The sequence below is a fragment of the Collinsella sp. AM28-11LB genome (assembly GCF_003469895.1).
GTDB lineage: Bacteria > Actinomycetota > Coriobacteriia > Coriobacteriales > Coriobacteriaceae > Collinsella.
The window spans coordinates 115344-173014 of record NZ_QSKJ01000001.1 but is presented as its reverse complement, the minus strand read 5'-3'; the positions used below and the strand labels follow the sequence as shown (position 1 = coordinate 173014).

The window sequence follows — 57671 nt, the reverse complement described above, 5'->3', positions numbered from 1 at the left end:
GACCTCGTAGGAGCCGGTGGAGCCCGAAACAGAGCTACGGGCGGTATTCTGGCCGCTCACGCCCGAGACGGGACGCACCATGGCGCGCGTCTGATCGGAAAGCTCGCGAGTCTTGGTGGCGCCCAGCTCACCGGGGGCACCGATGATGCGCGTGGGCTCCGAGATGTTGACGGCACGACCGGACAGGTAGCTGTTGAGCACCTGACGCAGCTCGTCGGCGGTCTGGAAGCGGTTTGCCGGGTCCTTCTCCATGCACTTAAGGATGATGCGCTCAAGGTCGGCATCGACACCGGAGTTGATCTGGCTCGGCGGAATAGGCAGCTCGTTGACCTGCTTGAGTGCGACCGAGATAGCGTCGTCACCGTCAAAGGGAACGCGGCCGGTGGCGCACTCATACATCACGACGCCCAGCGAGTAGATATCCGAGGTGGGGCCGAGGTCCTGACCGCGGGTCTGCTCGGGGCTGACGTAGTGGGCGGTGCCCAGTACATTGTTGTCTTGCGTGAGGTGGCTGTTCTTGGCGCGCGCGATGCCAAAGTCCATGACCTTGATGTTGCCGTCGGGCAGCACCATGATGTTCTGCGGCTTGATGTCGCGGTGGATGATCTCGTGCTTGTGGGCGACCGAGAGTGCAGAGCTGATCTGCGATCCGATCTGGGCGACCTTCTTGGGGTCGAGGGCACCGTGGCTCTTGATTCCGCTCTTAAGGTCGGTACCGCGCAGGTACTCCATGACGATGTAATAGGTGTCGCCGTCCTTGCCCCAATCGTAGACGCCAACGATATAGGGGGAGGAGAGACCGGCTGCTGCCTGGGCCTCCTGCTTAAAGCGTGCGGCGAAGGTTGCGTCGCCAGCATACTGTGGCAGCATGATCTTGACGGCTACCGTGCGGTCGAGGACCTGATCTTGCGCACGGTAGACGGTCGCCATACCGCCTGTCCCCACCTTATCCTTGAGGAGGTATCTTCCCCCGAGGACCCTCTGTTCCATTCCTGCTCCTAACATAACTATTCGCTCAACGATGTGTGTAGTACCTACGATGTGGCCGCTGGGGCCGTGTGGCGCGTTGCCGCTAACTCTTCGGCCGCGGCGCGCCTCGGGTGTCCGATTCGATCATGGGCATCACGCTCCCTGTGCGGCGAGCGCCGCGGTCAGGACGATGCCGGCAATCTTGGCCGCCTTGACGTCGTGTTTGTCGTAATCCTCCAAGGCCACCGAGATGGCGACCGTGGGTGAATCGTAAGGTGCAAAGCCAACGAACATCGAGTTGACGTTGGTGCCGCCGATCTCGGCCGAACCGGTCTTGCCGGCAACCTTGACGCCGGGGACCTGGGCATCGGCGCCGGTACCGGACTGGACGACGGCGAGCATGGCCTGCTTGACCTGGTCGGCCGTGGCAGAGCTGACAGCCTGGCCCAGCGAGCGGGACTGCGTGGTCTTAACCACGGTTCCGTCTGGGGCGAGTACCTGGGCTACAAAGTACGGGTCCATGACCACGCCACTGTTAGCGATGGCGGCGGCAATCACGGCGTTTTGCATGACGGTGGTCTGCGGGCCGGGCGTGTGGTCCATGCCGACAGGCTGGCCGGCGCCGGCCCAGGCGGTCTCCCACTCGGTCATGAGCGACGGGTCGGCCATGATGGAGGCCGTGGAGGTCAGGTCCTGGCCGAGCTCTTGGCCGTAGCCAAAGGCGTTGGTAAACTGCACGAGCGTGTTTGCACCAACTTCGTTTGCCACCTGGCCAAAGACGACGTTGGAGGACACGGCAAAGGCCTGCTGCAGGCTGATGGTGCCGTAGCTCTCGTTGGCATAGTTGATGACCGGTGCGTTGCCGATGTCCATGGAGCCGGGCGCCTGGTAGGTGCTGGTAAGGCTGGCGGTACCGGTCTCGAGTGCTGCGGAAAGCGTAACGACCTTAAACGTGGAGCCCGGCGTGTACAGCGCGTCCATGGCGCGATTGTACATGGAGCCGTCCTCGCCGCCGCCCGCCTGCAGCAGGGCGTCGATGTTGGTGTTGTCGTAGGTGGGCGAGCTGGCACATGCGAGTACCGCGCCGGTACGCGGGTCGATGACCACTACAGCGCCCTTAAAGCCCTTGAGTGCCTGCTCGGCAGCTGTCTGGATACGCGAGTCGATGGTGAGCTTGGCGGTGTTGCCCGGCTGGGTCTGGCCCGCGAGCGACGCGATGGCGTTGTTCCAGCTGGAGTAATCCTTGGAGCCGGTGAGCGTGTCGTTCATGACACTCTCGATGGCGGTGGTGCCAAACTGCTGGCTCACGTAGCCAACCACGTGCGCTGCCAGGTTGCCGTTGGGGTAGGAGCGTACGTAGGTGCCGTCCTCCTGCTGCAGCGACTCGGCCAGCGTCACGCCGTCGGACGTGATGATGGAGCCGCGCTGGATGTACTTGGAGCGGGCGATGGTGTGGTTGTTGGTCGGCATATCCTGATAGTCCTTGGCCTTGATGACCTGGACATAGGTGAGGTTGCCGATAAGGATGGCAAACAGCGCCGTAAAGGCTAGCACCGCACGGGTTAGACGGTTGGCGAGCGCAACGCGGCCGAGCACACCGGATTCAGGCGTGTCGAGCAGGCGACGACGCATGCGCGAGCCGACGGAATGGCTGCCACTGCCGTAGGAAGACGAGGTGGCAAAGCGCGTGCCCGTCGGGGCGGCGGCAGATGCGACCTGATCATCGGTGATGGCGGCCATGGTGCCGGTGCCGGTAAGCTCGGCCTCGCGTCCGGTTGCCTCGTCACCGGCGCGCAGCAGAAGCGCGACGATGATAAAGCTCGCCAGCAGCGAGGAGCCGCCCTGGCTCATAAAAGGCAGGGTGACGCCGGTCAGCGGGATCAGGCGGGTTACGCCGCCAACGATCAAGAAGGCCTGGAAGCTGATGGCGGCCGTAAGGCCCGTGGCACTAAAGGCTGCGAGGTCGGATTTAGCGCGGGCAGCCGTGGTGAGGCCACGCACGGCAAAGAGCATAAACAGGATGAGCACGGCGCCGCCGCCCAAAAGGCCCATCTCCTCGCCGATAGCCGAGAAGATAAAGTCGGACTCGACGACGGGGATGTTGTTGGCCATGCCGTTGCCGATGCCAACACCGACCAGACCGCCATCGGCAAGCGAGAAGAGCGACTGGACGATCTGGTAGCCCTGGCCCTGGGCGTCCTTAAACGGATCGACCCAAACCTGGAAACGCACCTGAACGTGCGACAGGAACTTGTAGGCGCCCACGGCTCCAACGGCTAAGAGCGCAAGGCCGATAACGACATACGAAAAGCGCCCTGTGGCAACGTAGAGCATCAGCAAGAAGATGGTGTAGAACAGCACGGCCGAACCCAGGTCGCGTTCGAAGACGACGACGAGCAGGCACACACCCCACACGGCAAACAGCGGCAGCAGCAGTCGCAGGCGAGGGATCTTAAAGCCCAGGATCTTGCGGTTGGAGATGGAGAGCAGCTCGCGGTTCTCGGCCAAGTAGCCGGCCAGGAACAGCACGATAAAGACCTTGGCGAACTCGCCGGGCTGGATGGTAAAGCCCGCGATGCGAATCCACAGCTTGGAGCCCGAGATCGTGGTGCCGATAAAGATGGGCAGCATCAACAGAATGATGCCGATAATGCCAAAGGTGTACTTGTAGCGCATGACCACGTCGAGGTTTTTGACCAGTGCAAGCGTTCCCACCATGAGCGCCACCGAGACAAACAGGATGATGAGCTGTGAGATGGCGAGAGCGGGGGCGAGGCGTGTCACGAACGTGATGCCGATGCCCGAAAGTATAAATACGATGGGCAGGATGGCGGGGTCGGCGCCAGGCGCCAAGATGCGCACGGCGATATGTGCTGCGGCGAAGGCGGCGAAGAGGCCGATCGGTACGGCGAGCGTCTCAAAGGAGATGGCAGCGCCCGCGGTGAGGACGTACATCGCATACAGCAGGATGACGGGGAACGCCGAGGCGATGAGCAAGAGCAGTTCGGTGTTGCGGCGACTCATAAGCGGCACTCCCTTTCTAATTCTTATCGGAGGCTTCGGCCTCGGCGGACTGTTCGGCGGTTTTCTCGGAATCTGATTCGGAGGTCGATCCCTGGTCGGTGTTGTCGCGAATCGTTTGCGCGTCGATCACCTGGCGGGTCTGCTCCTCGTCGATCTGGTGGCGGTACTTGGATATCGTGTCCTGCGCATCGTCGACACTTGTTTGCGGAATGCCCGCCTTGAGGCGGTTTTGCGTGTCTTCGGGCAGGTCGGACAGCTTGATACTGGTTTCGCTTTCGAGCCAGTGGAGCTTGAGTCCGAGTGGCTTGCCGGGCAGGCCGCGCCAGACGGCGACATTGCCCTGGTAGGTACCCAGGTAGTACGAGCCGGTGACACCCGTGTAGGCCCAGATGGCAGCCGCCAGCACCAAGACGAGACCTAAGACGACGCCGATGGTGACGTTGCGGCGACGCACGCGTTGCGCCTCGCGCATAACGCCATCGTCAACCAGGTCAACGACTACTACGGTCACGTTGTCGTGGCCGCCGGCGGCAAGCGCCGCGTCCACTAGGTTGTCGACGCAGATTTGCGCGGTTGAGGACTGCGTGGCGATGTTCTCGATATCGCTATCGGGAATCATGCTCGAAAGGCCGTCAGAGCACAGGATCAGGCGGTCGCCTTCCTCGATATGCAGAGTGAAGTGGTCGGCATACATGGCGGGGTCTGAGCCCAGCGCACGGGTGATGACCGAACGGTTGGGGTGGACGCGAGCCTCGTCTGCCGTTATCTCGCCGGCGTCCACGAGCTCCTCCACGTAGGAGTGGTCGCGGGTCACGCGGATGAGCGTGCCCTCGTGGAGCAGGTAGGCGCGAGAGTCGCCCACGTGGGCGATGGCGAGCGTGTCGTTTTCGATATAGGCGCAAGTGGCTGTGCAGCCCATGCCGGGCTTGCCTAGGCCGTTCAGGGCGGCCTCGATTACGGCGGCGTTGGCTGCCTCGACGGCTGCGGCCAGGCGTGCTGCGTCGGCGGACTGCGGGGCCGTCTTGGCAATAGTCTCGACGGCGATGGAAGAGGCTACCTCGCCGGCGGCGTGACCGCCCATGCCGTCGCATACGCAAAAGAGCGGCGACTGCACCAGGTAGGAATCCTCATTGTGCGGGCGCACACAGCCAACGTCGGAGCGGGCACCCCACATGAGTTGCGTGGTGGTGCCGGCATCATAGGTCGAGTCGGTCTCGATGCGCTCCTCGGTCAGGGGCTCAAAGCTCATGGTCGAGCCGGGGTCTTTGAGCTTGGCTTCAACGGCGGCTACGTCGATCTCGGCTGTGTCACCGGGAGAGACGGTGTCGGTCTCGGCGTTTGATTCGGAATCGCCGGTGTCCGAGGAGCCCGACTCCTCGGACACGCGGGCGGTCGACTCGTCGTCTTGCGGGCTGACGTCTATAGGCTCGGGTGTCGCAAAGTGCGACGGCGCGGGCGTGCTTTGCGACTGGGCGGCGGGCTCGGCCACGGCATCGGACTCGCTTGCGGGCGCAGGCTGCGGGGTCTTGGGCGCAGGGCCGTCCTCGGGGGATGGCCCTGCCTCGGGCGCCGGCGTAGACGCGGGCGCAACCTCGGATGACGGGGCTATGGGAAACGCCGGCGCGGCGGGCTCGGGTGCCGCAAACACCGCAGCGCTCTCGTTGATTGCCGCGGCGACGGGCTCTGCAAAGTGAGCTGGCGTCGGGGTTGCTTCTGGCGCTGTGGGCTGATCCGCAGCATGTGCGCCGATGGGCGCCGCTACGGCATTCTCTTCGTCCTCGTTATCGGCGAGATCCGAAATATCATGCGTTACATGCGAAAGAGGCAGGGAGAACACGGTGTCCTCGGGTTCCACGGGTGCGGAGCCCGCCGGAGCGGCGTGGGCCGGTGCAGCTGTGGCGGCAGCCGGTGCCTCGGTCATAGTTGTGGACTTGTTCTCCTCGTCGATCATCGACGGTTCACCTTCATGACCACATCGCCAATCTGGACTTCGTCGCCCTCGCGCAGCGTGGCAGGCTCCACAAGCTGGCGGCCGTTGACGAGCGTGCCGTTAAGCGAGTTGAGGTCCTCGATGATGAGCGCCGGGCCCTGCAGCGAAAAGCGCGCATGCGAGGCCGAGACGAACGGTTCGTTGATGCAGATGTCCGAAGATGGCGAGCGACCGACGATGACGGGGCCGAGCATGTCTACGTGGATGCCACGGATGCCGCGCGGGCCCTTGTCCACATCGATCGTCCAGATAGCCGAGTCGCGGCGCTGTCCGCGCACAAGTCCCACGCCGGTCTTCATGACGGCGAACAGGAAGATATAGAGCAGGGCGACCAGGACGATGCGGCCTGCAAAAAGGACGATATCGATGTTCATAAGCGACTATCCCCTAAATTCAAAGGTGCTCAGGCCAAACGTCAGCAGATCGCCGTTGCGCAGCGGGCAGCGCGTAATGCGGCGGTTGTTGACGAGCGTGCCGTTGGTGGAATTGAGGTCCTCGATCGACCAATCCGAGCCCGTAAAGGTGAGCTGGGCGTGGCGGCGCGACACGTTGGGGTCGCGCAGGGCAATATCGGAAACTGAGCGCTCGCGACCGATAGTCACCTGTGCGGAGGTGATGCTATGGCTCTCGCCGCTCACGACGTCGACGAGCTGGGCGAGCGGGCGCTGCGGGGCGCGAGTGCTCGCCATGTTGGAGGCGATGCCGGCTGCGGTGCCTAGGCCCACGGCGGCACCGGTCGCGGCGGCTCCGCCCATGCCGGCAAGCGCGTCGCGCGAGACGGTCTGCGGCACCGGGATAGGAGCGGCGGGGTCGGGGACGCTAGGCGCGAAGGGATCTGCTACGGCAAGCGGGTCGGGAGCGGCGGCGCGAGGCGTCGGCTGCTGCTGGGGCATGGCGGCGGGGCGCTGCTGCTGCGGGGCAGCAAACTGCTGCTGACCGGCGCGCGGGGCGCTGGCGGCACGGCTTGCGGCGGAGTTGTTTTGGCCCAGACCGTTTTGATAGGCGCGCTCTTCTTCGTACAGGCGGCCGAGCGTGGGGGCATCGACGTTCTCGGCAAAGACCGAGAACTTGCCGGCACGCAGCTGCGGATCGATCATAAAGCGCACGAGGGGCTCGCCGACAAAGACATAACGGCGCTTTTCGGCCTGCGCCTTCACGAACTCGCGGACCTCACGCGAAAGCTCGGGGTAGAACGGGGCGAGCATGGGGTCGTCGTCGGCGGCGATCAGGATGGTATAGAGTGCCGGCGCCGTGTTGACGCCATTGATCACCAGAGTCTGATCCTCCATGTCGCGAGCGGCCTGCTTGGCAAGCTTCTTAAAGGAGAACGGGGCACGGGTGGCACCGAAGATGCCGGCCACGTGGTCCTCGAAGATGTTCAGGAAGTTCACGAAAGATCACTCTCCGTATAGGTTCTTTGGTATCCGAGCATATATAGGCATATCCCAACGATTATAGAGGATAGGGTTCCCGCAACCGCCGCCTTGGCGACGACCGCGGCTGCAAGGCTGGCAATTTCCATATGGTGTGCAAGACAGGACGCCGCTGCGCAGCCGATGCCGGTGAAAGCGATAGCGGCGATTGCGGCAAGGTTTGAGCCCTGATCGGCACGCTTGGCATGGGCATTGAGCAGCGCAGATGACGCTGCGGCAGTTGCCGCGACCAGCACAAAGGCAGCCCAAAGGAGCGGGTCTCCCAGCGCTGCGGCAACGTTACCGAGCCCCAGCACGCCTCCGGCTGAAAGCGCGACCGTGGCCAGACGGGCAAAAAGCGCGCCCATGCCCGTTGCCGCGGCGGCGCTTGCCGGGCCGAGCCAAAATGACGCGACGCCGGCGGCGACCCCAGCTGCCAGGAAGGTGTTGCCGGTCAGACAGCCAAGCGCGAGTGCACAGGTGAGCGCGGCGCTCGCGGCAGTCTCGGTGCGACCCCAGGCGATCCACCAACCGGACATGGCGGCGGCAAAGATCACCGCGACGGGCAACATCGACAGGATGCCCTGTGCCTGCATGGTGGCGTTGGCCATGAGCACCAAAAAGCCCACGGCCGAGATGGCCGAGCCAATCTGGGGGGCCAGGCCGGCCGCCGCTCCGATCGCGATAGCCGCAATGACCAGGCCGGGAAGCGCCGCGACCCCAGCCGTTTGCATCAGCAAAAAGCTAAAGGTGCCGCACGCTAGCGCCGAGATAGCGCGCATGGTGTAGTCGCGCGCATGGCTCCAGCGCGTGCCCGCCCAGCCGAGTGCGGGGTCGACCTCGATGGCGTCGTCCTCGTAGTACGACGGCTCGATATCGTCGAGCTCCTGCTCGTCATCCGAAAGCTCGCCAACCATTTGCTCCAAGCTGCGACGGCCTTCGCGCACGCTCCCCAAGCCGGCAAGGAGCTGGTCGCAAAATGTCTCGATGCTGCTGGGGCGGTCCTGCGGCATGGGGGAGAGCGCGCTCATGAGCGTGGCCTCGGCTCCCGGGGGGAAGTGTGGTATCAGCTCGCTGGGATAGGTGGCGCCGCCGATGATACGGTCGAGCGAGTCGGCGGGCGTGGCCGCCATAAAGGGAGCGCTGCCGCACAAGCCCTCATAGATAACGCAGGCAAGGGCAAAGACATCAGCGCGTTCGTCGACCGTGCCGGTCTCGATATCGAGCTGCTCGGGCGGCATGTAGCCGATGGTGCCGCCGCGCGAGCCGCCAAAGCCACCGGCGGACGACAGCCGCGCCATGCCAAAGTCGGTGAGCTTTACATTGCCCGAGTGGTCGATGAGCACGTTGGCGGGCTTAATGTCCAGGTGGAGTACGCCATTACTATGGGCGAAGGTGAGCGCCTGGCCCAGGGCATCGGCAATGGCCGCGGCCTCGTCAAAGGTAAGTGAGTGGCCGTCCACGCGATGCAAAAACTCGGCTAGCGACATGCCATCGACATATTCCATAACCAGGTAGGCATAGGCGGTGTCGTGCGTAAAGTCGATAACCTGCACGATATTGGGATGTTGAAGCATAGCGGCAGTGTGCGCCTCGCGCAGGACATCCATGATGTCGCTGGCGGGCATGCCGGAACCGTTGATAAGGGGGATGCGCTTAATGGCGACGCGGCGGCGCAGGTGCGTGTCGCGGCAGATCTCGATGGAGCCAAAACCGCCGGTCGCAAGCGTCTCGAGCGGCTGGTACCGCTTGAGCAGCTCGCGAGAGCTGGTGCCCTCCAAAGGAACGTCCGGCGAGAACCGGGCGGTATGTTGCGAGAAAAGCGGCATGGCCAACCCTCGTGCGTTTAAAGTTCGTTTGCGAGCGGCGGGCGCGGGGCCAAGCCGTTCGCGGTGGCATAGATGCTGCTAGTGTAGCACGCTCGGGCAGATGGCGAGGAAACGGGGATGAGGTGGCCCGATCGGTTCGGGTCGTTTCGGCTCGTTCGGAAAGTGGGGGACCGGTTTTCAACCAAATAATGGGATGCGCTTTCCAAAGGGGGCAGCTTGCGGAAGCTGCATCCCAGAATAATGGCCTGGAACGGGACGGACTTTCCGAACCGGCGCTTAAAAGGAAACCGCATCCCATTTTGGAGCGGGGACTGCGGACAAAAGCTGGACCGTGATCTGGCTCGGATTGGAGTTCGCCTGAATCGTTGATGCTGGCTGGTGTGGGAACAGAGATAAACGAGCGGCTCGAGCGATATAATGACACGCTATGGAGGCCATATGCTTTTTTCCCGCCGTTCTGCTACATCTGCCTGCGCCATTGCGCTTGTCGTAATGGCGGTCACCCCTTATCACCGGTTTTCATCTTCAATCGGCCTGGCGTCAGGTGCAATGACCTGGCTCGTTATCCTGGGCGCATGCCTCGCGGCGTTTGTTCATGGTGCTGCGCTATGCAAGGGGGGAATGAGACGGCCGAGGCATCTCGGTGCTATCGGTGTTTTCCTTGGTGTTATTGCAACGGTTCCCGAGTGGGTTGACTTGGCCTTCTATGCTCGCGGAGATTCTATTCCATTCGTGTTTGCACCGATCTGGCTGTTGCATGGCGTTTCGTGCGTCTCGTGCTTTGCTGGGGCGTTGCTCCTCTCATATGTTATTTGGGACACGGCGGGCTCTCCTTTGACGCAGGGGGCGACGCCGACCGACGAAAGAGAGAATCGTCGCCTGCAGAACGCGATTTTTACAGAAACAATAGCCGTCCTGTCTTGCCTGCTGTTTTGCTGTCGAGTTTCATGGAGAATTGTCCCCGAGCCATGGGGGATACCCTCTGTTTTGGCCGCATCAATTGGCCTTGCGCTTTTAATTCCGTTGGTCTATCTCGCATTGGCTGTGGCCCCGCTGTTTCGCTGCTCCCGCGCCTTTGGTCGGGGGCAGAGCGACGTGTTTGCCCGTTCTGTGCTCGTGGCAGTACCTATTGGCCTTGTTCCGGCTGTTGAGGCGGCATACTTCGCAAGCGATGCCGCGATCATTGCATTGCTTGCGATGGGGTCTGCTATCGCCGCTGCCTTCGTATGCATGTTACTAAGGAGAAAACGGGACAACAATTCGGATATCGCCCACGCGTCTGACCCATTCGATGCGGAGGCGTTTTCTCCTGCCCTGTCGCCTAGAGAAGAGCAGTTTGTTCGACTGCTGCTCAAAGGGAAAACGCCGGCGGAAATTGCCAAGGAGACGGATACGAAGCCATCGACGGTGCGAACAACGCTTCATCGAGCATACGGGAAGGCGTCAGTTGCGGGCTCACGCGAGCTCGTGGCGTTGTTTGCGGGTGAGGGTGATACTGTAGGGCCTGAGCTGCCGCAGCGGCATGCTGACGATATGTTGGCATCAGCTCGAACGCACCGGCTGTTTCGATACCTGCTCACATTATTTTTTATCCTCCTTGCGGCTGGCCCGTTGGTAATGGCGGATAGCGATTGGGGATCCGGTGTTTCGTGGGCTGTCGCTTTTTCTCTCTCAAGCTATGCATTGGGTCTCGGACTGTTTCTGTCGCTACGCTACGCGGGTGGAAAACCGAATCGTGAAGCTGCGCTGGATAGAGCAGGTGAGGCGATTGAGCTCGGAGGTCCGTGCATGTGGGCGATACTGTCTGCTGCGGAATGGTCTTTTATCTATATCTCGGCATGGAGGTGCATACGCGTTCCGTTGATGGCTGTGCCGGTCCTGTTTTGCGGCGTGGCGTCTACAGCTTCGCTCGCTGTTGGGCTGCGTCCGTTTAAGGTGCATGCCCGTGCTCGGGCTATCGTGCCATTGGTGTCAATAGGTGTCGCTGCTTCAATCTATGCGGCCAGTAGGGGGCGAATTCATGGGTTCGTGGTGCTGGCGGGGATGCTGCTCACATATGTAGTGCTGCGAAGCTGTCCGCAGCGCAAAATGCTTGGGGTATGGATGCTTTGCTTTGGGGCGACGGCTCCTGTCTGGGTCGTCTTGCTCAACATGGCGCAGGATCTGATGGTTTTCGAGCCGCTGTTCCTTGCGTCGCTGTTGGGGCATAGTTCGGCTGTCAATGTCGTCGTGGCAACGGTGATTGTTTGCTGGTCTGTGCCCATGCTCGTTACGCACATCGTGCTCGTACGCTCGGTTGAGGACGAGAAGGCCGTCTTGAAGTACCGTGCGAACGGGTCCACCGAAGCAGCTCACGTGCGCCGGCTGGCTCTGCTTACGTCGCGCGCCCTGTCCGATGTTCAGGCCCGAATATTGTTGATGACGGCAGAGGGCACAACGACAAAGACCATTGCGCAGGATGTCGGTTACGCTGCATCTACGGTGCAAGCGCTGCGATCCGCGTCCTATCGCCAGTTGAAGATCAAGAACAAAGCAGAGCTTATTTCATTGTTATCGCAGGTAGATAACGTGTAAACGCCTGGATTATCAACTCAATAGCGAGTGTTTACAGACATCTTTCTCCATTCATGCAAAGGTTGCTGTGCGTCGACGCATTGTTAGCCGCTTTTGATTGGAGAAGGCCATGATTAAGCCAAGGAGCGCTATTACTCGAATCGGAGTCGGGTTGGCGATTGCTGCGGGTCTGTCCCTAGGGGTTCCCGCTGCATCGTTCGCGCAAGAGGAGTTTGACACCTCTCAGGTTTCTAGCATTACTCAAAACGCCGATACGGGAATTACGACCTGTACGAACAATGCCGATAGGGCATTTAGTTTTCAATGTGCCGGGACGAGTGCAACTGGCTACCGTCAAAAGGATGATTCCTCATCGCTCTATCTGGATATCCAAGGTTATACGGGAAATCCGCTTCGGTTATATACAGACGGTGCGTATAACACAAGCGGTAGCGGCAGCATGAATTGTACTCAGGGAACGTATCGTTCGAATCACAAGGGACAGTGGGAAATGTATAACCTCGTCCGTGAGAACGGGCGATCTGCGGCGCGACTGACTGCATGGGCGGAGTCTGGCTACGGCACTGTTATTGGTGTATGGAGCCCCGACTGCGTCGGGCATTTCCGCAAGCTTCCCGCATAGTTGTTTGAATTGGCTCCCTTCCGGCTTTCTGGGTCGGAAGGGGGAGGAGGACGTATGAACCAAAGGCTCGTAAGATATGAGCTGTCGAAAACGATAAGACGCCCAGCTTTTATCTTTGCTCTCTTGATTGCAGTCGCAGTTGCAATAGCTGCTGCGCTGGAGCCGTGGGCAAATTTGGAAAAAGAACGTCACAACCTTCTTTCTTTTGGTTACGGCGTTGGCATGCAAGCCAAAAACTATCTCGGTCAAACACGTGAAAGCAGCTTCGGTAACTGGATTGTTGTGAGCGCGAACGCGCCACTGTCTGCGTCGGTGTTTTTCTATGCACTGCCCCTGCTTGCAATGTTGGCCGGATCTTGGTCGTGCCTCTTTGAGCGTTTGAGTGGTTATGACATGCAGATATGCACGCGCGTTTCCAGAAAGGCATACGTGAACGTAAAGGTGCTGTCTGCTTTCCTCTCCGCGTTTACAGTGACTGCCATTCCTCTGCTCGTCAATTTCCTGATTGTCTCGATGCTTTTTCCTGCGTATCTTCCTCGGGTCGATGAGTCGACCTACGTAGGGCTTTACCTACATAGCTATTTCTCCGGTCTATTTTATTCACATCCTTTGTTATATGTGCTTGCATACACGCTGTTCGATGCGGTCACGCTCGGGACTTTATCCATGGCTGTAACTGGCTTCTCAATTTTGTTTCGTAGCAGAATCAAAGCGATAATTGTCCCGTATCTGCTAATGGTTGCGTGGCATTTTGCAAATGGCTGGATCTTCGGCGTAATGGCTTGTGTGGGGTTTAACTGCAATATCTTCAACAGCATCAGGTCGGAATCGCTGAATAACTGGCCAGACATTCGAGCCGGTTTTGCGGAAATCATATTATTGACCCTTGCTTCGTTGGCTTTTTCTGGGGCGTGGAAAAGGCGGGAGATGGTCTGATGCTGTTTAGGCTGGTCGCCGCGGACCTGAGGACCGTTTTGAAGAAGAACATCATTACCTTTATTGCGATTGCGGCAGTGACCGTTGCGAACCTGGTGTACGCCTACGGTTTGTCTTCTGTGTATGGGGTCAGGACGGATGCCTTGGGGTTTGCGGACAATCTTGCGCTCGTGTTTGCCGGATCTGCTCCGTTTGAGCCTAGGCCCGGGGTCATGTTTGTGCCTCCGCTAGGATGGCTATTTCTCATTCTGCTTATTCTCTATACAACACTCGATTATCCCGCCGAATCGTTGCACGGGTTTGGTTTGCAAACGCTTGTCCGATGCCGGGCGAGAACCCTTTGGTGGGTCTCGCGTTTTATCTCAGTGGCGGCGATAACAGCATTTTCGCTGCTCGTGGTGGTTTGCTCTGTTGTGATTTGGAGCTTGATGGTGAGTGCCTCGTTCAGCGCGGTCATCCATGGCGAGTCGCTTCAGCTGGCTAATTTGGCGCCGTGGTTTCTCAAGGCGAGCGAAGCAGGTGCACTGCCGTTTTTCGCAGGTCTCTTTCTTGCTTTTGAGGCGCTTGCGTTTGTGCAGGCAACGGTTGGGTTTGTGCTTGGGCCGTCAGTTTCATTTGCGGTTGTAATGAGCTACCTGATCTGTTCGGCATATGCGCGGCATTGGGCGCTACTGGGAAATGCCTTGATGCTGTTGCGCTGGGGTGGAATCGTCAAAGAAGGAATTGCGACGGGCTCGAGTGGCTTGTTTTCAATTGTGATTATGTCGTTATGCCTATCGTTGGGTGGACTGTGGTTTCGAAGGGCCGACCTTATCGAAAAGAGGGACAAGATATGAGTGTGATCGTTAGGGACGTATCGAAGCGCATGGGCAAAAACGATGTCCTGCGCAACGTGTCTATCGAGGTTGACCCTGGGACTGTGGTCGGGCTTCAGGGGATAAACGGTTCGGGTAAGACCATGCTCATGCGAGCGGTCTGCGGATTGATTAGACCCACCGAGGGCGAGATTATTATCGATGGCCAAAGACTTGGGGCGGATATCTCGTTTCCGCCGAGTCTGGGGATGTTGATAGAGGCGCCTTCCTTTTTAGGATATCTGTCTGGTTACGACAATCTGGAGCTCATCGCTCAGATCAAGGGCGTTGCCACCCCCGAGGACATTCGCTCTGCCCTGCGGCTCGTGGGGCTCGATGCAGACGAAAAAAAGAAGTTCCGAGCATACTCGCTTGGGATGAAGCAGCGTCTGGGGATAGCTGCGGCAATTATGGAAAAGCCGAAGCTGCTTGTTCTCGATGAGCCAACGAATGCCCTCGACGAAGCGGGCGTTGAAATGCTCAAGCGCGTTGTGGCGATGGCGGCATCAACGGGTCGCGAGGTTCTTCTGTCTAGCCATGACGGAGAGGTGCTCGAGGAGCTGGCCGATCGGGTTTACTGCATGCGCGACGGTGCCGTTGTGAAAGTTCGGGAAAGGTCGTGAGCGCGATGAAGAAGACCCTGTGGACAAGAAGGGCGGTGCTTGCTCTTTTCGGCTGTGCTGCTACCGGCCTTGCGGGCATGAGGGTGAGCGTCGTTAACAGGAATCGGACAGTCATTCCTGAAAAATATTACGCGGAGGGCGAATGGCTCTCGATGGATGGAGCGTTTCTGGGATCGAAGGATGTAGCGACTGATGGGTATTCGTTTTGCATAGACGGGGCAGAATTGCTCACGCCGCGCGAGTATCTCAAGCGTGCGCATGATGATTATTCAAAATATGGCACCGTGGATACGAAAACGAAATTGAAGGACGCTGACATCACGTGTGTTATTGCCGTAAAGATGCGTGTCAGGAATAAGGACAATGTCGAAGGCGGGATTAAAGCGTATGTTTGGCATTTGGTGCCGGAGGGAGCGCCAAACTATGACTTTGTGGTCAATACCGATCTGATAACGCAAGCCATGCCGGTCCTTGGCGGCTCTGCCGCGTTTGCCGTGGAGGTTGGGGCAGAAAACGAGTTACTCGTCCCATTTATGATGCAAAACACCAACGACTATTTCGAAGATTACGAAACCGTCCGTTTTGAGAAGGCTTTTCCTGGGACTTATACGATGAAGATGACCGATCTGCCAGAGAGAAGGCTCTTAAGGTTTGAAGTGAAGTAACTCGAGAGCTAGGCAAAATGGGTCCATCGGTGGCACTCGCGCTCGATCCCAGGCGCCCTGGCCCGGAATGACGCGGGGCGAGGCGTCTTCGGTGTCGGCTGGCCTACCGCTTCTTCTTGTTCTTCTTCTGCTTGCGCTGCTTGCCCTTGGTCTCCTGGGGCTTGTCGCCCTGCTTGGCTTCGGCAGCGGCCTTTTCTGCCTTCATCTTCTTGCGTTTGGTCTCGATGCGGAGTTTTTTGTTGATGTGCGCCTTGAGGAAGGTGCCAAACTGCTCGGCATCGCCGCGGACAAAGGTGTCCTTAGGGATAGTCACACCCTGGTCGGCGAACATGGCTACAAAGATGCGCTCGCCGTCGAGTACGTGGTCGAGCTTTTCAAACGGGAAGAACTGCGATTTGCCGCTCTTGCCCCAAACCATCAGGCCGTCCTCGTTGGCGGCGACGCGTCGATAGCGGCCACCCATGGACTCGTCGGCCTCGACGGCGTCGATAAAGTCACGGGCGAGGGTGTGGTGCAGGTTTTTGCTCCACCAGGCCAAAAAGGCGCCGAATACGATCAGGACGACGCCAAACTTGATCCAGTTGCCGCCGGCCACCAGCATGCCAATGCCGAGCAGCGCGGCAATTGCCGCGGCGACATACAGCGAGCCGCGACGCCTGGGCGAGGCGACCAGGCGGGCGAAGTCGGTGACCAGGTCGTTTTCGTACTGGTACTCGTTGAGGTACAGGATGCCGTCATCGGCTGCGGCCTGCTTCTCGAGCGCGACCTCGACCTGGTCGGCTGCTTCGGAGGGAACGAGGTTGCTCTCTGCGTCTGCCATGCTCTTTGGACTCCTATCGCGGCGGGCTCGCCGTACGGGTTATTATGAATGCAGTATGCCGTGCGACCGCATGGCCGTCGCGGCAACAAGACTCAGTATACCCGGGGGAGCACCCATGGAATCGTTGTACCGAAAGTATCGCCCGCTCACCTTCGACTCCGTGGTGGGCCAGCAGCATATCGTCTCGACGCTCGAGCACGCCATCACCGAGGGGCGTCTGTCCCACGCGTACCTGTTCTGCGGACCGCGCGGCACGGGCAAGACCACCATGGCGCGCATTCTGGCCAAGGCGCTACTGTGTCGCAACGCCGAGGCGGCGCGCGCCGAGGGTGCAAGCGGCTGCATGCCCGACGGCACCTGTGAGGAGTGCGAGCTCATCGCCGAGGGCAACCACCCCGATGTCTACGAGCTCGATGCTGCAAGCCGCACGGGCGTGGACAACGTGCGCGAGGAGATCATCAACTCCGTCAACTTTGCCCCGGTGCGCGGCAAGTACAAGATCTATATCATCGACGAGGTTCACATGCTCACGACGGCGGCGTTCAACGCGCTGCTCAAGACGCTCGAGGAGCCGCCGGCACACGTGATCTTTGTGCTGTGCACCACCGATCCGCAAAAGATTCTGGAGACCATCCTCTCGCGCTGCCAGCGCTTCGATTTCCACCGCATCGGCAACGAGGATATCGAGCATCGCCTGTCCTACGTGTGCGAGCAGGAGGGCTTCGATTACGACGACGAGGCGCTCGCCATCGTGGCGCGCCATGCCAAGGGCGGCATGCGCGACGCGCTCTCCACGCTGGAGCAGTTGAGCGTTTTTGGCAACGGCGCCGTGCATGCGGACGATGCCCGCTCGCTTTTGGGCGAGGTTTCGGACCAGATTCTGGGCGAGTTTGCCCGCGCCATCGCCGAGCGTGATATTGCTGAGCTCTATGGGCTCATTCGTGCACAGGTCGAGGAGGGCAATGACCTGCTTGAGCTGACGCGCGACCTGGTGGCGCATGTGCGCGACGTGTATGTGGCTTGCGTTGCCGGTGCCCGTGCCGAGCTGTTTGAGGGCGGGGTCGAGCAGGCCGAGGCGCTTGCTGCCGAGGCCGCTGCCTTTGGCGAGCATCCTGCCGATCGTTTGGCTCGCGTACTGACCGTGCTCGACGACGCCGCCTTGGAGATGAGGGGTGCGAGCGACGTGCGCCTGGTGCTCGAGATCGCCTGCACGCGCCTGACACGTCCCGAGGCCGATCTGACCATTGAGGCCCTGGCCGAGCGCGTGGCACGCTTGGAGGTCATGGTTGCCAACGGCGCCGTGCCGGCGAGCGTGGCTGCTGCTGGTGCCGCGCCTGCGGCTGCCGCGGCTGCGCCTGCGACGACGCAACAGCCGACACTGATCTCGGGTGCCCGAGCTGCCGCTCCTGTGGCATCTGCCGTGCCCGCCGCTGCGTCTGCGCGCCAGGGCGGCATGCCCTGGGACCGAGGCACTGCCGCTCCGGCGACCCAGCCTGCGCCCGCGCCGACCCCCAAGCCTGCCGCGGCTGCGCCTCAGCCTGCCCCGGCTCCGATGTCCCAGCCCACCTCCCCGGCTCCCGCGCCTGCTGCATCGACCGTGCCGGTGTCAAAGCCCAACAACGCCGCCCAGGTTGCTGCCGCCGGCGCCGCCGAGACCCCCGCGGTCGAGGATGCCGGCGAGCTCCAGCGCAAATGGGCCGAGGTCGTCGAGCGCGTCAAGGCCCAACAACCTTCTTATGCGGCTCTCCTGTTGAACGCTCGCGCTACGGCAGACGATGGTTCTAAGCTCACGGTTTCGTTCCCTACGGCATTTGCTATCAAGATGCTCGGGCGTGCTGATACACAGGCGGTGTTTTTGCCGACAGTCAGCGCGGTCTTCGGTCGTCGCACCGTCGACTATGTCCTGAATGGGGGTGGCACGCCGGCTCCTCAACATGAGGAGCATTCTCCATCTGCACGGGCTGCGGCATCTGCGGACCCGCAACCCGTGTCCTCGGCGGCCACTGCATCCTCGAGCACCAGCGCGACGCAGCCAAAAGCGGCACCGGCGGCGGCACCGACCCCGTCGGCACCTGAACCCGCTGCGCCCAAACCGGCCGCTTCGGTCCCCGCGCCCAAGCCCGCCGCCGCGCCTGCGCCCAAGTCATCCGACCTGGCTAAGGCCCCCTGGCTGCGCTCCGACAACCCCGCCGGCGCCCCCGCTACGGGTAAGCTCCCGACCGAACCCGCGCCCCGAGCGCCCGAGCGCGCGTCCGCTTCCAAGACTCAGCCGTCTGCGCAGGCTGCGTCGTGGGAATCCGAGCAGGTGCCCTACGACGACGCCATGGTCGGCGGCTTCGCCGGCGATACGAGCGGGGAGGATCTTCCTCCGTTCGACGTGCCTGCCGCGGTGCCTGCGCCCAGCCCTGCCGCTTCAGCCGCGGCTCCCGCAGTCGCGACGTCCGCTCTCGCAAGCGACGACGCCCCCGCTGCCCCTTGGGAGTCCAACCCCGGCGCCGGCAGTCCCTTCGGCCACCAGGGCGCAGCCCCGAGCATCCCGCAGACCGAGGATGAGGCCAAGGCCCTCATCCGCAACGTCTTTGGACAGGCCACCATCTTCAAACCGGTGGAGTAACTGTGCGGGCGGGTACGCTGCTCAAGAAGAGATCTCTTTGTCCGGGCGCATCTGTATTTCGGACATGTGTAGTGTGGTGCCGCGTATATCGCATTCGAGCAGACAGGCGCGTGACGGTCGGCCTAGGATGCTGAGGTCGATACGATATGTCGCATGGCTGTCCGTGTATTCGACTTGCTCGGCGTTGACGGTTGCTCCGATTGTAAATAAAGAGCCCAGTTCGGCATCGACAATCTTGGAGTCCTTTATCTTGACCTTGAACTCTTGGTAGAGGGACGGGCTGTTGTAGTAAATGGTTCGGGTTCCGTCGGTGCACTCATCGGTCGCTTCCCATTTGACGACGGGCTGGTCCGAGCTGGCTATCAGTAGTTCTGCTCCAAAGGCTATGGCATGGGTGATGACAACCAGCAGTGCCCAGCCGACAAAGAGATAGAGAACCACATATGCAACGGGGTGTTTTGAGCGGATGTTTTGGAGCGCGTCGGGGGCATTCATGGGGCACCTCCAAATTGCTATCTTTGACAATCAAATTTTACCATGCCGTCATGAGCGCCACCTCGAGCGGCGGTTTAGCATTTTGCTATCTAGCTGGATGCAGCAAATGCCGGGTTCCGGCTCTACAAGATTTAGCTTTCGATATTATGTAGATGCTAATTATTCAACTTTGCATAATCTTTGGGCGCGGCTTGCACTCCAGGACATGTATATCGACTGGGGTAGCGTGTCCGCCCCGCTCGCTTGCCCCGCGCCGTGGTACGATTTTTGCGTTTGAAAGTCCCGCCGCGTCCCGGCTGCCTTTGCAGCTCGTCGCGCGGCCGCACGTAAAGGAGCCATCATGGCCGGTATGAACATGCAGCAGATGATGAAGCAGGCCCGCAAGATGCAGGAGCAGCTTGCCGCCGCGCAGGAAAACCTTAAGTCCCAGACCGTCGATGCCTCTGCCGGCGGCGGCATGGTCAAGGTGACCGTTAACGGCGAGATGGAGCTCGTCAACCTCACCATCGACCCCGATGCCCTCGATCCCGAGGACGTCGATATGCTGCAGGACATGATCATGGCTGCCGTCAACGAGGCCGTCCGCGGTGTCAACGAGCTCGCCAACAAGCAGATGGGCGCCATCACCGGCGGCCTCAACATCCCGGGCATGCCGTTCTAAGACACGCATATATATGAGTGCCAACCATAGTCTGCAAAAATTGCTCGATGAGCTGGGCCGTCTGCCGGGCATTGGTCCCAAGTCGGCCCAGCGCATCGCCTATTACCTGCTCGAGGCCGATGCCGAGGAGGCGCGCCGCCTGGCCGAGGCTATCCTGGAGGTTAAGCAGGAGGTTCACTTTTGCAGCCGCTGCTTTAACTACGCCACGGCCGACGAGTGCTCCATCTGCCAGGATTCGATGCGCGATACCACTCGCATTTGCGTGGTGGGCGAGCCGCGCGATGTCCAGGCGATTGAGCGCACGGGCAGCTACCACGGTCTCTACCACGTATTGGGCGGCGTGATCAGTCCCATGGACAAGATTGGTCCCGAGCAGTTGCACATTCGTGAGCTGCTGGCACGCTTGGGCCACGAGGACATCCACGAGGTCATCATCGCCACCAACCCCAATATCGAGGGCGAGACCACGGCGAGCTACCTGGCCCGCACTATCAAGCCGCTGGGCGTTGAGGTATCGCGTCTGGCGAGCGGCCTTCCCGTGGGCGGCGACCTGGAGTATGCCGACGAGCTTACGCTTGGGCGCGCCATCGAGGCCCGTCGCACGATTTAGGTGGCGAGCCTGCTCCTGCCGTATGTCTTCATCGCGACGCACGGGGTAGCCATAATTTCCCCGTGCGACTGTAAGTTTGTTGTGCAACAAAGATGCTTTGTATCCGCTTATCGCATGGATGCTTCCACTCGCATCCTTAATTTGCCCATTCGTTGCGCAACCTTTTGGGTTCGCTGATACACTCAAATATGGATTCGAATGAATGCGCCGCTCCCGAGCGGCGTGTTTTTGTTGGAGGAGAACGCATGCGGCCCGGTGGCACTCAGACAAAGCGCGGCGCCGCGGTGCGCATGCGACGCCGACTGGGCTTGGCGCCGCGGGCGTACGCACTGCTGTCTTGCTCGCTGGTGCTGGTCATAGCTGGCGTTTCTGCCTATGGCATGACCGTGCCGTCCATGATGCAGGCACATGCCGCACGCGAACCGCGCGTGGGGCATGAGGTCAAAAGTGACCTGGGGACCACGACTGGATATGCTTGGGCAAGTGTGGTCGCGCATATTGTGTTTGGCACCGGCGACGCGGACGGCGCCGAGGCCCCGGACAACGAAGTCACGCTTGCCAATGGCAAAACCATCGTGCTCACCAACACCAAGATCATCGATCGGTTGTCCAACAATAGCGTGGCGGCAACGGTGAATAAGGTCGAGCAGCAGAAGGAGCAGGACGCCCAGCAGTCCGGAAAGCCCGGTAGCTCGGATACTTCTGGCTCCGGCTCGGATTCGTCGAGTTCGGGCGGTGGCTCTGGGTCGGGTTCCTCTGCCGGAGGGTCTGGAAACGGCGGCTCGACGGGCGGCAACACTGACAACGATGCAAACTCCGGTGGCCTTTCCGCTGCTGAGGAAGAGAGCATTCACAGCTGGCTTGTGACCAAGTACAACATGCTCGACGGCTATGTTTCTCGTGCCAATGACGTGGTCTCGACCTATAACTCTACGGGAGATCCCAGGCCGTGCGACAGCCTGGTCGGGGAGATGTTTGTCATTCGAGCCGAGTTCGGTCGTCAGACATTCTCGCCCCGGTCAAAGTGGTATCAGCAGTATGCCAATCTGTGGGGCTGTTACACCAACCTATGTCAATGGGTCGGCCATTACGGCGATGATGACGTCGCGCTCGGTAACTTCAACAATAACGTGGCGGCGCTTGCCCTATGATGACCGATCTTGCATCCACCACACCACAATCGCTCGGTCGCGATCCCATGGTCGGCCTGCGCCTGGCGCGTGTCGACGGGTTTGAGCCGGCCATTGCGCTCGGTCAGGACGAACTGCCTGCCTATCTGCGTCGTTTTACGATACTGTTTGCCGACGATGCCACCATGCGCCGTGGCGGTATCGGCCGCGTGACGCGTGCCGTCAACGCCCAAGGCGAGGCCGTGGCACTCAAGCAGCTCATCTTGCCGACGCGCGATGAGTTTGACGACGATGCAACTCACGAGGCGCTGGTCGCCAAGTTCAAGGCGGCGTTTCGCGAGGAATATGAATGCCATCGCGCCCTTTCGGGCCTTAAGGGCTTTCCCCGCCTCTATGGCTGGGGCGAGGTCGACGGTGTGCCTGCAATTGTCATGGAATGGGTCGAGGGCGAGACGCTCGCCCGCTTGCGTTCGCGGCTCGCCGTGGACGATGCCGGACGCCTGTCGCCGCTTGTGGCGGCGCGTTTGGGTCGCGACCTGTTCGATCTGCTCTGCCGTATGAGCCTGGTGGGTGAGGGCTTTGTCCATCGCGATATCTCGCCCGCTAATATTATGGTGCGTACGGCGCGTCTACCGCTTGACCGGCAGCTTGCCGAGGGCACCTTTGACCTGTGCCTGATCGACTTTGGCTCGTCGCTGGCGCTTGAGCCTGCGTCGGCCGTGGCTGGTACCGGCGGCAAGGCATCCTTTACCGAGCGCTATGCCACGCTGCGTCGCGCGACGGTTGCCTATGCCCCGCCCGAGATGCTCACCGACGATATTCCCGACCTGCGCGCTTTGCGTATGTCGCCGGCGATCGACGTCTATGCCGCGGCAAGCACGGTTTACGAGCTCATTGCCGGCGTCGCGCCATACGAAGCCGTGCCGAGCATTTCGGGCGCCTCGGGTTCGCGCAAAAAGACGCGCGACATCGCCAGCCCCTACCGTCTCAAGATGGACACGCAGCCCGACTATCCCATTGGTGCCCATGCGCCCGGTTGCGATTTGACTCAGTTGCTTCGTCGTGAGCCCGATGTGGCGCTCGCCGCGGCCGAGCAGGCCCAGCAGCTGGGGCTTGAGCCGGATTCCGAGGAGCTACGCGATGCGCTGGCGTTTGTCGATGCCCAGCTGTTCGACGTGGTGATGGCCTGTCTGTCCAGCTCTCAAAAAGATCGTCCCGAGCCGGCGGCGGTCGAGGCGGCGCTCTCGGCGTTTTGTGACCACTATGCGCAAAATGTCGGTCGTTCGCTCCGTGGCGAGCCGCTCACGCCGTGCCCCATGGATGCGTCCGGCCGCGCGGTTCGTCGCGCGCTGATGGTCGGCGCGGCGGTCGTCTGCGGCGTGGTTTGGACTGTGGTCGTGGTTTCGGCGGCGCTGCTGGCATCGGGCGCTCGCGTGACGGCGACTTTGGGATCGCTCGTGTGGTCTGGGTCGCTACCGGGTATTATTGCCGCACTGGCGTTGGCGCTGCCAGGCATAGCCGGCGTTGCCGCGGGGGCACTTGCGCGCGATCGGCGCTCGGGGTTCCTACAGGGTGTGCTTGCGCTTTCTGCCTGCGAGGTTCCGGTATTGGCTGTGGCTGCATGTAGCGTTTTTTCTCAACGCGACGTGATGGGCGGCCTTGTTGCCGCTCTGATTGCAACCTATACACTTACGTGGTTTTTGCTTGCGATGGGCTTTGCCTTTGAACTTCCCGTTTCGGCACCGCGACGCACAAAAGCCCAGATGGCGACTCCGCTTGCTGGTGGCGCCGCAGCTGCCCGCACTTTTGGCGGACCTGTCGAAGTATCGTCCGATTCTATTTCTACGACCAAGGAGGCCTAGGTCATGGCATCTCAAGTTGAGCTCACCCCATGCGGCGCCATGTTTGATATCTTTAAGCGCGCGGCGCATCTGAGCCATATCGAGCTGTGTGGCTTGGTGCTTTCGTCCCGTCCGCTCGCCGATGGCCGCAGCCCGCAGAGCCGAGCCGCCGATCGCTCTTGGGTTTCCCGCTTTATCGTTCGCGCGCCGGTCGGCACGCTTCAGCAGCGCTACTTTGCCGAATACGGTACCTCGGCTGCGCGTATTATGTCGCAACTGGCCCTGCGCCAGCGCAATCCCATGGACTCCACGGCTGTAATCAATATGGTCTGCGGTCCTGCAGGTGAGCCGATGGTACGCGCGCTCGAAGAGTGCCACCAGGACACGAATCTCTATCGCAACGCGCTCGATCGCCTGTCCCAGGCGGCGGAACTCATGCCCGCCGAGCGCGCCGAGGCCGTGCTGGTGCTGTTTGTCGCCGTCGGTTGTTCGGCGGATGTGCGGTCCTCGGTGAACTATGCCATCGACTACGCGCACGCGACCTGTGGCGGAGGCACATCCACGCCGCGTTCGCTTGGCATGTCGATGACCGCGGGCGAACGCGAGCCCGCCCCGGCGCACCCTTTGGGCTTGCTGCGCATACAAAACAGTTTTGTCGTGAGCGCCCCGCGCTGGATTCAGCCGAGTGAGCAGGGTGTTGAGATTGGCGCGCTGGCCACTGGTGAGGGCGATATTACCGACGTCGGCGACGATGTCTCGGCCCGCCATGCCCATATCTGGTGCGATGCTCAAAATATCTGGCACGTCGAGGACTTGTCGTCCACCAACGGAACCGTGGTGGTAAACGGGGCCACGCGTGTCTGCATTCAGGTCGAGCCCGGTCGTTCCGCCCAACTCAATCCCGGCGACGAGCTCAAGCTCGGCGAATCCACTACCTACGCCATCCTCTTCGGTGCCCTCTAGCCGGCAGATAGGGACGCTCCTTTTCTGCCGGCACTTGGGGACACTCCTTGGCGCGCCAGAGCCAGTCGCCCGGGGATGGAGGGGCCATTTTGGCCCTTGGCGGTCACCCAAGGTAAACCTTTACCGCCCACCTATTACCGCCCACCTATATTTGACGAAATATAGCTTGGCGGCGGGGTACAATAAACCCGCATGCGGATTTCCGTTGCGGGCGCTTCCCATCGCCGGGGCGTGCCCGGGAGCATCCGGCATGCGGCCTTTGCGGCGCTCGGTCATGTGCAAGACGGGCGGTCGAGTCTGTGGGGTGCATCAGCTGCCCCTCGCCTCGGCATGCCTTCTCTCCACGCCATGTACCTGCTGCTCAGTCTGCCTGCCAGATGATGGAAGCAACAGCGAAAATCCCATCACGCCAACATCCCGGCAATCGCCGGGGCCTGTATACCTATATGAGAGGAGAGGGGTATATGGCGCGTAAGTTTAAGTCTATGGACGGCAACGAGGCGGCCGCATATGTTTCGTATGCGTACACCGAGGTAGCGGGAATCTATCCCATTACGCCGTCCAGCCCGATGGCCGACCATGTCGACCAGTGGGCGGCCCAGGGTCGCAAGAACATCTTCGGCACCCCGGTCAAGGTCGTCGAGATGGAGTCCGAGGCAGGTGCAGCCGGTACCGTTCACGGTTCGCTGGGTGCCGGTGCTCTGACCACCACCTACACGGCTTCTCAGGGTCTGCTCCTGATGATCCCGAACATGTACAAGATCGCGGGCGAGCAGCTCCCGGGCGTCTTCCACGTCTCCGCGCGTTGCGTCGCTTCCCACGCCCTGAACATTTTTGGCGATCACTCCGACGTCATGGCCTGTCGTCAGACCGGTTTCGCCATGCTCGCCGAGGGCAACGTCCAGGAGGTCATGGACCTCTCGCCGGTGGCTCACCTTGCCGCTATCGAGGGTAAGACCCCGTTCCTTAACTTCTTTGACGGCTTCCGCACCAGCCACGAGATCCAGAAGGTCGCCATGTGGGACTACAAGGATCTGGCCGAGATGTGCGACATGGACGCCGTCCAGGCTTTCCGCGACCACGCGCTCAACCCTGAGCACCCGCACACCCGCGGCAGCCACGAGAACGGCGATATCTTCTTCCAGAACCGCGAGGCCTGCAACAAGGTCTACGACGAGCTCCCTGCCGTCGTCGAGGGCTACATGAAGAAGATCAACGAGAAGCTCGGCACCGATTACGGCCTGTTCAACTACTACGGCGCTCCCGATGCCGACCGCGTCGTCGTCTGCATGGGCTCCTTCTGCGACGTGCTCGAGGAAGTCATCGACTACCTCAACGCTCACGGCGAGAAGGTTGGCCTGGTCAAGGTTCGCCTGTTCCGTCCGTTCTCTATCAAGCACTTCGTCGACGTTCTCCCCGAGACCGTCCAGAAGATCGCCGTCATGGACCGCACCAAGGAGCCGGGTTCCATCGGCGAGCCGCTCTACCAGGACGTCGTCTCCGCTCTCTACGAGGCTGGCAAGACGGGCATCAAGGTCGTCGGCGGCCGTTACGGCCTGGGCAGCAAGGACACGCCTCCCGCGTCCGCATTTGCTGTCTTTGAGGAGCTCAAGAAGGACGAGCCCAAGCGCGAGTTCACCATCGGCATTGTCGACGACGTGACCAACCTGAGCCTGCCTGAGGCCGAGGATGCGCCCAACACCGCAGCCCCTGGCACCATCGAGTGCAAGTTCTGGGGTCTGGGTGGCGACGGTACCGTCGGCGCCAACAAGAACTCGATCAAGATCATCGGCGACCACACCGACAAGTACGTCCAGGCCTACTTCCAGTACGACTCCAAGAAGACCGGCGGCGTCACCGTCTCGCACCTGCGCTTTGGTGATTCCCCGATCCGTTCGCCGTACTACGTGACCAAGGCCGACTTTGTCGCCTGCCATAACCCCAGCTACATCGTCAAGGGCTTCAAGATGGTCCGCGACGTCAAGCCGGGTGGAACCTTCCTGGTCAACTGCCAGTGGAGCGACGAGGAGTTCGCCGAGCACATGCCCGCCGTGGCCAAGCGCTACATCGCGAACAACAACGTCAACGTCTACCTGATCGACGCTATCGACCTGGCGGCCAAGGTCGGTATGGGCAAGCGCACCAACACGGTGCTCCAGTCCGCCTTCTTCGCGCTGGCCAAGGTCCTGCCCGCCGAGGACGCCCTGCAGTACATGAAGGACGCGGCTACCAAGTCCTACATGAAGAAGGGCCAGGCCATCGTCGACGCCAACCATAAGGCCATCGATGCTGGCGCTACCGCCTTCCGTAAGTTCGAGGTTCCGGCCGACTGGGCTACCGCCGAGGATGCCGCTCCCGTCGAGCTCTCCGAGGAGACCAAGTCCGCCATCGCTCAGCAGGTCAAGAACCTGCTCGAGCCCATCGATCGCATGGATGGCGACAGCCTGCCCGTTTCCGCCTTTGTCGATTGCGCCGACGGCCAGTTTGAGCTGGGCGCCTCCGCATACGAGAAGCGCGGCGTCGCCGTGGTCGTTCCCCACTGGGACGAGACCAAGTGCATCCAGTGTAACCAGTGCGCCTATGTGTGCCCGCATGCCACCATCCGTCCGTTCGCGATGACCGAGGACGAGGCTGCCGCCGCGCCCGAGGCTACCCGCACGCTCGACGCTATGGGCCCCAAGGCCAAGGGCATGAAGTTCACCATGGCCGTGTCCCCGCTCGACTGCATGGGCTGCACCAACTGCGTCAAGGTCTGCCCCAAGGGCGCCCTCGAGATGGTTCCCACCGAGCAGGAGATGGACCAGCAGCCCGTTTGGGACTACATGGTCGAGAACGTCTCCGAGAAGAAGGAGCTCATCGCGGCCAACGTCAAGGGCAGCCAGTTTAAGCAGCCTTACCTGGAGTTCTCCGGCTCCTGCGCCGGCTGCGCCGAGACCGCCTATGCACGTCTGGTGACCCAGGTCGCCGGCGACCGCATGTTCATCTCCAACGCCACCGGTTGCTCCTCCATTTGGGGCAACCCCGCTGCCACCGCTCCTTACTGCAAGGACAAGGACGGTCACGGCCCGGCGTGGAACAACTCCCTGTTCGAGGACAATGCCGAGCACGGTCTGGGCATGGCTGTCGGTTACGAGGCCGTCCAGAACAAGCTGATCGCCGCCACCCAGGACATCATCGCTGCCGATGGTCCGTCCGACGAGCTCAAGGCCGCTGGCCAGGCTTGGATCGACTCCGTCAACGATGCCGAGGCCTCCAAGACCGCTGCCGCTGCCTACGTTGCCGAGCTCGAGAAGTGCGGCTGCGACGCTTCCAAGGCGATTCTCGCCGACAAGGCTTACCTCACCAAGAAGTCCTTCTGGATCTTCGGCGGCGACGGCTGGGCCTACGACATCGGCTTCGGTGGCCTGGACCACGTCCTGGCTTCCGGCCACAATGTCAACGTCTTCGTCTTCGATACCGAGGTCTACTCCAACACCGGTGGTCAGGCCTCCAAGGCCTCGAACCTGGGCCAGGTCGCTCAGTTCGCCGCTGCCGGTAAGGTGACCAAGAAGAAGTCTCTGGCCGAGATTGCCATGAGCTACGGCTACGTCTACGTGGCACAGGTTGCCATGGGCGCCAACCCGGCTCAGACCCTCAAGGCCATCCATGAGGCCGAGGCCTACGACGGCCCGTCCCTCATCATCGGCTACAGCCCCTGCGAGATGCACTCCATCAAGAAGGGCGGCATGCAGAACTGCCAGGCCGAGATGAAGAAGGCTGTCGAGTGCGGTTACTGGAACCTCTTCCGCTTCAACCCCGAGGCTGCTGCCGGCAAGAAGTTCTCGCTCGATTCCAAGGAGCCCGCGGGCGGTTATCAGGAGTTCCTGATGAACGAGGCCCGTTACGCTTCGCTGACGCGTTCCTTCCCCGAGCGCGCCGAGGAGCTCTTCAAGGAGAACGAGCAGGCCGCCATGGATCGCTACCAGCACCTGCTGAAGCTCAAGACGGTGTACAACGAGGCCTAGGTCTCTCACCGCAGGATCTGAGGGCTGACCTTCGCGGACGTCCTCGGACATGAAAGAACCCCCGCTGCGCACTTCGTGCGGCGGGGGTTCTTTCGTCCTGCGGAATGTCCGCGAAGGGCAGCCCTCAGATCCTGCTACGACTACGTCCTCGGATTGTGGGGCTGAACGGGGGGCGTGGTTGGCAGGGCCTTTTGTCCCGGTTGCTGTTTCGCGGCATTGCCGCGAAACCACGCGCTTCTCTGGGTATAGAGGGGGAGCTGATAACAAGCAACGCCTTATTGGAGTTGTTTTGCCAGTTCAAAAGCCCATCAATGATCTTACTGGGTGGCATTAAAACTCCTAAATGATAAAAATTGGTAGATAGGATTGCCCCTATAAGTACAAAAATTGGCAGTCAGAAATGACCCAAATCATACAGAAATTGGCAGATAGCGAAGATTCGCTTAGGTCTCAAAGCCATCGAACCGGCGCGGTACCATGCAAAAAGGCTGGGGACGCTGTTGCTTGCGTCTCCAGCCTCTTGATTACTACTTTGGGCCCCGTGATGGGGTGTGGTTGGTGCTGCTAGTCCGGTTTACCTTGTCTCGCCGGTTTCGGTGCGCAGACGGTAGCCGTGGACCAGGTCGCTGATGGCCGGCCAGGGAATCTGGCGATCGACCCAAAATTGCAGCTGGACCAGATAGCGCTCGGTGGCGCGGGTGAGGGCGGCAAACTGCTCATGGGTCTCGACCTGGGCGTAGAGGTCGCGGCTGCGGGCGAGGACGGCGGTCGTATCGTCCATCTTGCCGGTGACGTCAAAGGCGCCCGAGAACCAGTCGCACAGGCGCGCGGCGCTGTTGTTGAGGGTGGCCAAGTCGGCGGTGTTACCGTTGACGTTCTCGGCTGCCTGGGCGCGCAGGAGCGAAAGGGCGTCGGCAGCGTTCATGCAGTAGCCGACGGTAAAGTTCCATACTGCGAACTCGCGGCCAGTGTCGAGCTTGCGGCGACGCATATAGTCGATATCGCGCGGCTCCTCAAGCATCATTTGGTCGGCAAGGGCTTCTAGCGAAGTGGTGTACTCTGCAAGGTCGAGTACAAGCAGGGTGTCGATATTCATTATCTTTAGGCCTCCGCTTCGATCTCGACGATTTCGTTTTTGATGTACATGCCCTGATTGTCCCAAATGTTGCGACAAGCGGTGGCAAAGCGCTCGCGGTCGGCCTCGCAGATGCGGGCAAACATGTTGCAGGTGCCAAAAGGCTCGCAAACATCAAAGAAGATACAGACCGAAGACCAGCCGCCGTACCAGCTCACCGCACCCGCCGGCTCGTTAAAGACGGGATTCTCGATGTGCTCGTAGTTGGCGATGGGGCCCGATACGGGATAGGTCACCTCGGTATCGCAAATCTTTGCCGAGAAGATGCGCGACTCGACCGGACAGGACGCTTCGAACAATCTGCATGCTTCGGGCGCTTTGTCCCAGAGCATGTCGGCGAGAAACGTCTCACCATTCAGCGTAATCTTGAGCATTTTTGTCATAGTAAGGACCTCCTCAATCCGTCGCTCAAGGGGCTCGCTGGCGGATAAAGGAGAAGACAGCCACGGGGTCGCCGAACCCAAACTTCACGACAGATGCCTGCCGCCCCAGCCCGTGCTGTACTTGGCTAAAGTATCACGCCTTGGGAGCCGAAGCAATATCCCTGTTTAGATTTTTTTTGGACGCTTGGGCACAGCGCAACTTGTTCACAGTCGCTTACCGCAGGGTGAAGCACGATCGACTATCCTTTTTGTTGGATGAAAAGCCCCATGTTTTTGCAGGGATGCATACTCGTCCTATAAGTGCATAGAATCTCGTATAGTGCGAGTAAGATATTATGCTGTCTGTTTTGTGTTTAGCAGAGATATAGTTTGTATAATCTGCTCTAATCTCTGCTCTATTTAAATAAAGTTGCACGTAAATGGCTTAGATATGCCTGAGCTGGGCTTCTTTACGCTGAGCGGGTAAAAACGACCGTTCGCCGCTCCACTATTTTCAAAATGAATAAAATGAGCGATAAAGAGAATATAAACCTTAATAAACTCGCGTATCGCACGGACGCGGGTTATTAATGGGTTGTAGGCCTTTTACAGAAAGGATTCCAGCAATGTCTAAGCCTCTTGGCAAGCCCGATCGTATTGTCGTCGCCCTTGGCGGCAACGCTCTCGGCAACAACCCCGTCGAGCAGATCGAGGCCGTGAGCAACACCGCCCACGCGCTCCTCGGCCTCATCGAGCAGGGCAACGAGATCATCATCACCCACGGCAACGGCCCGCAGGTCGGCATGATCCAGAACGCCTTCGCCGCCGCCCACGACGCCATCGGCACCCCCGAGATGCCGCTGCCCGAGTGCGGCGCCATGTCCCAGGGCTACATCGGCTACCACCTGCAGCAGGGCATCGGCCGCGAGATGCACAAGCGCTACAAGCGTTGGCACGCCGCCACCGTCGTCACCCAGATCGAGTGCGACCCCGACGACCCCGCGTTCAAGAACCCGACCAAGCCGATCGGCCCGTTCTACACCGAGGAGCAGGCCAAGGAGTTCATGGCCGAGGACCCCTCCAAGGTCTTCGTCGAGGATTCCGGCCGCGGCTGGCGTCGCGTCGTCGCCTCCCCCGATCCCAAGAAGATCGTCGAGGCTGACTCCATCCTCAACCTGCTCGACAACGAGTTCATCGTCATCGCCTGCGGTGGCGGCGGCATCCCCGTCGTCCGCGACTACGAGAACAAGGGCTGCTACAAGGGCGTTCCCGCCGTCATCGACAAGGACCTGGGCGGCGAGCTGCTGGCCGAGGACTGCGACGCCGACGTCCTGTTCCTGCTGACCGCCGTCGAGCATGTCGCCATCAACTTCGGCAAGCCCAACCAGGAGGAGCTCGAGGACCTCACCGCCGACGAGGCCGAGCGCCTGGCCGACGAGGGCCAGTTCGGCAAGGGTTCCATGGAGCCCAAGGTCCGCGCCGCCATCAAGTTCGCCCGTTCCCGCAAGGGCCGCACCTGCATCATCGGCGCCCTGGACAAGGCCGCCGAGACCATGGCCGGCCTCTCCGGTACCCGCATCCACGAGTAGTCTCTACTCCGTTGCCTCTCTCGTGGGCGCCAGGCAAAGCGCCCACAAACTACCTCTCTTCATGAGCCCCGCAGTCCGCTCCGACTGCGGGGCTTTTGCTATTCACCTAGTCATTGGGGACAAACCCGGCACTTGGGGACGGTCCTTTCCTGCCGGCAGCTTGGGACAGTCCTTAATAGTCATTGGGGACGTTCTTAAACGACTAGTCAAACAAGAACGTCCCCAACGACTACTCATTTAAGCCTGTCCCCAATGACTGCCCAATGGCTGGGAAGGCGCATCCCACACCGACGCATTGCCTTCGGGCCCTCTTCCCAGGCTCTCCATAGCTCAGCTGGACTCCCCGCAACCTGTTCCGAGTTGGCGGAACGAGCGCGACGTGGAGTGTCATTCTTTACCGCGTTAGACTAGACGCAGGGAAAGGAGGAGGACATGGATGCTCGCGTCAAGCAGCTTGTAAATATGATCGAGGACGCTCAGCCTGTCGCTGTCGCGGTACTTGCCAAGCGTCTCGAGGTAAGCGAGCGCGCCGTGAGAAACTATATCCATCGCGCAAACGACAACCTTGCAGGGGTTGCACGCATCGTTGGCAGCAAGGGGCAGTATCGTATCGATGTTGCACGTGCAGATGAGCTTGCTCGCTTGCTAGACGGTGCGGCTCTGGCTCATCCGGGCATTCCTGATACGCGCGACGGCCGTGTGTCCTTCCTTCTTAACGACCTCCTCATGCGGTCCCAGTGGGTGACGATTGAGGAGTATGCGGATTTACTCTACGTTTCGGCGCGAACTCTGTCCAATGACATGCGTCTGGTAGAGCAGAAACTCGCCCAATTTGACTTAACGCTCGAAAAGCGCCCACGCTACGGAATCCGCGTTGCGGGCGGGGAGTCGCAACGGCGCCTGTGCCTGGCCTCGCTGGTGAGGCCCGTGTTGCCCGACACCGACGATGCAAAGCTCGCCGAGCGCCTGCGGGCCATCGCCGCATGTGTGGACGATGCCCTGACGGCCTCGCCCGTCACGGTGAGCTCGCTGGCATCCCGCAATCTCATCATGCATCTTTACATCGCTCTTGGCCGCATCGAGCAGGGCTGCTATGTCCCAGCTGCAGAATCGGACGTTCAAAAACTGGAGGGAACGCGCGAATACGCCGCGGCTTTCCAGATTGCCGCAAACATCAAGGATGCCCTGGGCGTGAGCATGCCCCGAGAAGAGGTTGCCTTTATCGCAATCCATTTGCTCGGCAGGGGCACGGGCGTGCCCGAGAAGGGCTCTGCCGTTATCTCGGACGAGATGTGGGAGATTGCTTCCGAGATGGTACGTGCGGTCAACGATGAGTTTAGGTTTGACTTTAGCGGCGATCTTGAACTTCGCATGAACCTTGCTCGGCATATCGGCCCTCTGGGCTATCGCCTTGAATATCACATGCATATGGATAACCCCATGCTGCCCGATATCAAGACGAGGTTTCCGTTGGCCTATTCGATGGCAGCTGGCACCTCGCAGGTACTCGAGCGTCATTTTGGCAGCCAGCCCTCTGATGAAGAGCTCGGCTACATCGCCATGGCATTTGCCCTGGCCCTCGAGCAGCAAGCCGACCAGCCGCGTCGCAAACGCATCCTGATCGTGTGCGCCTCGGGAGCGGGAAGCGCCCGTATGCTCGAGCACCAGTACCGCAAGCAGTTTGGCATGTATATCGATTCGATTGAGACATGCGATGTCGCCCGCGTGGGAACGCTCGACTTTTCGCACATCGACTACGTGTTCACAACGGTGCCGCTCAACGTCAAGTTGCCCGTGCCCGTCCGCGAGGCCGATTTCTTCTTGGAGACGAGCGATGTCAACGCTATCCGCAAGGTGCTGAGTGATGACGCTGCGCAATCGGACTCCCTGAGCGCTTTCTTTAGCCGTGCCCTGTTCTTCAACCGCGTTGAGGCGTCGTCGAAGCAGGCCGTTCTCCGATATCTCTCCGAGCGCGCCGTCGAGAGCGGCCGTGTCGATGCCCAGTTTGCCCAAGAGGTTGCCGAGCGCGAGAGCGCGAGTGCCACCTCGTTTGGCAATGGGGTGGCCATGCCCCATGGGATGCATCCTTTGAGCGCCGAGGCCTTTGTTACCGTGGGCCTGCTCGAACATCCCATTCTTTGGGACGAATACGGCCATGAGGTCGATATCGTCTTTATGGTGTCGTTTGCCCGGTCGGGCGGCGATGAGGCGCGGATCTTGAGCTCACTGCTCGCCGAGATCTTTATGGACCGCCAGGGAGTCGAGCGCCTACGCGAGCGCCGATCCTGGCATGAGCTGATGGCGCTTGTGCAAGCGCATACGGCTTAAGACTTCTTTTGTCGATAACCCTGTCTGTCTACCTGCAATAAACCTCGAGGATTGCGGGCGGGAGATAGGCGTTTCGAATATTCAAGTACAAACCAAACATCACGGGAGAGGAGACCGTTATGGACGATCAGGGAACCGAGATGGTTTCGTTTCAGCTGGTCGCTGCAGCGGGAGAGGCACGCAGCCTTGCCTTCGAAGCCCTTGAAAAGGCAAAAGCGGGGGATTTTGACGCCGCCGCCAAACTCATGAAGCAGTCAAAGGATGCGGGAATCAAGGCTCACCATATCCAAACGCAGCTGCTTTCGACTGAGGCAGCGGGCGAGCATCTGTCGGTGGATGTGTTGCTGGTCCATGCTCAGGACCACCTCATGTGCTCCATGCTTGCTCAGGAGCTCGTGCAGGAGCTGATCTGTCTGTATGAGCGCACTGCAACCAAGAACGCCTAGCGGCGTGCGGTGACTATCCAACCAATCAATGCGAAGGGAATCCCTTATGAAGATCCTTCTTGTTTGCGCAGCTGGTCTGTCTACAAGCATTCTGATGAAGAAACTCGAGAAATATGCGGAGCAAAACGGCATCGAGCTCGATATCGATGCGGTGGGTATCGGCGAGTATCAGGAGACGTGCGCCAATTATGACGTGCTGCTCTTGGGGCCGCAGGTGTCCTACCAGCTCAACACCGTCAAGCAGGGGAGCGGTAAGCCGACCGCGGTCATCCCCGCACAGGACTACGGCATGGGCAACGCCGCCAACGTGCTGGCACTCGCCCAGTCGCTGTTGGGTTAGGAGACGACCATGGAGAAGTTCATGACCCTGCTTCAGGAAAAACTGACCCCTATCGCCAATTTCTGCGGCACCGAGCGCCACTTTGCCTCCATGCAAAAGGGCTTTATGAGCGCGATCAGCTTCATCTTGGTATCTGCCGTCTTTATGGTCCTCGCCAACCCGCCGGTCACGGCCGACCTGGTGGCGCAGGGCGGGTTCTGGTCCGTCTTTGGCCCTTGGCTCGATTTTGCCACGGCCAATAAGCTCACGCTGCTCATCCCCTTCAACATGACGATGGGCATACTGTCGGTGATCGTGACGTTCGCAATCGCCTATAACCTGGCGGGCACCTACAAGATGCCCAAGCTTAACGCCGGTATGACCTCGCTGGTGATGTTCCTGATCGCCGCGGCGCCGTCGTCCTACTACCAGCTTGCTGACGAGTCCGTGCTCCAGGCGGTCCCCTGCACCTATCTGGGTGCGCAGGGCCTGTTTACCGCCATCATCGTTGCCTTGGTCTCCGTCGAGGTCACGCGCTTCTGCCAGACCAAGGGCATCACCATCAAGATGCCCGATGGCGTGCCGCCGTTTTTGTCCGAAACCTTTGGCGCCATCGTACCTATGCTCGCCAACATCCTCATCTTCTTTGGCGGCAACCTGCTGATCCAGATGATCGATCCCGCGCTGTCCATCCCCTCGGTTATCGAGAAGCTGCTCGCTGCCCCGCTTTCCGTCGCAGTTGACTCTGTGCCCGGCGCACTGCTTATCTGCTTCATGACGCTGCTGTTTTGGTGCTTTGGCGTCCACGGCAACATGATCGTAATGCCCATCACCGCCCCGGTCACGCTTGCCGCCTTTGCCGCCAACGCCTCGCTCTATGCTGCCGGGCAGCCGCTTGAGTTCCACCCGGTGCTCATGTCGATGGTCATCAACCTCATCGGCGGCACGGGTAATACGTTCTCTTTTGTGGCGCTCTGCGCGTTTAGGGCAAAGTCGCAGCAGCTCAAGGCATTTGGCAAGGCATCGATCGTGCCGAGCTTCTTCCGTATCTCCGAGCCCGCGATCTTCGGCGCGCCCATCATCTTCAACCCGATCCTCATGATTCCGTTTGTGCTAGGCGGCATGATCTCGGCCCTGCTGTATTGGGGTGCGGTCTCACTGGGTCTTGTCTCTAACTTCTACATCTTGGTGAGCGGCACGTTCCCCATCTTCGTTCAGGGCTTTATCCAGTGCCTCGACCCGCGCATCTGGGTGTTTACGATCGTTTTGATCGTGGTCATGGCTGTGGTCTGGTACCCGTTCTTTAAGGTGTACGACAACCTGCTCCTGGCTCAGGAGCAGGAGAACGCCGTGGCAGCTTCTGCCGAGGATACTGAGTAGCATGAGTTACTTTGACAGAACGTCTGCCGCCGGTATGCCCGAGGGCTTTTTGTGGGGTGGTGCCCTCGCCGCCAACCAGGCCGAAGGGGGCTGGAACGAGGGCGGCCGCGGCATGTCGCACTCCGACCTGATCCCACAGGGTTCCGACCGCTGGGATGTAATGTTTGGCAGGCAAAAGCCCGTGGACGATCCGGACAGGCTGTATCCATGCCGCTGGGGCAACGACTTCTTCCATCATTGGCACGAGGACGTCGAGCTCTTTGCCGAGATGGGCTTTAAGTGCCTGCGTCTTTCAATTTGCTGGAGCCGTATTTTTCCCACAGGGATGGAGGCCGAGCCCAACGGCGAGGGCTTGGAGTTTTACCGTCAGGTATTCGAGGCGCTTCGCGAGCATGGAATCGAGCCGCTTGTGACGCTGTCGCACTACGACTATCCGTTGGCTCTGGTCGAGCGCTATGGTGGCTGGCAAAGCCGAGAGATGATCGAGCGGTATGCGCACTACGTCGAGACCGTCGGACGCGCGTACCAGGGCCTCGTGCGTTATTGGCTTACGTTCAACGAGATCAACAGCGTGGCGCTGTCCTATCTCAACGCGGGTGTCACGCTCGAGGATGAGCGTGACCGTGCAGCCGTGACCGCGGCGTTCTCGCACCATATGTTTATGGCGAGCGCTCGCGCTGTCGAGATTCTGCACAAGATCGATCCCGCAAACAAGGTGGGTTGCATGATCGCTGCCGGTGCGACCTATCCGTACCGTTGTGCGCCCGAGGACGTATGGCTTGCGTATGAGGAGGACCGCGGCCGCTACTTCTACACAGACGTGATGGCTGCGGGCGCCTATCCTGCTTGGAAGCTGCGTGCGCTCGAGAAAGAGGGTGTTCACGTGCCCTTTGGGCCGGGCGATACGGAGTATCTGGCAGAGCATACGGTCGACTTCATCTCGTTCTCGTACTATTGCTCGCGCTTGGTGTGCGCCGATGATCAGGTGATCGCCGAGAAGGCGGAGGGCAACGTGTTCCCGACGCTGCGCAATCCGTACCTCAAGGATAAAGAGACTGCCTGGAAGTGGCAGATCGATGCGCTGGGTTTGCGCGTGACGCTTGCCGGCTACCACGATCGTTACCATCTTCCGCTCTTTATCGCCGAGAACGGTGTGGGCGGACTCGATGCGCTGGAAGACGGCAAAGTCCACGATGCGTATCATATTGATTACCTGCGCAGGCATATTCTTGCGCTGCGCGATGCAATTGTCGAGGACGGTGTTGACCTGATGGGATACACGCCGTGGGGCTGTATCGATTTGGTGTCGGCCTCGACGGGGCAGATGAAGAAGCGCTATGGCTTTGTTTATGTCGATGCCGATGATACGGGCAAAGGCACGTTCGATCGCTACCGAAAGGACAGCTTCTGCTGGTACCAAAAGGTCATTGCATCAAATGGCGAGGACTTGAGTTAACTCTTGCAGGTCTGTTGCCCCCGCGGTCCGCTTCGGCCGCGGGGCTTTTGCTATTGAGGCGGCTGTTCATGAGGAGCATTGCAGACTGCGGAAACCCGGCACTTGGGGACGTTCCTTTCCTGCCGGCAGCTTGGGACAGTCCTTAAAGGCCGCATCGATCAACTGCGGAAAGCACATCCCAGAATGAGCGTCCAACATGGGGTGCGGTTTCCCTTGAGGCCCTCAATCGGAAAATGCATCCCAGATTTTTGTCGAAAAGCGGTCCCTAGTTTCCCAAACGGGCCGCTAACGGAAAGCGCATCCCGCTATTGGGCCCCAAAGCAGGATGCGCTTTCCGTGCCGGTAGTTCCAAGCAGTTCGGGATGGCCCTTTTCGTCTGTTCTCGGCCGGCGTCCGTAAGACTGTCCCCAACGACCACTCGTTTAAGTCTGTCCCCAATGAGTGCTCACTGACTAGTAGTAGGCCCACATGGCTTCGACTTCGTTGAGGACTTCTACGACGCCCCAGCGACGGGCGCTGCGGCTGGCCGAGTTGGGGTCGTAGACGCCAATCTGGTTGGCATCGTCGATGCCGTAGAGCACGATGTAGTGGCCTACGTTGGTAAACGTACCGGGGTGCACTGCGGCGATAACGGGCGCACCCGAGCGAAGTGCTTGGGTAATCGATTCACGATCGTTATAGAGCTGTGTTCCGTTGAGTCCCAGCTGCCACGCACCGCCTGTCATAAACGACCACTCGGTGGCACCAGTGGGGGCGTAGTTGCCGGCTTCGGCCAGCGCGCATATATCGACCGGCGTCTTATCGGTGTGGCCGGTCTTAAAGATATAGACCATGGCGAGGCAAGTGGGACCGCAAGCGTTTTCGCGGATAGTGCCACCGGCATAGGACAGCTCCGACCATGCGGGGTCAATTTGGTAGATGTGGGGCATGGTACCGGCCTGCCATTGCGAGCGTGGGGTCGAGAACGCAAAGGAGTAACCGGGCGCGACGGGAGCTTTAAGCAGCTTGTCCTCGGCAGTGGGCTCAAGACCGGCTGATCCGTGGGAGATACAGGATCCCAAAAACACAAAGACGAGGCAGGCGGCAATGGAGCAAAGCGCAAGGCGTAGGCGGCGGGCCGGAAGCACGTGGCTTGTGGTATGCGACGCGGGGTGAGGGGCGGAATTGCCGCGATCGCGTTGAGGTCGCGAAAAGGAGCGTTTAACGTAGTAGTCGGTCTTACGGCGATCGTAGCGGCGCGGCTGTGATGTGTCGGTCTGGCGTTGGCGTGTGCTCGTACTCACGCGGTCTGACTGCTGCACGGTACGGCTTTGTTGCCGAGAAGAAGCCCCGGGCTGCTCTTGGGGGCGCTGCTGGTTGCCGTTGTCGGAGGTGCTTCTGGGCGTTGGCGTGGTGCGGCCGGCAAGGCGCACGCTTTGTGGCCGTTGGTCGCCGTCATTGTATCCGTATGCCATTCGAATCACCTTGCCTCGTGTGTAACTTGTCTATCCTACATAAAAAGATGCACGACACATGGGTATGTGCGCCAAAAGCCTGACAAATGGTATGAACGTTGCCGCGCCGCGCGCCAAGCGTCACGGCAACAGGTATCCAAAAGCAGACAAGATGAAAGCGTTCAGGACGAATGGCGTCTCCCGCCGTTCGTCCCAAAAACGGCGCCGCTCGTTTTGCAGTTTTGCCTTCGGTCGAGCCATAAGCGGCAGCGTGGCGCCGAGGCCGTATCTTAAAGCCACGAAATAAAAGCGCGCGGTCGAACAGGCCGCGCAAGGGGTGACGCCAGGGGGCGTCAAAAAGGAAAGGAGGGGAACAATGGCGGACAAGAACGCAGAAGTTGCAGTCGAGGACAACGGCGGCATGAAGAAAACGCTTTCGCTCTGGAACTTCTTCACCATCGGTTTCGGTGCCATCATCGGTACCGATTGGGTTCTGCAGGTCGGCGACTGGATGGTCGTGGGCGGCGGTCCCGTTCCCGCTATGATTGCATTCCTCTTGGGCGCAATCTTCCTCGTGCCCGTCGGAGCTGTTTTCGGTGAGCTCACGGCTGCTATCCCCATTTCGGGCGGCATCGTCGAGTATGTCGATCGTAGCTTTGGCCGTACGATGAGCTACATCACCGGCTGGCTCCTGGCCCTGGGCAACGGCATCCTGTGCCCGTGGGAGGCCATCGCCATCTCGACCCTCGTGTCCGAGATGTTCGGCAGCCTGCCCGGCCTTGAGTGGCTGCGCGCCGTCAAGCTCTACACCATCCTGGGCGCCGACGTTTACCTGTTCCCGACGCTGATCGCGCTCGGCTTTGCAACCTACGTCATCTTCCTCAACTTCCGCGGTGCCAGCTCGGCCGCCAAGCTGCAGGCCTTCCTGACCAAGGCCCTGCTCTGCGGCATGCTACTCGCCATGGGCGTCTCGCTGTTCACCGGCTCGCCGGACAACGCCATGCCCGTGTTCTCCCAGGTCACCGGTGCTGGCGGCGGCAAGCCCGCTACCGAGGGCACCAGCCTGTTCGCAGGCATCGTTTCGGTCCTGGTTCTGACCCCGTTCTTCTACGCCGGCTTCGACACCATTCCTCAGCAGGCTGAGGAAGCAGCCGAGGGCCTCAACTGGAACAAGTTCGGCAAGATCATCTCCTTGGCTCTGCTGGCCGCCGGCGGCTTCTACATGGTCTGCATCTACTCGTTCGGCACCATCCTCGACTGGCATGAGTTTGTTAAGAGCCCGGTTCCCGCGCTTGCCTGCCTCAAGGGCATCAACATGCTCCTGTACCTGGCCATGCTCGTCATCGCCACGCTTGGACCCATGGGCCCGATGAACTCCTTCTACGGCGCCACGAGCCGCATCATGCTCGCCATGGGCCGCAAGGGCCAGCTGCCCGAGAAGTTCGCCGAGGTCGATCCCAAGTCCGGCGCTCCCAAGCTCGCCTGCGTCGTTCTGGGCGTCATCACCGTCGTCGGTCCGTTCCTGGGCAAGAACATGCTCATCCCTCTGACCAACGTGTCGGCTCTCGCCTTCATCTTCTCCTGCGGCATGGTCGCCCTCGCTTGCCTGCGCATGCGCTTCACCGAGCCCGACCTGCCTCGTCCCTACGAGGCGCCCGGCGGCAAGTTTGGCATCAGCCTCGCTATCGTTGCCTGCGGCACCATCATTGGCCTGCTCGTGATCCCGTTCTCTCCCGCCTCCCTCAACATGGTGGAGTGGAGCATCGTGATCGGCTGGCTGGCTGTTGGCCTGGCCCTCATGGCCTTCACCAATTCCCGCAAAAATAACGCCTAGCCGGGACGGATCGGGTGTGCGGGGCCCTCTCTCCCGCGCACCGAACCCGGCACCACTTGGGTAGTTTTGTGAGGCCTTAACCCAACGCGGCCTCGCCCACTATATGGATCCATAAGGAGGAACCATGTCCACTAAGTATGCAATCGTTGGCGGCAAGCTCATCGACGGTACCGGTGCCGAGCCGGTCGAGAACTCCCTCGTTCTCGTCGACGACAATGGCAAGATCGATTACGCCGGTGTCATGCAGGACCTTCCCGAGGGCGTTGAGGTTATCGACGCCGCCGGCAAGACCGTCCTTCCCGGCCTGATCGACACCCACCTGCACTTCTCGGGCAACCTGACCGACGATGACACCGACTGGGTCATGCAGCCGCTCCTCGAGAAGCAGGCAGTCGCCGTCAAGCAGGCCTACGACTGCCTCATCCACGGTCTCACCACCGTCTGCGAGATCGGCCGCTTTGGTATCCAGATCCGTGACTGCATCGACAAGGGCGTCTTCAAGGGCCCGCGCGTTCTGGCAACCGGCCTTGGCTTCTGCCGCGTTGCCGGCCACGGCGACTCCCACCACTGCAGCCAGGAGCTCAACAAGGAATCGCACCCCTGGGGCGATCAGGTCGACGGTCCTTGGGATCTGCGTAAGGCCGTCCGCCGTCGCCTGCGCGAGAACCCCGATGCCATCAAGATCTGGGCTACCGGTGGCGGCATCTGGCGCTGGGACTCCGGCCGCGACCAGCACTACTGCTCCGAGGAGATTCAGGCCGTGGTCGAAGAGGCCAAGATGGTCGGCATCCCCGTGTGGAGCCACTGCTACAACAACCACGCCGCTGCCTACGATTCCGTCCGCTTTGGCTGCGAGCAGCTGATCCACGGCTTCGATATCGATGAGCGCACCATGGACCTCATGGCCGAGCAGGGCACCTTCTTCACCCCGACGATCGCCTTCCTGCCCACTTGGTACGCCACCTATCCGCCCGTCTACGTCCCCGAGCTGCACGACAAGTACGAGGGCACCCTGGTCGAGAAGGAACTGCAGCGCAACTACGACTGCCTGCGCGAGGCCAAGAAGCGCGGCGTCGTCATGACGATCGGCTCCGACTCCTTCTCCTTCGTCACCCCGTACGGCACCTGCTCCATTGAGGAGATGTACGAGTTCGTCGACAAGATCGGCTTCACCCCGGTCGAGACCATCACCTGTGCCACCCTCAACGGTGCCAAGATGTGCCACATCGAGGACGAGACCGGTTCCATCGAGGCCGGCAAGTGCGCCGACCTGCTGGTCGTCAATGGTGACGTCGCCGCCGACATCCACGTGCTCAACACCGACAACATGGACGTCATCATGAAGGACGGCTGGATTGTCGAGGCCGGCACCTTCGGCGAGGGTAACAAATACAACGCCTAGAGTTCATCTTTGAGCTAAGAGAAAGGGGCTCTGTGAGCCCCTTTCTAAAGATACGATTCGCGATGTGCCTGCCGATTACAAAATGAGCATCAGCACGGTGACAAATGAAACAGTGATCACGGTAAGCAAGGCCATATATTTGGCGGCCGTCTTGATGTAGGTCGTGTAGCTTACCTGGGCAAGTTCGAGACCGGCCATGATGGAACCGCATGTGGGGGTGATCATGGCTACAACGCCATGTGTGGCGAGGTAGATTGCGACCATGGCTTCGGGGGCAAAGCCCAACGATGCTGCCAACGGTCCCATGATGGGCATGGAGACGGTTGCCATGCCGGTGCTCGAGGGGATCAAGAAGGATAGCGCAAAGTACAGGGCGTACGAGAGTGGCGCGAACACTGCGGCGGATACGCCGGCGAGCGCGTTGGCGGCGTTGGTGAGGATCCACACGTCGAGTCCGGTGATGGACATGAGTACGGAGACGCCGCGGGCGACGGCGACGACGAGCGCGACGGAAACCAGGTCGGCGCATCCGTGCAGGATGGTATCAACGAGTTCTTTCTCCTGCATGCCGGCAACCTTGCCGATGATAATCGTCATCGTGAAGAACCAGATGCCGCATTCGGTAAAGTACCACTGGCCAAGTGGCAAGCCGGTCAAAAGCGCGCTCCATGCGGTGCTGAGGTCATCGCCCGTGGCTCCGATATCAAATAAGCCAACTCCGAATGTCTGCCACGGAATAAAGCCGATAATCATGACGACAAACGTGAGGGCGAAGAGAACAAGGACGCGCTTTTGAATCTTGGATAGCTCGACGTGTGCGTCTTCAGCGGAATCGCCATCCTTGTCGCCGTAGAGGCGCTCGGCGGTCTTCCATTCCTCGGGGGTAAGCGATGAGGAAGTGCGGTCAGTGCGAACGCGCTTGGCGTACCGCATGACAAAAATGATGCCCGAAATCTCGGCGATGGTGAACATTGCCAGGCCGATGCCGATCATGAGCCCCTGGTCATAGGGGATGCCGGCTGCCTTGAGGGCATCGAGTGCGAGTCCGGTCGAAAACGGGTTGACCGTCGATCCCAAAACGCCAAGGCCGCAGCCCATCAGGACGACCATGCATCCTACGAGCGGATCCCAGCCCATGGCAAACGTGACCGATGCCAGCAGCAGGTAGAAGGGGACAGATTCCTCGAGCATGCCGTACGTGGATCCGCAGATGCCAAAAGCGAGCATGAGGACGGGGACGAGCAGTAGGTCATTGCCGCCCAGTTTGCGGACGAGCACGGCGATACCGGTGTCGAGTGCGCCCGTTTTTTGGACGACGCCCAAAAAACCGCCGAGCACAAGAATGAACACGCAGACTTGCATGGCGCTCTCGAAGCCCAAGAAGGGGGAGGCCATAAAGTTGCCAAGCGTTGCGGCCTGCACATCGGGGCTAAATGACGAAACGACCCACGAGACGATGGCCACGAGCAGCAGGCAGCCAAAGAGGATGGTAAAAGATGATGGCATCTGGCGTGGCTTGCGCTTCTCGCCAGAGCCGGCAGCCTTATCGAACATACCGAGCTCCTTCACGACGAAACACATCCCCGCGAGGGGGATGCGCCTCTAAATTAAGTGGTGAGGTCTTGACTCTGTTGCCGACTTGAAGGCTGCACCCTTCATGTCAGGGAAGCGATGCGTTTAATAATACGTGCATCACATATCGATATTATCACTCGGGTAGTATGTGAGAACGTCTTTGGCGGCATGTATTCCGCAAACGAGCCGACCTATCGGTGAACGTACAATGTGATATACGTTATTGTATATATGCTGGTATTTTAAAGAACTATCCCCTAGAGAATTCTTTGCTGTTGGTCTTGTGGCCCCTGCTGTTTCGGTTTGTGGTGACTGCATGTTGCTCTAGCGAGAGGGGGGGAGCAATAAAACGGGATGAAGAACAGGCCTTCATCCCGTTGGGCCACATGTTTTGGAAGCCGTTTAGGCTCCTACAGCACGTTCTCGACGGGAACGTCGTTAACTAGCTTAAAGAGCTGGTCCTTTTCGCCCTTGAGGAAGTGTCCGATGTTGTTGCACGGGAAGATCATGAGGTCGCGCAACGATGAAGACGAATAGAATGCGGAGTGCGGCGTGATGATGACGTTGTCACGGCCGACGAGCGGGTGGTTTGCCAAGTCGGGCGTCTCGTCATACAAAACGTCGGCGCCAAATGCGCGAATCTGGCCCGAGTCGAGCGCCTCGATAAGAGCGGGCTCGTCCATGCAGAGGCCACGACCCAGATTGATCACGATCGGCTTTTTCTTCATCTTGGAGAACTTCTCGGCATCGAAATAATGGTAGTTCGTCTCGTTGAGGTTCATATGATTGATGATGATGTCGGCCTCGGCCAATACCTCATCGATTTCTGCCTGTTCAACACCGTTTTGCTCAAAGAGATCCTGATCGATAAACGGATCATTGGATACAATGCGCTTGACGAGACCCTTGGCTTTGCGAGCGGTGCACTTACCGATTTTTCCAAAGCCAAAGATGCCGAGCGTTTGGTCTTCTAGGCGAGGGACTTCGGGCGCCGCCGCGTAGTCCCAGCGGTGCTCTTGCTCGATCTGTCCGATGTAAAACTTAAAGTTCTTGTTGAGGGCATACATGTAGGCGATGGCACTTTCGGAAACATCCCAGGTGCAATACTCGCCGACGGGGCAGATTCCGACGCCGCGCGCGGTTGCCTCGTCCATGTCCACGTTGTCATAGCCGGTGGCGTTGATGGCGATAACCTTGAGATTGGGGGCGTGCTCAAAGGCTTCCTTGTCCACCTTGATGAAGGCAGTGAGCAGGGCGTCGGCATCGGCGAGATGCTCGTAGAACTCCTCGCGTGCCTCATCGGTGTACGCGTAGACCTCAACCTCGATGTCGTCGCCAAGATGGGACTTGAGGGTTTCGGTCTCAAGGTCGTGCTGGGGCATCATGCTCTCGGCATAATCACTGATCAGGATCTTCATAGGTGGCTTCCTTTTCCCGTTACGGGGTTGGCATGTAAAGGGGCGCCGCTGCGCCGGAATCCAGCAGAGCGGCGCCCCATGAGAGGCTCGGACAATACTGTCCAGGCGAAACGTTCGGACTACGGACGCTCGATTGGCTGGGTCAGGCAGTGCGGGCCGCCACCGGCGTGCAGAATCTGGTCGAGCGGCACGTCGATGACTTCGATGCCCAGAGCGCGCATCTTGTCATTGATGTGCTTGTTCTTCTCGATGGCAACGACCTTGTTGTTGCCGATGCACTGGACGTTGCAGCCGTGCTTGTACATATCCTCGCTGGCGACGGGGATGAGTTCAAAGCCGCGGCGCTTGAGCATTTGCAGGAAGTTGTAGGGCAGCTGATCGATACAGGCGAGGGCAACCTGGGGAGCGACGATGTTAAAGATCATGTCGAGGTGCAGGTTGTCGGGCGGGCAGGGAACGCCGACGACGGTATAGCCAAACTTCTCGAGCTGATGGCGGAGGCTGGCGACTCCCTGTTCATCGGTACGATCGACCATGCCCCAGGCGAGCGTGTGCTCATCGATCATCCAGAAGTCGCCACCCTCCATGCAGCCCGCGTTAACGCGGGCGACGATGGGGACACCCATCTCCTTAAGCTTTGCCTCATAGGATTGGGCCTCGATCTGGCGGACCGGATGACGGAAGTGACCCATGACGGCGCCTTCCTTGATCATGCAGCCGTAGTCGCGGGCAAAGGTCATGACCTCATACTTGGGGTTGGCTTCGACCTCGACGACCTCGATGCCGTTATCCTTGTAGGCGTCAACGAGCATCTGCCATTCCTTGACCATGATGTCGTTCTGTTCGGTATCGCCCTTCTTCATCCACTCGGAAGTGATGACATTGATGCCGTTGAAGGTGTAGTACTTCGGCGAGCACATCATGACTTTTTTAAGCGGATTGGTGGCGTTGGAGACGTAGATTTTCTCTTCAGACATGGCAGGTTCCTTTCTTTAAGACCTACATACCTTAGATGGAAAGCGCGCGGCGGGAAAAACGGAGGGGCTTGCCCGCCGCGCGAGAATCCCCACGGGGGGGCGCCTAGAGCATCACGAGGACGCAGAGGAAGGCGCAGCAGGCGGCGAACAGGATGGCGACGATGGGGGCGATTTTCTTGACCCAGTCGCCGTAGCTCATGTGCGCCGCGGCCGTGCACGTCATGACGACGATGGAGCACGGGGTGATCATCTTGGCCAGGCCGAGCGCCATGAGGTAGATGATGACCATGATGTAGACGTCGACGCCGGCGAAGGTGGACAGCGTGCCCATAATGCCCATGGTGGCGGCGGCCAGGCCGGTGGAGCTGGGGATCAGGCAGGCAATGAGGAAGTAGCAGACCAGGGCGACGACGACGAAGGCGAAGGGCGGCAGGGAGGCAAGCGCGTTCTCGCACATGTTGAGGATGGATGGGGTGATCTGGCCGTTGTCCATGACGACCTGGATGCCGCGGGCCAGCGGCACGACGAAGGCGGTGGAGACCAGGCCGGAGGCGCCCTTTAGAATCGTGTCGATGATGGTGTCGGCGTCATAGTGCATAACTAGGCCGATGAGGATGACCATGATTAGCGTGATCATCGAGAGCTCGGGGAAATACCAGTTTCCGAAGGCAGTGATGTCGGTGCCCAGGATGTTGCGCAGGACCGGAGTCGCGGCGACCCAGGCGGTGAAGTCCTCGAAGAACGTCCACTCGGGGTTGAGGGAGGTCCAGGGAGTCAGGCCGACGATCATAAAGGCGAAGGTAAGCATGAACAGTACGAGCGCGCCCTTCTGGCGGCCGGTGAGGGTGAGGTCCTCGTCGTCGGCGGCGGGGAACTCCTTGAGATCCTGCTCGCGGCGGAAGAACTGGACGGACTTCTCGGGATGCGCCTTGATCTTGTCTGCATAGCGGCAGATGAGAAGGATGACAAGGCCGGTGAAGATGACGAACATCGCGATGCGGGGGATCATGCCCTCGCCGGGGGAGATGCCGGCGATGCCTGATGCGATGCCCGTGGAGAACGGGTTAATGATCGAGGAGAGGCAGCCGATCTGGGTGCCGAGGACGACGATCATGATCGCGGTGACCGTATCGAGGCCGAGGGCCAGGATGACGGGTACGAACATCAGGAAGTAGACGATGCCTTCCTCGTAAGCGCCTTCGAGTGTGCCAAAGAATGCCATCAGGATAACGAGGATGGCGATAAGCGCGTGCATGTTGTTCTGGTTGGCGATCGTGATGCGCTTGATGGCCGTCTTGAGCGCGCAGGTGCGATCCATCATCTCGAGCAAGCTGCCGAACAGCATGATGGTGAGGGAGATGGAAATGGCGCCGGAGACCGTGCCACCACCGAGCATGCCGGTGATGGGGGCCATGAAGATGTCCCAGAGACCCTGGGGGTTGCTCTCGACCACGTGGTAGGTGCCGGCGATGGCGTCGCCGCCCTCGGAGAGCTCGTAGGCTCCGCCGGGAACGAACCAGGTCAGGAGGGCGATGAAGGCGATGACGGCGAACAGGATCACGTACGTGTTCGGCATCTGGAATTTCTTCTTCGCCGGCTTTTCCTTAATTTCTTCAGCCATGGGGCTTCCTCTCTTGAGGCGGATGGAGGGGCGCCGCGCGGAGGGGGGGGTACCGTGCGGCGCGTGGAAAATCGGTGCTCCGTGCTAGACGCGCGGGATGTAGAGGTTGCCGAGGGTCGCGGCCATGATGGCCTTGATGGTGTGCATGCGGTTCTCGGCCTCCTCGAAGCAGCGGGAGTGCTCGCTGTAGATTACGTCGTCGGTGCACTCCATCGCCTCGATGCCGTGCTCCTCCTTGATCTTGGCGGCATACTCGGTCTCGGCGTTGTGGAAGGCCGGGAGGCAGTGCAGGAAGATCCAGTCGGGGTTCTCGATGTGGGAGACGAGCTCGGCGTTGACCTGGAACGGGGTCATCAGGCGGACGCGCTCGGCGAACTGGGACTCCTCGCCCATGGCCGCCCAGACGTTGGTGTAGACGGCGTCGGCGCCGCGGACGGCGTCCACGGGGTCGTTGGTGACGCGGATGGTGGCGCCGGACTCGGCGGCGAACTTCTGCGCGAGGGCGACGATCTCGGGGTCGGGCTCGAGCTCCTTGGGCGTGGCGTTGACGTAGTTCACGCCCAGGATGGCGGAGGTGATCATGAGGGAGTTCTGGACGTTGTTGCGACCCTGGCCGCAGTAGGCGAGCGTGAGGCCCTCGAGCTTGCCGAAGTGCTCCTTGATGGTCATGAAGTCGGCCAGCATCTGGGTGGGGTGCTCGCGGTCGGTGAGGCCGTTCCACACGGGGACGCCGGAATACTCGGCGAGCTGCTCGACGTGGTCTTGCTTGAAGCCGCGGAACTCGATGGCGTCGAACATGGAGCCGAGCACCTTGGCGGTGTCGAGGACCGTCTCCTTCTTGCCCAGCTGGATGTCGCCCTTGCCCAGGTACTCGGGATGGGCGCCCAGGTCGATGCAGGCGGTGGTGAAGGCGGCGCGGGTGCGGGTGGAGGTCTTCTCGAAGAGGAGTGCGACGTTCTTGCCCTCGAGGTAGCGGTGCGGGACGTTGCGCCTCTTGAGGTCCTTGAGGTGCTCGGCGAAGCCGATGAGCCACATCAGCTCGTCCTTGGTGTAGTCCCTCGTGGAGAGCAGGTGGCGACCCTGGAAAACCGAATCAGTCATAGTTTGTCCCCTTTCGTCGGGTTTTGTCCTATCCCCGACGGACGCCCGTGCGGGCCCCTCCAGACAGGTTAGGTGTTTCGTTCGCCCCATTTGGGGCATCGATACCTGTTGTCGGGTGCCGGTGCAGCGGCACGCCGAAACCATGACTCAAAGTCTAGAAGCACCCAGATGCCGTGTATTTGGTGCCAACTCAAAGCCTTCTAGGGGTCTATTTGTTATTTTTTACAAATGTATGGACATTCATGAACGATTGGCGGCCTGTAAGCCCAATCATCCGAGCGTAGTTGGGGCTGTTTTGTGAAAAATGACGATTCCGGTTGGCTCGCGCTATCTGCTGAGGAAAGCGAGCGAAAGGAATACGAGTAGCTCACGGTCGTGTGAGTCATCCATGTCAAGGAGCGCTCGAATGCGCCGCAACCGATATCGGACGGTGTTGGGGTGTTGGTGTAGGTGTTCGGCGGTGTCGACGATGTCGCCGCTGCAGCGCACAAAGGCGCGTGCCGTTTGGACCAGTTCGGTAGAGTTGTGTGCGTCGTAGTTTTCGATACGGCGGCGGAAACCTTGCGCGGTGCGCTCGAACATTGGGTTGGTCTGCGCTGCATACGAGAAAGCGTCCATGGACAGATCCGACCACTCAAGCCTGCGCGCTCCGCTCAGATGGGATTCATTGAGAAGAATCGTTGCCTGGCGAATGGAGATATCTGCCTCGCCGAGGGGTACCAGGTCGCCTACGCCGCAGTAATTTACGCCAACGCCTCGAATGGCATTCTCTAGGTCGCAGAAGACGCCCTCGTGCTGTTCATCGGTGGCATACGAGACAAAAACGAGCAATGCATCGTGATAGCGAAACGCACAGGCATTTTGGACATCCTCGTGTCGCTGGCGAAACGAGTCCAGATAATCGTTGAGTGTATCTTGAATTGCGTACAGTGAGCATCGGTCATCCTTTTCAGCCGAGATGGCGATGCAACGCATCGTCGAGCCGGTGAGACCTGCCAGTTTGTTGATTTCTTGTCGTACTTGAGACTTCGATCTTCCCACCAAGAACTGATCAACGGCATCGCTTTTGTCGGATGCGTCAAGATCGCGTTGAAGAAGATTAAGCGATTCGAAAGCGACGCGTTCATGGTAGGCACCGGAATAGAGATACACCGGGACGCCCATACGCACGCTTGCTTGGGCGACTGCATCGGTGAAGCAAGGCGAGTACACACGTTTCACGGCAATGGCTGCGACACGTCGTTCAATCATGGCAATAAGCGACGTGTCGGAGAGGTCGGGATCTTCGTAGCAAAAACCAAGATTGGTGAGAATGAATTCACCGGGCATGTATGCGCTGTAGTCGTTGATTGAGGGAGGGCAGTCTAGGATGCCAACGTTGTAGACGCGGTGCTCCCCGGCGTCTTTGATAGGAGCGACTAGGTCGATTTGCTCAAATGCCGGTAGGGCCAAAATGTCGGCGACTGTAATCATGAGTGTCTCCGTGCGACGCGAGGCTGTTTGATGGATGCGAGGCAAGCGCTGCCTGTCCATATAATGGTATGACAAGAATTGGGTGCGGGGTGCATATGTTGATATTAAACGATAACCCCCTGTTTCCATGCCGGGGCCGCAGTGGAGAAGGCGTGAGCAACGGAAAAGACTGGCTGCGGCGCGCATCGTTCAGCATATCGTTTATCATTACAGGTTTGGTATGGGCGCGCGGTGGGCATAATGGGTGGCATCGAATGAAATCGAAAGGATCATTATGCCCGCGCTTATCACCCATCATCTGTTTGGCGAGGAAAGCATCGACCGTCTTCCGCAGGGCGTCATCGCGTCCGATGAAGAGCGCATTGCCTTTATCTTGGGCAACCAAGGCCCCGACCCGTTTTTCTTTCACATTCTGACGCCGCGCGTTTCCGACTGCACGCTGCTGGCGCAGGTCATGCATCGCTCGCGCATGTCTCGCCAGTTCGCGTGCCTGCGCGACGGCGTGTCGCATCTGCTGCCGCGCGACGCCAACTTGGGCCGTGCCTTTGCGTTGGGCCTGCTGTCTCATTACGTGCTCGACCGCAACGCCCATCCCTTTGTCTATGAGCAACAGTTTGGCATCGTGGAGTCCGATTCAGAGCTTGAGGATTCGAGCAGTCAGGTCCATGCCGTGATCGAGAGTGACCTGGATGTACTGATGCTGCAGCTTAAACGCGATGGCGCTACGGTCGACGATTACCCGCCGGCGGGCGAGATCGTCACCACCGACCGTATCAATCGCGTTGCCGGCGTGCTGATGAGCTATGTTGCCGGACGCGTGTACGGTATTGACATTCCGGCGGGGGAATACGGTGCCGCCGTTGCCAATATGCAGCGACTTTACCGCGCGATTGAGCCGGCCGGCTCCGTAAAGACGCGCGCGATCTCGTTGGTTGAGGGCTTGGTGCACGACTACTCGCTGCTCGACGGCCTTGCCCATCGCGTGACGACGGAGCTGCCCGAGCGCACCGGTAACCTGGGCCATCTGACATGGAAGAATCCCTTTACCGATGAGGTCTTGAATGAGAGTTTCCCCGAGGTCTTTGATCGCGCGCTGGTCGATTACGAGTGTACGGTCGCGCGTTTTATCGAGACCGGCGACATGGAGGCCGTGACCAGTCACGTCAACTACAGCGGTCGCGTGCTCAATGTCGATGAGGAGTTCGACCGCGAGGAATAGGGCCCATGCGTGCCCCTTTGCCGAATCCTTACCGGTGCTTCTGGACAATTGGGGTACGATGAATTAACTGCATATCGGGCGAATACGAAGGGTCCCTGTCCATGAAATACACCAAGCTCGAGCGTAACTGGGTCATGTACGATGTGGGAAACTCGGCCCTCGTGCTGCTCAATACCTCGGTGGTGCCCATTTACTTTAACGCCATCAATACCGGCGCTTCCTCGGCCGACCTGGTGGTCGCCTGGGGCAATGCGCAGACGATCGCCTCGCTGGTCATCGCCATGCTCATGCCCATTCTGGGCGCGCTTGCCGATTACGCCGGCAACAAGATCAAGTTCTTCTTGGGCTTCTTCCTGACGGGTCTCGTGCTTTGCTTTGCACAGGCTATCCCGATGTCCGCCATGGCGTTTTTGACCGTCTATGTGCTGTGCACCATCGGCCTCAACTCGTCTATGACGTTCTACGACGCCATGTTGCCCGATGTCACCACCGATGAGCGCATGGACGCCGTGTCGAGTTCGGGCTTCGCTTGGGGCTACATCGGTTCCACCGTGCCGTTCATCATCTGCCTGGCGCTCATTATGGGCGGTCCGGCCCTTGGCGTCCCCACCATGTTGGCCACGCGCCTGTCGTTTATTATCACCGGCGCCTGGTGGCTCATCTTTACCTTGCCGCTCATCCGCACCTATAAGCAAAAATACGGTCGCGAGCGCAAGCCCGAAGACACCATCGGCTACATTGTGGGCGGCGTGTTCTCCGAGGTCGGACACACCATGCGCGAGATCGCCCACAACAAGACCGTGCTGGTCTACATGATCGCGTTCTTCTTCTATATCGATGGCGTGCACACGGTCATCTCCATGGCAACCAGCTACGGATCGGCCTTGGGCATCGATTCGACCCAGTTGGTCCTGGCGCTGCTCGTCACGCAGTTTGTGGCTTTCCCGTCCGCCATCATCTACGGCAAGCTCGCCGGCCGCGTGGGCACGCTCAACATGATCTTGGTGGCAGTCGCCGCCTATATGGGCATCGTGCTCTTTGCCGCGTTCTTCCTCAAGACCGCCTTTGAGTTCTGGGTGCTTGCCATTTTGGTCGGCCTGTTCCAGGGCGGCGTGCAGGCGCTCAGCCGCAGCTACTTTGGCCGCATTATTCCCAAGGAAAAGTCCAACGAGTACTACGGCTTCTTTGATATCTTTGGCCGCTATGCAAGTGTTATGGGCACCTTCTTGGTGTCGGTCGTCACCTCGCTGACCGGCAACCCCTCGCTGGGCGTCCTATCTATCGGCGTGCTGCTGGTGGTGGGCTTTGCGCTGCTGGTCCGTCTGTCCCGCATGTCTCAAACGGCAGAGCAGGCCGCATAGGAACTTGCCGGTAATTGCGTCCGCCGCGATACTCTTTTGGGGCTATCCGCAATAAACATTCTGACTTTCGAACAATGATTAGCCCAAGTGGGTATGATGGAGTCAGCTAGGTCGCGGGGCGTCGCCTGTGTTTGGCGGCGTCCCGTTTTTGTGTTGCAGGGAGGGTAAGGCATGAACGCCACGGTCGTGATTCCAACGTATTGGGCGGGCGATGACGCTCGCGCAAACGCCCCTGGCACCTATGACCATTCGACACGACTCAACGCCGACAATCCCGAACTCGACCGCTGCCTGGCCTCGCTTGAACAGGTGCGCGACATCCCGCGCATCATCCTTTTGGTGGTCTGTCCCGTTTCTGCCACAGCCGATGTGTCGCTGCGCGTGCACGAGATTGTCGACGCGCATCCCACGCTCAAGGTCACCGTCGTCACCAACACCCAGGCCTCGCGCATCGCAGACCGGGTTGCTCAGATCGCGCCCAAGGGTTCGGGCGAGTGCGTGAGTCTGCGAGGCTACGGCGCCATCCGCAACATGGGGCTGGCCTGTGCCGCTGTGCTGGGGCATGACGCGGTTATCTTTTTGGATGACGATGAGACTGTCATCGATGCCGACTTTATGAAGCGTGCGACCTACGCGCTGGGTCAGCAGACGCGTCAGGGCCTGCCGATCTTGGTCAAGAGCGGCTATTTCTACGATCGCGACGGATCGCCGCTGGCTCCCACGGACAAGGCGGGCATCTGCCATCGTTGGTGGACCAAGCGCATCGAGTTCAACCGTTGGATGAAAAAGGCGCTCTCGGGCACCCGCATCTCGCGCTCCAACTACGTGTGCGGCGGCCTGATGGCCCTGCACGCCCGCGCCTTTACGCGTGTGGCCTTTGACCCGTTTATCACCCGCGGCGAGGACTTGGATTACCTCTTTAACATGCGCATGTTTGGCTACGACGTGTGGTTCGATAACGAGTGGACCGTGCGCCATTTGCCTCCGGAGTCCGAAAAGCGCTCACCGCGCTTTATGCAGGATGTATACCGTTGGTACTACGAACGGGCCAAGTTGACGTTCGCCGCGCATCAAAAGGAGCTCATTCCCGTTACGGCGGCATCGCTCATGCCCTACCCGGGCCCGTGGATTTCGCGCGAGCTCGACGACCGCGTGCGCAAAACCGCTATGGTCCGCAGCGTGTTTACCCGCGAGCATGAGGGCTACCTGCGCATCTGGCGCCATGGTATCGACGAGGCAAAGGCCTATGCGCGCCAAAACGCTGCAAGCTACCTGCGTTTCCAGAGCTTTTGGCCCAAGATCATGGACGGGCTTTGGCGTGACGCACAACTGATCAGTATCCTGGAGGGGGCCGAATGATCGACCGCCGCGCCCAGCGCGATAGTTCATTATCAATCTTTCGCATCATTGCCGTTGCCTGCGCCATTTGCGTGCTGATGTACTTTATTTTTGCCCTGGTGACCGGCATCGAGCCGATCGCCACGGTGATTGCCTGCGCGCTGCTGTGCATCTTTCTGTGCATCTTTATCTTTTTGACGCTCAATCCCGATTCGGTGCGCTCGCAGTACACCGAAGAGACGCTCTCGGTGGCCTCGGCCATGCTCGAGGACATTAAGGGCGGTCTGACGCAGGAGTCGGCGCGTTTGGTGTGCCAGCGCATTTTGCCCGAGACGCGCGCCATGACGGTGGCCATCACCGACGAGGAAAACGTGCTTGCCTGCGCGGGCGAGTTTGAGGAAAAACTATTGCCAGATTCTCCCATCCACACGCTTGCAACGCGCTACGTTATCGAACATGGCATCGTGCAGTCGTTCAACCGTATGGTGGATGTCGTGGGTTCGGACGGCTCGCACAACCAAGTCCCCGCCGGCATTATCGCTCCCATCAAGGTGGGCGATCGTACCGTCGGCACGCTCAAGTTCTACTACAAGACCCCGCGCGCCGTCGACCGTACTCAGTACGCGCTTGCCTCGGGCTTTGCCGAGATCTTGTCCACGCAGCTCGCCATCCACGAGCTCGAGGTGCAAAAGGAACTCACGGCGCGCGCCGAGGTGCGTGCGCTGCAGGCACAGATTAACCCGCACTTCCTGTTCAACACGCTGAACACCATTGCATCGTTTACGCGCACCGACCCGCTGCGGGCCCGCGAACTGCTTCGTGAGTTCTCATCGTTCTATCGCGCCACGCTCGACAACTCGGGATCGCTTATTCCGGTCTCGCGCGAGGTCGCACAGACCAAGCGCTACCTTACCTTTGAGAAGGCCCGCTTTGGCGAGGACCGCGTGCTTGCAACGTTCGATGTGTCCGAGGACGTGGAAGATACGCTGGTGCCGGCGTTCGTGATTCAGCCGATTGTCGAGAACGCCGTGCGTCATGGTATGGGCGATGACGGCGCCCTGAGGATCGACGTGACCGTTCACCAAGACGGCGAGGATGCAATCTTGATTGCCGTTGCTGATAACGGCGTGGGCATGGATGAGGGTACCGCCGCCAGACTGTTTGACGAGCGCTCTGCTCGTCCCGACGCCAGCTCTCCCCAGGGCGGCGGCGCCGGTGTGGCCATGCACAATATTTCGGAGCGCATCCATCGCTTTTATGGGCCACACTCCTATACGCGTGTCGAATCGGCGCCGGGCAAGGGCACCAAAGTGCTTCTTCATCTTGATTTGTCAGAGAGCATCTTTGACATTCAAGAGTAAAATAAAAGGCTACGGGCTCAACGTCATGCGACGGATGCCCGGCGTAGTTAGTTGACGAAAGGTTTTATCCCTATGCTGCGTGCGATGATTGTGGATGATGAGGCGCCGGCTCGCTCGGAGCTTCGCTTCTTGCTCGAGCAAACGGGCAAGATCGGCACGATCACGGAGGCGTCGAGCGTCCGCTCCGCCATCGAGATGCTTATGGAAAGTCGCGTGGATGTCGTGTTTCTCGATATCTCGATGCCCGGTGCCTCGGGCCTGCAACTTGCCGAGGCGCTGCATAAGCTCAAAAATCCGCCGGCGATCGTGTTTGTGACTGCGTATAGCGACCATGCGGTCGAGGCATTCGACGTGGATGCTGTCGATTATCTGATGAAGCCGGTCGAGGAAGCTCGCTTGGATCGCGCGATCGAGAAGGTCATGCAACGCGCTAAGCCGGTTACGGACAGCAAGGTGACCATCGAGCGTATCCCGGTGGAAAAGGGCGGCCGCAAGGTGCTCATTCCCGTGGACGACATTCGCTTTATCATGGCCAAGGACGATTACTCCTGCATCTATACCGTCGATGATCGCTTTTTGTCGACGACCTCGCTGGCGCAGTTTGAGGCCAAGCTCTGCGACTTTGGCTTCTTCCGTGTTCACCGCCGCTATATCGTCAACTTGGCGTGCGTTACCGACGTTGAGACGGTGCCCTCGGGCGCCATCCAGCTGGGCATTACGGGCGTCGACGAACGCGTGCCGGTTTCGCGCCGCCGCGTCGTGCCGCTCAAGAAGGCTCTGAGTCTCTAGCACACTGGCCCCGCGGCCCTGTGGACCTATCGTCTGCGGAGCCGTGGGGCCTTTTTGTATGTATCTGCCAAATCGTTTTTTGCGGAAAGGATCCCATGAACAGTGCAAGCGCCAAGCGTATCGACATCATCTCGGACACCCACGGCTATCTTTCGCCCGCGCTCTTAGACGAGCTTAAAGGTGCGGATTTGATTATCCATGCCGGCGACCTTACGTCGGAGATGGACTACGAGCATCTATGCACCATCGCCCCTGTGCGCGCCGTACTGGGCAACAACGATTATTACCGCGACTACGGCCCCGATGTGGATCGCCTGGCGCTCTTTACCTACGAAGGCCTCAAATTCGCTGTAGCCCACTACCGCGAAGACCTCCCGGTGGGATCCGTAGACGTAGCCATCAACGGCCACACCCACGTAACCAAAGAAGCCCAAGTGGGCCGTTGCTTGGTCCTCAACCCGGGCAGCGCCAGCTACCCCAGAGGTACCCGAGGTCCCACTATGGCCAGAATGCTCGTCAACGACGGCCAAATCATAAGCACCAAGTTTATTGATCTAGAGTAACCGCAACAAAAACGGGGGATGCAGATCGCATCTCCCGTTTTTTATGAGCCAAAGGTCAAAGTTCAACAAGATCCATCAGACCAACCCCGCCGAGGAGCACGCGGGCTAGCCGCGCAGCGGCGCACGCCCGCAAAACTGGTTGAATAATGTGACGGCAGGGAGGGACCGAAAAATTTTTTCAAAAAAGTTGTTGCGTGCCGGACAGACTTCTGTGTATACTAATCCCCGCAGCGCACGCGAGCGGAAACAAACGCGAACGCCTGCCTGGGGAGTTAGCTCAGTTTGGTTAGAGCGCCGGCCTGTCACGTCGGAGGTCGCGGGTTCGAGCCCCGTACTTCCCGCCAACGCAATTAAAGCCACGTCTTCGGACGTGGCTTTTTGCGTTTGATGCACTTTGTTTCGATAGAACGATCGCCCTGGCGCATCTTCGCCCAGAATCCCCGTACCTTCGGGAACGCAAGTAAAATCCAATAAGTATATCTGTCTAAACAGCAGCTTTGTTGCGCAACACCTGTTCAACGAGACAGGGGGTTAGGTTATACTAAATTGCACTGT

The 57671-nt window shown here is 59.9% G+C and carries 43 protein-coding genes and 1 tRNA gene (1 of these 44 only partly in view); 27 read left to right on the top strand and 17 right to left on the bottom strand.

All coding sequences use genetic code 11. The annotated features are described in order from the left end of the window. The 6 genes from pknB to DW732_RS00710 all read right to left on the bottom strand — a co-directional run. Positions 1 to 990: the 5' portion of a Stk1 family PASTA domain-containing Ser/Thr kinase gene (pknB, locus tag DW732_RS00735; protein ID WP_117735397.1), read on the bottom strand. It extends 972 nt beyond the left edge of the window; the window shows 990 of its 1962 coding nt (coding positions 1-990); its start codon is at positions 988 to 990; the stop codon falls past the left edge of the window. A 132-nt stretch (positions 991 to 1122) separates the two neighbouring features. After that, positions 1123 to 3993, bottom strand: a complete 2871-nt coding sequence (locus DW732_RS00730; RefSeq protein WP_117735398.1) for an FtsW/RodA/SpoVE family cell cycle protein — start codon at positions 3991 to 3993, stop codon at positions 1123 to 1125. 16 nt (positions 3994 to 4009) lie between these two features. Further along, positions 4010 to 5944: a Stp1/IreP family PP2C-type Ser/Thr phosphatase gene (locus DW732_RS00725; protein ID WP_117735399.1), complete on the bottom strand. Its 1935-nt coding sequence runs from the start codon at positions 5942 to 5944 to the stop codon at positions 4010 to 4012. Continuing rightward, positions 5941 to 6357, bottom strand: coding sequence for an FHA domain-containing protein (locus DW732_RS00720; protein ID WP_006235180.1), 417 nt, complete (start codon positions 6355 to 6357; stop codon positions 5941 to 5943). The genes DW732_RS00725 and DW732_RS00720 overlap by 4 nt, the downstream gene beginning before the upstream one ends. Before the next feature lie 6 nt (positions 6358 to 6363). Beyond that, positions 6364 to 7374 (bottom strand): FhaA domain-containing protein, encoded by a 1011-nt coding sequence (locus DW732_RS00715; protein WP_117735400.1) that lies wholly within the window; start codon positions 7372 to 7374, stop codon positions 6364 to 6366. After that, entirely contained in the window at positions 7371 to 9224 is a 1854-nt protein-coding gene (locus DW732_RS00710; protein WP_118098143.1) for a serine/threonine-protein kinase, read from the bottom strand. The genes DW732_RS00715 and DW732_RS00710 overlap by 4 nt, the downstream gene beginning before the upstream one ends. A gap of 438 nt (positions 9225 to 9662) precedes the next feature. On the opposite strand from DW732_RS00710, the gene DW732_RS00705 reads away from it, so the two are divergent. The 5 genes from DW732_RS00705 to DW732_RS00685 all read left to right on the top strand — a co-directional run bounded on the left by DW732_RS00705 (position 9663) and on the right by DW732_RS00685 (position 15498). Further along, the gene (locus DW732_RS00705; protein ID WP_158567304.1) at positions 9663 to 11798 is read left to right on the top strand and encodes a LuxR C-terminal-related transcriptional regulator; all 2136 of its coding nucleotides are present in this window, start codon (positions 9663 to 9665) and stop codon (positions 11796 to 11798) included. Positions 11799 to 12474: 676 nt separating this feature from the next. Further along, entirely contained in the window at positions 12475 to 13356 is an 882-nt protein-coding gene (locus DW732_RS00700; protein WP_118098139.1) for a hypothetical protein, read from the top strand. Positions 13357 to 13394: 38 nt separating this feature from the next. Next, entirely contained in the window at positions 13395 to 14192 is a 798-nt protein-coding gene (locus DW732_RS00695; RefSeq protein ID WP_147356338.1) for a hypothetical protein, read from the top strand. Continuing rightward, a complete protein-coding gene (locus tag DW732_RS00690) occupies positions 14189 to 14833 on the top strand; it encodes an ATP-binding cassette domain-containing protein (RefSeq protein ID WP_118098135.1) in 645 nt (214 codons plus the stop codon). The genes DW732_RS00695 and DW732_RS00690 overlap by 4 nt, the downstream gene beginning before the upstream one ends. Positions 14834 to 14838: 5 nt before the next feature. Beyond that, positions 14839 to 15498, top strand: coding sequence for a DUF5028 domain-containing protein (locus tag DW732_RS00685; RefSeq protein ID WP_118098133.1), 660 nt, complete (start codon positions 14839 to 14841; stop codon positions 15496 to 15498). A gap of 103 nt (positions 15499 to 15601) precedes the next feature. Here the strand turns inward: DW732_RS00685 and DW732_RS09820 are convergent, their stop codons facing one another. Continuing rightward, positions 15602 to 16318: a hypothetical protein gene (locus DW732_RS09820; protein WP_158567303.1), complete on the bottom strand. Its 717-nt coding sequence runs from the start codon at positions 16316 to 16318 to the stop codon at positions 15602 to 15604. 115 nt (positions 16319 to 16433) lie between these two features. On the opposite strand from DW732_RS09820, the gene dnaX reads away from it, so the two are divergent. Then, positions 16434 to 18932, top strand: coding sequence for a DNA polymerase III subunit gamma/tau (gene dnaX / locus DW732_RS09730; RefSeq protein WP_158567302.1), 2499 nt, complete (start codon positions 16434 to 16436; stop codon positions 18930 to 18932). Between the two features lie 21 nt (positions 18933 to 18953). Here the strand turns inward: dnaX and DW732_RS00660 are convergent, their stop codons facing one another. Continuing rightward, positions 18954 to 19427, bottom strand: a complete 474-nt coding sequence (locus tag DW732_RS00660; protein WP_118098127.1) for a hypothetical protein — start codon at positions 19425 to 19427, stop codon at positions 18954 to 18956. 340 nt (positions 19428 to 19767) lie between these two features. Between DW732_RS00660 and DW732_RS00655 the strand changes: the two genes are divergently transcribed. The 6 genes from DW732_RS00655 (at position 19768) to nifJ (ending at position 28636) form a co-directional block, all read left to right on the top strand. Continuing rightward, a complete protein-coding gene (locus DW732_RS00655; protein WP_006235174.1) occupies positions 19768 to 20088 on the top strand; it encodes a YbaB/EbfC family nucleoid-associated protein in 321 nt (106 codons plus the stop codon). Between the two features lie 13 nt (positions 20089 to 20101). Continuing rightward, a complete protein-coding gene (recR, locus tag DW732_RS00650; RefSeq protein ID WP_089573257.1) occupies positions 20102 to 20698 on the top strand; it encodes a recombination mediator RecR in 597 nt (198 codons plus the stop codon). Positions 20699 to 20943: 245 nt separating this feature from the next. Next, a complete protein-coding gene (locus DW732_RS00645) occupies positions 20944 to 21849 on the top strand; it encodes a hypothetical protein (RefSeq protein ID WP_117564927.1) in 906 nt (301 codons plus the stop codon). Then, positions 21846 to 23690, top strand: a complete 1845-nt coding sequence (locus DW732_RS00640) for a hypothetical protein (RefSeq protein ID WP_118098126.1) — start codon at positions 21846 to 21848, stop codon at positions 23688 to 23690. Before DW732_RS00645 ends, DW732_RS00640 begins: the two co-directional genes overlap by 4 nt. Before the next feature lie 3 nt (positions 23691 to 23693). After that, entirely contained in the window at positions 23694 to 24632 is a 939-nt protein-coding gene (locus DW732_RS00635; RefSeq protein ID WP_117648550.1) for an FHA domain-containing protein, read from the top strand. A gap of 464 nt (positions 24633 to 25096) precedes the next feature. After that, positions 25097 to 28636 (top strand): pyruvate:ferredoxin (flavodoxin) oxidoreductase, encoded by a 3540-nt coding sequence (gene nifJ / locus DW732_RS00630; protein WP_117743978.1) that lies wholly within the window; start codon positions 25097 to 25099, stop codon positions 28634 to 28636. A 574-nt stretch (positions 28637 to 29210) separates the two neighbouring features. On the opposite strand, the gene DW732_RS00625 is transcribed toward nifJ, so the two are convergent. Both DW732_RS00625 and DW732_RS00620 read right to left on the bottom strand, forming a co-directional pair. Further along, positions 29211 to 29732 carry a hypothetical protein gene (locus DW732_RS00625; protein ID WP_118098124.1) on the bottom strand — a complete coding sequence of 174 codons (522 nt, stop codon included), beginning with the start codon at positions 29730 to 29732 and terminating at the stop codon, positions 29211 to 29213. Positions 29733 to 29737: 5 nt separating this feature from the next. After that, positions 29738 to 30154, bottom strand: coding sequence for a DUF3830 family protein (locus DW732_RS00620; protein WP_117763384.1), 417 nt, complete (start codon positions 30152 to 30154; stop codon positions 29738 to 29740). A gap of 605 nt (positions 30155 to 30759) precedes the next feature. On the opposite strand from DW732_RS00620, the gene arcC reads away from it, so the two are divergent. The 6 genes from arcC (at position 30760) to DW732_RS00590 (ending at position 37651) form a co-directional block, all read left to right on the top strand. Next, on the top strand, positions 30760 to 31722 hold the full coding sequence (gene arcC, locus DW732_RS00615) for a carbamate kinase (RefSeq protein ID WP_006235166.1): 963 nt from the start codon (positions 30760 to 30762) through the stop codon (positions 31720 to 31722). Positions 31723 to 32154: 432 nt separating this feature from the next. Further along, positions 32155 to 34050 carry a BglG family transcription antiterminator gene (locus tag DW732_RS00610; protein ID WP_118098122.1) on the top strand — a complete coding sequence of 632 codons (1896 nt, stop codon included), beginning with the start codon at positions 32155 to 32157 and terminating at the stop codon, positions 34048 to 34050. A gap of 119 nt (positions 34051 to 34169) precedes the next feature. Then, positions 34170 to 34496, top strand: a complete 327-nt coding sequence (locus DW732_RS00605) for a PTS lactose/cellobiose transporter subunit IIA (protein WP_117757821.1) — start codon at positions 34170 to 34172, stop codon at positions 34494 to 34496. Between the two features lie 46 nt (positions 34497 to 34542). Beyond that, entirely contained in the window at positions 34543 to 34836 is a 294-nt protein-coding gene (locus DW732_RS00600) for a PTS sugar transporter subunit IIB (protein WP_117648560.1), read from the top strand. A gap of 9 nt (positions 34837 to 34845) precedes the next feature. Next, entirely contained in the window at positions 34846 to 36195 is a 1350-nt protein-coding gene (locus tag DW732_RS00595) for a PTS sugar transporter subunit IIC (protein WP_118098120.1), read from the top strand. A gap of 1 nt (position 36196) precedes the next feature. Next, a complete protein-coding gene (locus tag DW732_RS00590; protein WP_255413408.1) occupies positions 36197 to 37651 on the top strand; it encodes a family 1 glycosylhydrolase in 1455 nt (484 codons plus the stop codon). Positions 37652 to 38103: 452 nt separating this feature from the next. On the opposite strand, the gene DW732_RS10015 is transcribed toward DW732_RS00590, so the two are convergent. Beyond that, the gene (locus tag DW732_RS10015; protein WP_233539309.1) at positions 38104 to 39105 is read right to left on the bottom strand and encodes a C39 family peptidase; all 1002 of its coding nucleotides are present in this window, start codon (positions 39103 to 39105) and stop codon (positions 38104 to 38106) included. 355 nt (positions 39106 to 39460) lie between these two features. On the opposite strand from DW732_RS10015, the gene DW732_RS00580 reads away from it, so the two are divergent. Both DW732_RS00580 and DW732_RS00575 read left to right on the top strand, forming a co-directional pair. Further along, positions 39461 to 40918 (top strand): APC family permease, encoded by a 1458-nt coding sequence (locus tag DW732_RS00580; protein ID WP_118098118.1) that lies wholly within the window; start codon positions 39461 to 39463, stop codon positions 40916 to 40918. A 124-nt stretch (positions 40919 to 41042) separates the two neighbouring features. Next, complete coding sequence (locus DW732_RS00575) at positions 41043 to 42320, top strand: amidohydrolase family protein (protein WP_118098116.1); 1278 nt, start codon at positions 41043 to 41045, stop codon at positions 42318 to 42320. Positions 42321 to 42395: 75 nt separating this feature from the next. On the opposite strand, the gene DW732_RS00570 is transcribed toward DW732_RS00575, so the two are convergent. From DW732_RS00570 to DW732_RS00545, 6 genes are all read right to left on the bottom strand, one after another. After that, positions 42396 to 43874 carry a YfcC family protein gene (locus tag DW732_RS00570; protein WP_118098114.1) on the bottom strand — a complete coding sequence of 493 codons (1479 nt, stop codon included), beginning with the start codon at positions 43872 to 43874 and terminating at the stop codon, positions 42396 to 42398. A gap of 431 nt (positions 43875 to 44305) precedes the next feature. Then, positions 44306 to 45313 (bottom strand): NAD(P)-dependent oxidoreductase, encoded by a 1008-nt coding sequence (locus DW732_RS00565; protein WP_118098112.1) that lies wholly within the window; start codon positions 45311 to 45313, stop codon positions 44306 to 44308. Positions 45314 to 45432: 119 nt separating this feature from the next. Beyond that, positions 45433 to 46290 (bottom strand): dimethylarginine dimethylaminohydrolase family protein, encoded by an 858-nt coding sequence (locus DW732_RS00560; protein WP_118098110.1) that lies wholly within the window; start codon positions 46288 to 46290, stop codon positions 45433 to 45435. A gap of 103 nt (positions 46291 to 46393) precedes the next feature. Further along, positions 46394 to 47911, bottom strand: coding sequence for a YfcC family protein (locus DW732_RS00555; RefSeq protein WP_118098108.1), 1518 nt, complete (start codon positions 47909 to 47911; stop codon positions 46394 to 46396). Positions 47912 to 47995: 84 nt separating this feature from the next. Continuing rightward, positions 47996 to 49012 carry an ornithine carbamoyltransferase gene (gene argF / locus DW732_RS00550; protein WP_118098106.1) on the bottom strand — a complete coding sequence of 339 codons (1017 nt, stop codon included), beginning with the start codon at positions 49010 to 49012 and terminating at the stop codon, positions 47996 to 47998. Positions 49013 to 49339: 327 nt separating this feature from the next. Continuing rightward, positions 49340 to 50485 (bottom strand): PucR family transcriptional regulator, encoded by a 1146-nt coding sequence (locus DW732_RS00545; protein WP_158567301.1) that lies wholly within the window; start codon positions 50483 to 50485, stop codon positions 49340 to 49342. A 274-nt stretch (positions 50486 to 50759) separates the two neighbouring features. On the opposite strand from DW732_RS00545, the gene DW732_RS00540 reads away from it, so the two are divergent. From DW732_RS00540 to DW732_RS00510, 7 genes are all read left to right on the top strand, one after another. Further along, the gene (locus tag DW732_RS00540) at positions 50760 to 51704 is read left to right on the top strand and encodes a zinc dependent phospholipase C family protein (RefSeq protein ID WP_118098102.1); all 945 of its coding nucleotides are present in this window, start codon (positions 50760 to 50762) and stop codon (positions 51702 to 51704) included. 101 nt (positions 51705 to 51805) lie between these two features. Next, positions 51806 to 53065, top strand: coding sequence for an MFS transporter (locus DW732_RS00535; RefSeq protein WP_117877543.1), 1260 nt, complete (start codon positions 51806 to 51808; stop codon positions 53063 to 53065). Between the two features lie 171 nt (positions 53066 to 53236). Beyond that, entirely contained in the window at positions 53237 to 54424 is a 1188-nt protein-coding gene (locus DW732_RS00530; protein WP_117743936.1) for a glycosyltransferase, read from the top strand. Beyond that, entirely contained in the window at positions 54421 to 55764 is a 1344-nt protein-coding gene (locus tag DW732_RS00525; protein ID WP_117735423.1) for a histidine kinase, read from the top strand. The genes DW732_RS00530 and DW732_RS00525 overlap by 4 nt, the downstream gene beginning before the upstream one ends. A gap of 72 nt (positions 55765 to 55836) precedes the next feature. Then, entirely contained in the window at positions 55837 to 56553 is a 717-nt protein-coding gene (locus DW732_RS00520; RefSeq protein WP_006235156.1) for a LytTR family DNA-binding domain-containing protein, read from the top strand. A 95-nt stretch (positions 56554 to 56648) separates the two neighbouring features. Further along, the gene (locus DW732_RS00515) at positions 56649 to 57116 is read left to right on the top strand and encodes a YfcE family phosphodiesterase (RefSeq protein WP_117735424.1); all 468 of its coding nucleotides are present in this window, start codon (positions 56649 to 56651) and stop codon (positions 57114 to 57116) included. Between the two features lie 266 nt (positions 57117 to 57382). Continuing rightward, positions 57383 to 57460 (top strand) — tRNA-Asp (locus DW732_RS00510). Positions 57461 to 57671: the final 211 nt, after the last annotated feature.

Bases quoted from the DNA above. Each gene is read 5' to 3' on its own strand.
- DW732_RS00730 (WP_117735398.1), bottom strand. From the start codon at position 3,993: ATGAGTCGCCGCAACACCGAACTGCTCTTGCTCATCGCCTCGGCGTTC.
- DW732_RS00725 (WP_117735399.1), bottom strand. From the start codon at position 5,944: ATGATCGACGAGGAGAACAAGTCCACAACTATGACCGAGGCACCGGCT.
- DW732_RS00720 (WP_006235180.1), bottom strand. From the start codon at position 6,357: ATGAACATCGATATCGTCCTTTTTGCAGGCCGCATCGTCCTGGTCGCC.
- DW732_RS00710 (WP_118098143.1), bottom strand. From the start codon at position 9,224: ATGCCGCTTTTCTCGCAACATACCGCCCGGTTCTCGCCGGACGTTCCT.
- DW732_RS00705 (WP_158567304.1), top strand. From the start codon at position 9,663: ATGCTTTTTTCCCGCCGTTCTGCTACATCTGCCTGCGCCATTGCGCTT.
- DW732_RS00700 (WP_118098139.1), top strand. From the start codon at position 12,475: ATGAACCAAAGGCTCGTAAGATATGAGCTGTCGAAAACGATAAGACGC.
- DW732_RS00690 (WP_118098135.1), top strand. From the start codon at position 14,189: ATGAGTGTGATCGTTAGGGACGTATCGAAGCGCATGGGCAAAAACGAT.
- DW732_RS00685 (WP_118098133.1), top strand. From the start codon at position 14,839: ATGAAGAAGACCCTGTGGACAAGAAGGGCGGTGCTTGCTCTTTTCGGC.
- DW732_RS09820 (WP_158567303.1), bottom strand. From the start codon at position 16,318: ATGGCAGACGCAGAGAGCAACCTCGTTCCCTCCGAAGCAGCCGACCAG.
- dnaX (WP_158567302.1), top strand. From the start codon at position 16,434: ATGGAATCGTTGTACCGAAAGTATCGCCCGCTCACCTTCGACTCCGTG.
- DW732_RS00660 (WP_118098127.1), bottom strand. From the start codon at position 19,427: ATGAATGCCCCCGACGCGCTCCAAAACATCCGCTCAAAACACCCCGTT.
- DW732_RS00655 (WP_006235174.1), top strand. From the start codon at position 19,768: ATGGCCGGTATGAACATGCAGCAGATGATGAAGCAGGCCCGCAAGATG.
- recR (WP_089573257.1), top strand. From the start codon at position 20,102: ATGAGTGCCAACCATAGTCTGCAAAAATTGCTCGATGAGCTGGGCCGT.
- DW732_RS00645 (WP_117564927.1), top strand. From the start codon at position 20,944: ATGCGGCCCGGTGGCACTCAGACAAAGCGCGGCGCCGCGGTGCGCATG.
- DW732_RS00640 (WP_118098126.1), top strand. From the start codon at position 21,846: ATGATGACCGATCTTGCATCCACCACACCACAATCGCTCGGTCGCGAT.
- DW732_RS00635 (WP_117648550.1), top strand. From the start codon at position 23,694: ATGGCATCTCAAGTTGAGCTCACCCCATGCGGCGCCATGTTTGATATC.
- nifJ (WP_117743978.1), top strand. From the start codon at position 25,097: ATGGCGCGTAAGTTTAAGTCTATGGACGGCAACGAGGCGGCCGCATAT.
- DW732_RS00625 (WP_118098124.1), bottom strand. From the start codon at position 29,732: ATGAATATCGACACCCTGCTTGTACTCGACCTTGCAGAGTACACCACT.
- DW732_RS00620 (WP_117763384.1), bottom strand. From the start codon at position 30,154: ATGACAAAAATGCTCAAGATTACGCTGAATGGTGAGACGTTTCTCGCC.
- arcC (WP_006235166.1), top strand. From the start codon at position 30,760: ATGTCTAAGCCTCTTGGCAAGCCCGATCGTATTGTCGTCGCCCTTGGC.
- DW732_RS00610 (WP_118098122.1), top strand. From the start codon at position 32,155: ATGGATGCTCGCGTCAAGCAGCTTGTAAATATGATCGAGGACGCTCAG.
- DW732_RS00605 (WP_117757821.1), top strand. From the start codon at position 34,170: ATGGACGATCAGGGAACCGAGATGGTTTCGTTTCAGCTGGTCGCTGCA.
- DW732_RS00600 (WP_117648560.1), top strand. From the start codon at position 34,543: ATGAAGATCCTTCTTGTTTGCGCAGCTGGTCTGTCTACAAGCATTCTG.
- DW732_RS00595 (WP_118098120.1), top strand. From the start codon at position 34,846: ATGGAGAAGTTCATGACCCTGCTTCAGGAAAAACTGACCCCTATCGCC.
- DW732_RS00590 (WP_255413408.1), top strand. From the start codon at position 36,197: ATGAGTTACTTTGACAGAACGTCTGCCGCCGGTATGCCCGAGGGCTTT.
- DW732_RS10015 (WP_233539309.1), bottom strand. From the start codon at position 39,105: ATGGCATACGGATACAATGACGGCGACCAACGGCCACAAAGCGTGCGC.
- DW732_RS00580 (WP_118098118.1), top strand. From the start codon at position 39,461: ATGGCGGACAAGAACGCAGAAGTTGCAGTCGAGGACAACGGCGGCATG.
- DW732_RS00575 (WP_118098116.1), top strand. From the start codon at position 41,043: ATGTCCACTAAGTATGCAATCGTTGGCGGCAAGCTCATCGACGGTACC.
- DW732_RS00570 (WP_118098114.1), bottom strand. From the start codon at position 43,874: ATGTTCGATAAGGCTGCCGGCTCTGGCGAGAAGCGCAAGCCACGCCAG.
- DW732_RS00565 (WP_118098112.1), bottom strand. From the start codon at position 45,313: ATGAAGATCCTGATCAGTGATTATGCCGAGAGCATGATGCCCCAGCAC.
- DW732_RS00560 (WP_118098110.1), bottom strand. From the start codon at position 46,290: ATGTCTGAAGAGAAAATCTACGTCTCCAACGCCACCAATCCGCTTAAA.
- DW732_RS00555 (WP_118098108.1), bottom strand. From the start codon at position 47,911: ATGGCTGAAGAAATTAAGGAAAAGCCGGCGAAGAAGAAATTCCAGATG.
- argF (WP_118098106.1), bottom strand. From the start codon at position 49,012: ATGACTGATTCGGTTTTCCAGGGTCGCCACCTGCTCTCCACGAGGGAC.
- DW732_RS00545 (WP_158567301.1), bottom strand. From the start codon at position 50,485: ATGATTACAGTCGCCGACATTTTGGCCCTACCGGCATTTGAGCAAATC.
- DW732_RS00540 (WP_118098102.1), top strand. From the start codon at position 50,760: ATGCCCGCGCTTATCACCCATCATCTGTTTGGCGAGGAAAGCATCGAC.
- DW732_RS00535 (WP_117877543.1), top strand. From the start codon at position 51,806: ATGAAATACACCAAGCTCGAGCGTAACTGGGTCATGTACGATGTGGGA.
- DW732_RS00530 (WP_117743936.1), top strand. From the start codon at position 53,237: ATGAACGCCACGGTCGTGATTCCAACGTATTGGGCGGGCGATGACGCT.
- DW732_RS00525 (WP_117735423.1), top strand. From the start codon at position 54,421: ATGATCGACCGCCGCGCCCAGCGCGATAGTTCATTATCAATCTTTCGC.
- DW732_RS00520 (WP_006235156.1), top strand. From the start codon at position 55,837: ATGCTGCGTGCGATGATTGTGGATGATGAGGCGCCGGCTCGCTCGGAG.
- DW732_RS00515 (WP_117735424.1), top strand. From the start codon at position 56,649: ATGAACAGTGCAAGCGCCAAGCGTATCGACATCATCTCGGACACCCAC.